Source organism: Variovorax sp. 05T418 (assembly GCF_056396385.1).
Map to the genome: position 1 here is coordinate 220,768 of NZ_JBFTLJ010000008.1, position 54,510 is coordinate 275,277.

Here is a 54,510-nt window from a genome sequence, read left to right on the forward strand (position 1 = left end):
GCGCGCCTTGCACTCGGCAATCGCGCGCTGCGTGGCCTCGGGCACTTCGTAGCGCTCGGCATGCATCGTGTGCTCTGCAATGTTCTCGGTCTTGACCGGCTGGAAGGTGCCGGCGCCCACGTGCAGCGTGACGCTGGCGCGCTGCACGCCGCGCGTTTCGAGCTCGGCCAGCAGCGCTTCGTCGAAATGCAGCGCGGCCGTCGGCGCGGCCACGGCGCCGGGCACGCGCGCGAACACGGTCTGGTAGCGGCGCTCGTCGTCGGCCGAATCGCTGTGCGTGATGTAGGGCGGCAGCGGCACATGCCCGCAGCGGGCCATCAACGCGTAGGGGTCTTCGCCGGCGTCGCTCTCGAGGCCGAAGCGGAACAGCGCGCCGTCTTCCTCGGGCCAGCGGCCCCGCAGCGTGGCGCGAAAGCCGCCGACCATCTGCAGCGTGGTGCCCACCGGCGGCTTCTTGCTGACCTTCATGTGCGCCACGACCTCGTGGCCCTGCAGCACGCGCTCGACCAGCAGTTCGAGCTTGCCGCCGGTCGGCTTCTCGCCGAACAGGCGCGCCTTGACCACGCGCGTGTCGTTGAAGACCAGCAGGTCGCCCGCGCGCAGCAGCGAGGGCAGGCTCTTGAAGATGCGGTCGGCCGGGGTGCTGCCGGTGCCGTCGAGCAAACGGGAGGCGGTGCGTTCGGAGGCCGGGTGTTGTGCCACCAGCTCGGGCGGCAAGTCGAAATCGAAATCGGAAAGCGTGAAGGCGCGCATGGTGCTTGAGGGCCGGACGGGCCCGTGCCAAGGAGGCGTGGAAGATGGGAGCAAGACGTGGCCGGAGCCGGGCAGAATTGTCCCATGCCCGCTTCCGCGAAGTCCGTGCCGCCCGAAAAGACCACAAGCCCGCCCGCCGCCGCCCCGGCCGCGCCCGGGGCCGGGCTGAGTGCCGTGCAGCGCGCGCTGCGCAAGCTCGGCCTGGTGCGCGACATCGACTTCGCGCTCTACCTGCCGATGCGCTACGAGGACGAGACGCGCATCGTGCGCCTGGCCGACACGCGCGACGGCGACATGGCGCAGGTCGAGGGCGTGGTGACCGAATGCGAGGTAGTGTTCCGCCCGCGCCGGCAGCTGATTGCGACCATCGACGACGGCAGCGACACCTGCCAGCTGCGCTTCTTCAATTTCTACCCCTCGCAGCAGAAGCAGCTGGCCGTCGGCGCGCGCGTGCGCGTGCGGGGCGAGATGCGCGGCGGCTTCGTCGGGCGGCAGATGATGCATCCCACCGTCAAGGCGGCCGGCACGGCATTGCCGCAGGCACTGACGCCGGTCTACTCGACCATTGCCGGGCTGCCGCAGCCGGTGCTCCGGCGCGAGGTGCGCTCGGGCCTGGCGCGCGCGGTGCTCGACGAGACGATTCCCGTGCAGATCGGATGGCGCGGCGCCTGGGACCTGCGCAGTTCTCTGACCTTCCTGCACTACCCGACACCCGACGTGGCCATGGCCACGCTCGAAGACCACAGCCATCCGGCATGGCAGCGCATCAAGGCGGAAGAGCTGCTCGCGCAGCAGCTCTCGCAATTGCAGGCGCGGCTGGAGCGCGCGGCGCAGCGGGCGCCGATGCTGCCTTCCTCGGCCGAGCCGCAGGCAAGCTCGCTGCATGCGCAACTGCTCGCGGTGCTGCCCTTCGGCCTGACCGGCGCGCAGCAGCGCGTGGGCGAGGAAATCACGCGCGACCTCGGCCGCGAGATCCCGATGCACCGGCTGCTGCAGGGTGACGTGGGCTCGGGCAAGACCGTGGTGGCGGCGCTCGCGGCGGCGCGCTGCATCGATGCGGGCTTCCAGTGCGCGCTGATGGCGCCGACCGAGATCCTCGCGGCCCAGCACTTCGGCAAGCTGGTCGGCTGGCTCGATCCGCTCTTGGCCGAGCGCGGCCTGCGCGTGGCCTGGCTCACCGGCAGCCAGAAGAAGAAGGAGCGCGACGCAATGTCGGCCGCGGTCGAGAGCGGCGAGGCGGCGCTGGTCATCGGCACCCATGCCGTCATTTCGGAGAAGGTGCGCTTCAAGAACCTCGCATTGGCGATCATCGACGAGCAGCACCGCTTCGGCGTGGTGCAGCGGCTCGCGCTGCGCGGCAAGGCCGCGGGCCACCTCGAGCCGCACCTGCTGATGATGAGCGCCACCCCGATCCCGCGCACGCTGGCGATGAGCTACTACGCCGACCTGGACGTTTCCACGCTCGACGAGCTGCCGCCGGGCCGCACGCCCATCGTCACCAAGCTGGTGGCCGACCACCGGCGCGAGGAGGTGATCGACCGCATCCAGGCGCAGATCGCGCAGGGCCGGCAGGTCTACTGGGTCTGCCCGCTGATCGAGGAGAGCGAAGCGGTCGACCTGCGCAACGCCACCGAGACGCGCGACGAGCTCGCCGATGCGCTCGGCGCGGCCGTCAACGTCGGGCTGCTGCATTCGCGCATGCCCACGGCCGAGAAACAGGCGGTGATGGCCGCCTTCACGGCCAACGAGATCCAGGTGCTGGTGAGCACCACGGTGATCGAGGTGGGCGTGGACGTGCCGAACGCCTCGCTGATGGTGATAGAGCATGCCGAGCGCTTCGGGCTCTCGCAGCTGCACCAGCTGCGCGGCCGCGTGGGCCGCGGCGCCGCGGCCTCGGCCTGCGTGCTGCTCTACGCGCCGGGCGACAGCGGCCGTGTCGGCGAAGCGGCCCGCGCCCGGCTCAAGGCCATGGCCGAAACCAGCGATGGTTTCGAGATCGCGCGGCGCGACCTCGAGATCCGCGGCCCCGGCGAATTCCTGGGAGCGCGCCAGTCGGGCGCACCGCTGCTGCGCTTTGCCGACCTCAGCACCGACACGATGCTGCTCGACTGGGCGCGCGAACTCGCGCCGCTGATGCTCGACAAGCACCCCGAGCTGGCCCAGCGCCACATCGACCGCTGGCTCGGCACCAAGGCCGAGTACCTGAAGGCCTGAAGGCGCTCGCTCAGGCGGCGGGGCGGCGCGTGAAGGCCAGCAGCAGCCCGAAGCCGACCATCATGCTGCCGCTCACCTTGTTGAACCAGCGCATCGCGCGGCTGCCGTTGGCGAGCCGGCGCATGCGGGCGCCGAGCATCGCGTAGAGCGCGATCGCAACCACTTCGAGCAGCAGGAAGGTGGTGCCCAGCAGCAGGTAGCTGGTGGCATAGGCCCCCGGGCACCACGAACTGCGGAAAGAAGGCCGTGAACACCAGGATCGCCTTGGGATTGCCCGCTGCCACGGTGAACTCCTGGCGCACCAGCGCGCGCATCGAGGGCGGCGCGGCCGCGTCCGCTGCCTGCGCCTCGGCCGCCGGCGCCGGGGCGCGCAGCAGGCGGACGCCGATCCACACAAGGTAGGCGGCGCCGATGTACTTGATGACGTCGAAGGCCAGCTCCGACGCGACCAGCACCGCGCCCATGCCCAGGCCCGCGATGGCGATCATGATGGCGAAGGCCGCGAGGCGCCCGCCGGCCGCGATGACCGCCGGCGAGACGCCGTGGCGCGCGCCGTTGGTGACCGACAGCAGGTTGTTGGGGCCGAAAGCCATGTTGATGGCGAAGCAGGCCGGCAGGAACAGCAGATAGGTGGACAAGGTCATGGCTGCACCGGTGTCGATGGGGCCACCATTATCCGCAGGCCGACCCCAGAGAACGCTCGGTCACGGACGCTTGCGCATAATTGAAGCAAGCTATGACTCTCACCGAACTCAAATACATCGTCGCAGTGGCCCGCGAACGGCACTTCGGCAAGGCGGCCGAGGCCTGCTACGTCTCCCAACCGACGCTCTCGGTGGCCATCAAGAAGCTCGAGGACGAACTCGAGGTCAAGCTCTTCGAGCGCAGTGCCGGCGAAGTCACCGTCACGCCGCTCGGCGAGCAGATCGTGCAGCAGGCGCAGAGCGTGCTCGACCAGGCCGCCAGCATCAAGGAAATCGCCAAGCGCGGGAAAGACCCGCTGGCCGGCCCGCTGAACCTCGGCGTGATCTACACCATCGGCCCTTACCTGCTACCCGACCTGGTGCGGCAGGTGATCGCGCGCACGCCGCAGATGCCATTGGTGCTGCAGGAGAACTTCACTGCCAAGCTGCTCGAGATGCTGCGTGCCGGCGAGATCGACTGCGCGATCATGGCCGAGCCCTTTCCCGACACCGGCCTGGCCATGGCGCCGCTGTACGACGAGCCCTTCATGGCGGCGCTGCCCACGAAGCACAAGTTCGCCGACCGCGAATCGGTCACTTCGGAAGAGCTGCAGAACGAGACCATGCTGCTGCTGGGTACCGGCCACTGCTTTCGCGACCACGTGCTCGAGGTCTGCCCCGAGTTCGCGCGCTTCTCGAGCAACGCCGAGGGCATCCGCAAGAGCTTCGAGGGCTCGTCGCTCGAGACCATCAAGCACATGGTGGCATCGGGCATGGGCGTGACGCTGGTGCCGCGCCTGTCGGTGCCGGCCGAAGCGCTCAAGCCCAAGGTCAAGGGACGCAAGGAGCCCGAGCAGATGGTGCGCTACCTGCCGGTGCGCGACGCGCAGGACCGCGATCCGCCGACGCGGCGCGTGGTGCTGGCCTGGCGCCGCACCTTCACGCGCTACGAGGCAATCGCGGCCTTGCGCAACGCGATCTATGCCTGCGAGCTGCCGGGCGTCAAGCGGCTGTCGTAGAGGCAAAGACGAGAATTTGGCCTACGCGGCCGCCGTTCGAATTCGTTGATCGCCGGGATAGAGTGGCGCTGTTGCGAAGCCGCGGGTCGGCTTTCAGAATAACGGCGTGTTCCGCAAAACCTGAAGAAAGAATTTCCAGCCATGGCCAAAGCATCGAAGAAAGCATCGTCGTCCGGCAAGGTGCCCAAGAAGGGCGGCACTGTGGTGGCGCAGGAATCGGGCAGCCGCAATGCGCCCCTCATCAACATCGGCATCGAGCGCCAGGACCGCGCCGCGATTGCCGAGGGCCTGAGCCGCGTGCTGGCCGACACCTACACGCTCTACCTCACGACCCACAACTTCCACTGGAACGTGACGGGGCCGCACTTCAACTCGCTGCATGCGATGTTCATGGGCCAGTACACAGAGCTCTGGGGCGCCACCGACATCATTGCCGAGCGCATCCGCGCGCTGGGCCACTACGCACCGGGCTCCTACGCCGAGTTCAGCAAGATCGCCACCGTGCCCGACGTGCCGCAGACCCCGCCCAAGGCGATGGAGATGGTGCGCATCCTGGTCAAGGGCCACGAAACCGTGTCGCGCATCGCACGCGAATTCATCCCCGTGGCCGAGGAAGCCGGCGACGACCCGACGGCCGACATGCTGACAGCGCGCTGCACCGTGCACGACCAGACCGCCTGGATGCTGCGTTCGCTGCTCGAGGACTGACCCTCCGAGCCCGCGAACCCAGGAGCGGCACAATGGCCGCTCTTTTTTTGCCTGCCGCATGCTTGCCCGCCGTTTTGCGCTCTATCTCGACCTGATCCGCTGGAACCGCCCCGCCGGCTGGCTGCTGCTGCTGTGGCCCACGCTGGGCGCGCTCTGGTTCGCGGCCGAAGGCTGGCCGGGCTGGCACCTGCTGGCCGTGTTCGTGCTGGGCACCATCCTGATGCGCAGCGCGGGCTGCTGCGTCAACGACGTGGCCGACCGCGACTTCGACCGCCACGTGAAGCGGACCGCCCAGCGGCCGGTGACCAGCGGCGCGGTCTCGGTCAGGGAGGCGCTGGTGTTGGGTGCGGTGCTGGCGCTCGTGGCCTTCGGGCTGGTGCTCACGACCAACCGGCTCACCATCCTGTGGTCGTTCGCGGCGCTGGCCATCACCTTGGCCTATCCCTTCGCCAAGCGCTTCGTGTCGGTCCCGCAGGCGGTGCTCGGCATTGCCTTCAGCTTCGGCATCCCGATGGCTTTTGCGGCGGTGCAAGCCAGCGTGCCCGTGTTCGCCGCCTGGCTGCTGGCCGGCAACCTGTTCTGGGTGCTGGCCTACGACACCGAATACGCGATGGTCGACCGCGACGACGACCTCAAGATCGGCATGAAGACCTCGGCCATCACCTTCGGCCGCTTCGACGTGGCGGCGGTGATGCTGAGCTACGCGGTCTTCCTTGCGGTGTGGGCCTGGGCCGGCGCGAGCCGGTCGCTGGGGGCCCCGTTCTTCGTGGGGATCGCCGTGGCCGCGGGACAGGCCGCCTGGCACTGGCGGCTGATCCGCGAGCGCACGCGCGACGGCTGCTTCAAGGCCTTCCGGCTGAACCACTGGCTCGGCTTCACCGTGTTTGCCGGCATCGCGGCCGGCTACGCCCTTCGCTAGCTAGAAAGACAGGACGCACATGCTCGATCGCCTGACGCAGAAGATCGGCCAGGAAGGCCTGTCCGGATGGCACCTCATCACGCAGGAGATGGTCGACCGGTACGCGGCGCTCTCGGGCGACGGCGAGGGCGAGTGGATCCATCTCGATCCGGAGCGCGCCGCCCGCGAGGCGAACTACGGCGGAACGATCGTGCCGGGCTTCTTCCAGGTGTCGCACCTGATCCGGCTGACCGGCGAGGCCATGCGGACGCTGCTGCCCTTCGATGCGAATCACGCGCTGAACTATGGATTCGACCGCTTGCGCTTCGTCAGGCCGATGCCGGTCGGCGCGCGCTTCCGGGCGCGTGTGCGCATTCTCGAGGCGACGCCCAAGCCCGGAGAGAGCTTCCTGCTGAAGGAGGCGGTGCTGCTCGAGCTCGAGGACGGCACCGTCACGCTGGCGGCCGAGTGGCTGGTCTTCCTCGGGCCGCGCGCATTGGCGGCCTGACGAGGCTCAGGCGCGGCCGAATTCCTCGCCCAGCTCGGCGGCGCGCTTCTGCGCCGCACGGATGGCGGCCTTGAACTTCGCCTTGACGTCGGCGCCCTCGAGCGCGCTGATTGCCGCGTGGGTGGTGCCGCCCTTGGAGGTCACGCGTTCGCGCAGCACCGACGGCGGCTCGGTGGCGCTGTGCGCAAGCGCCGAAGCGCCAGTGAAGGTGCCGATGGCCAGCCGCTGGGCCTGCTCGAGCGGCAGGCCCATCTCGACGCCGGCTTCAGTCATGGCCTCGATGAAATAGAACACATAGGCCGGGCCGGAGCCGGACATGGCCGTCACCGCGTCGAGCGCGGCTTCGTCGTCGACCCACAGCAGCTCGCCGGTCGGCGCCAGCAGCTGCCCGACCAGCGCGCGGTCGGCAGCGTCCACCGCGGCCCGCGCAAAGAGGCCGGTCATGCCCTGGCCCACCAGCGCCGGTGTGTTGGGCATGGCGCGCACCACGCGCTCGCTGCCGAGCCAGCGCGCAATGCTGCCCGACGGAATGCCGGCCGCCACGCTCAGGTGCAGTGCGTTGGCCGCGAATGCGCGCACCGGGACGGCCGCGTCCGCAAAAGTCTGCGGCTTGACCGCCCACACCACCACCGAGCAGCGCGAAAGGGCGTCGCCGGCCTCGGCGTGAGCGGCAATGCCGAAGGATTGCGCGAGCTTGGTGCGGGCCTCCTCGAAGGGCTCGACCACCTCGAAGCTGCCGGCGGGCGTACCCTGCTTGATGAGGCCGCCGATGATGGCGCTGGCCATGTTGCCGCCGCCGATGAAGGCGATCGGAGGCAGCGGCGGCGGTGCGGTGCGGGGCAGGAAGGTGACGGCGATGGTCATGGTCGGTCGGTGTATTCGAATGCCGCGAACTGGGTTGTCTGCAGCGGGTTGAAATTGTCGTCGCTCACGACCACCAGCATGCACTTGCCGTCCGGCAGCGGCGGTCCCCAGCACATGCCCTCGGTGTTGTCGAGGCGCGAAAGGCCGAGCCAGGCGAAGTCGGCGACCAGGGTTTTCGGCGCGGCGCGGTGGTTGTCCGCGGCGAGCGCGTCGATGGCCAGCACGTCGGTGGCGTTGCGGGTATCGATTTCGTACAGGCGCAGCGAGTTTCCGGCGCCGGTGGCATAGGCGCGTTCCAGCACCAGCATGCGGTCGGCGTCGAGCATCAGGATCTCGCTGACGCCGTTGTCTGCATGGCTGCCAGGAATGAGCGGCCGCAGCGGGATCGCATCGGGCACATAGGCGATCTGGCGCGTGGCCTGGCCGGTCTCCAGGTCGATCCGGGTCAGCCGGCAGGGACCGCCCGGCACCCGCGTGGTGGGAACCGGGCCGTCCTGGATCAGCGCGTTTTCCATGCCAAGCCAGGCGTGGCGGCCGTCGGGCGCCAGCGCCAGGCCCTCGAGGCCCAGGTTGTCGCGCGGGCCGCGGCGCCGGGCCGGATCGGGGTTGAACATGGCCGGCAGCGCGAACTCGCGCAGCAGGCGGCCGTCGCGCGCCGACTCGTACAAGGCCGGGCCGAATCCCCGGCCCACATCGCCTTCGCTCGTCCAGAGCAGGGTTCCGGCGCCTGGGCGCAGGCGCAGCGATTCGGGGTCCGGAACCGGGGTGCCGGGCTCGGCGCGGCGCCGCGCAGGCCAGGGACCGCCGCCCGGGCGTTGCAGCTGCACGACACCTTTCGGTTCGGGTGGCAGCGCCCAGGGAGGCGCCCATTGCGCCACATAGAAACGCGCAGGATCGAGGTCTGACCGATCGTCGCTGAGCAGCAGGTACTCACTTCTTTCTGCGTCGTAGTCGATGCCCGAGAGGCCGCCGGCGGTCGTGCCCTGTATATTCAGCCGGTGCGGCCAGTGCGCCTCGGCAAGGCGGCGCAGCCGCTGTGGCCCCGCCGGCGGAATGGCCGCCAGACTGCGGCAGCCAGCCAATCCCAGCCCTGCGAGCCCCGCCGCCATGGCGCCCGCGCCCGCCAGCAGCCGGCGGCGCATGGGCGATACGGGGCCTGGATCGAAGGTGCGCACGCCGCCGAGTCTAGTTCCAGTTCGATTCGATCTCAGAAGGCAGTTGACATGCCTTGGCCTGCGTGCAACAATCGCAGGCTTCGCTTCAAAAGGCGAAGCTTTCAGCCCAAAGCGGAAGTGCCTCGAGTGGTTCGAGGTGCGGACGACGGGCCCAAGACTGACCGCAGCGTTTCCCTCCCGGAGGCGCATCGGTACAAGTTGGGAACTACTAGCAATGATCCAAACTGAATCCCGGCTCGAAGTGGCCGACAACACAGGCGCGAAGTCCGTCCTGTGTATCAAGGTGCTCGGTGGCTCCAAGCGGCGTTATGCCAGCGTGGGCGACGTCATCAAGGTGAGCATCAAGGAAGCCGCTCCGCGTGGTCGCGTCAAAAAGGGCGAGATCTACAGCGCAGTGGTGGTCCGCACCGCCAAGGGCATCCGTCGCGCCGACGGTTCGCTCGTCAAATTCGATGGCAACGCAGCCGTGTTGCTCAACGCCAAGCTGGAGCCGATCGGCACCCGCATCTTCGGACCGGTGACGCGCGAGCTGCGCACCGAAAAGTTCATGAAGATCGTGTCGCTGGCCCCCGAAGTTCTCTAAGGACAACAACGCCATGAACAAGATTCGCAAAGGCGACCAGGTCATCGTGTTGGCCGGGCGCGACAAAGGCAAGCGCGGCACCGTCTCGCTGCGCAAGGATGATTCGCACCTCGTCGTCGAGGGCGTGAACATCGTCAAGAAGCACGCCAAGCCGAACCCTCTCAAGGGTACGACCGGCGGCATCGTCGAGAAGACCATGCCCATCCACCAATCCAACGTGGCGATCTTCAATGCCGCGACCGGCAAGGCCGATCGCGTGGGCATCAAGATCACCCAGGGTGCTGACGGCAAGCGCGTGGCTGTTCGCGTCTTCAAGTCCAGCGGCGACGAAATCAAGTTCGCCTAAGAGGTACTCACATGGCACGTCTCCAACAACACTATCGCGAAAAGATCGCGAAAGACCTGACGGAAAAGTTCGGCTACAAGTCGCCGATGCAGGTCCCCCGCCTCACCAAGATCACGCTCAACATGGGCGTGGGTGAAGCTGTCGCCGACAAGAAGGTCCTGGACAACGCAGTTGCCGACCTGACCAAGATCGCCGGCCAGAAGCCCGTGGTCACCAAGTCGAAGAAGGCCATCGCCGGTTTCAAGATCCGCGAAAACCAGCCGATCGGCTGCATGGTCACGCTGCGTGGCGTGCAGATGTATGAGTTCCTGGACCGTTTCGTGACCATCGCGCTGCCGCGTGTTCGCGACTTCCGCGGCATTTCCGGCCGTGCGTTCGACGGCCGTGGCAACTACAACATCGGCGTCAAGGAACAGATCATTTTCCCCGAGATCGAATACGACAAGGTCGATGCCCTGCGCGGTCTCAACATCAGCATCACGACGACGGCCAAGACCGACGAAGAAGCCAAGGCGCTTCTCGCTGGTTTCCGTTTCCCGTTCAAGAACTGAGGCGCACCGTGGCTAAACAATCCCTGATCCAACGCGAACTCAAGCGCGACAAGCTGGTCGCCAAGTACGCTGCGAAGCACGCGGAACTGAAGGCAATCTCCAACGACCTGAAGAAGAGCGACGAAGAGCGCGCTGCTGCCCGCCTGGGCCTGCAGAAGCTTCCGCGCAACGCGAACCCCACGCGCCAGCGCAACCGTTGCGAAATCACCGGTCGCCCCCGTGGCACCTTCCGTCAATTCGGTCTGGCCCGCGCCAAGATCCGCGAACTGGCCTTCAATGGCGACATCCCCGGTGTCACCAAGGCCAGCTGGTAAGCCAGGCAGGAGCAAACAACATGAGCATGAGTGATCCCATTGCCGACCTGCTGACGCGTATCCGTAACGCGCAGATGGTGGCGAAGCCCACTGTGTCGGTCCCGTCTTCCAAGGTGAAGATCGCGATCTCGCAGGTCCTGAAGGACGAAGGCTATATCGACGGTTTCCAGGTCAAGACCGAAGACGGCAAGACCGAACTCGTCATTACCCTGAAGTACTACGCTGGCCGTCCGGTCATCGAGCGCATCGAGCGCGTGAGCCGTCCCGGCCTGCGCGTCTACAAGGCCAGCGCTTCCATTCCGCAAGTCCAGAACGGCCTGGGCGTCGCGATCGTCACGACCCCCAAGGGCGTGATGACCGACCGCAAGGCGCGCGCTACCGGTGTCGGTGGCGAAGTGCTGTGCTACGTCGCCTAACCGAGACATCGAGGAGTAACTGAAATGTCCCGAGTAGGAAAAATGCCGATCACCATCCCCGCAGGCGTGGATGTGTCGATCAAGGAAGACCAGATCAGCGTCAAGGGCACGGGCGGCACGCTCAACCTTGCACGCAACCCCCTGGTCAAGGTCGTCAGCAACGACGGCAAGCTGAATTTCGAGCCCGCCAACGATTCGCGTGAAGCGAACGCGATGAGCGGCACGATCCGCCAGCTGGTGAACAACATGGTGGTTGGCGTGACCAAGGGCTTCGAGAAGAAGCTCAACCTGGTCGGCGTCGGCTACAAGGCTGCAGCGTCCAACAACAAGTTGAACCTGCAAGTCGGCTATTCGCACCCGGTCAACATCGACATGCCGCAAGGCATCACGGTGGCCACTGCAACGCCGACCGAAATCGTGATCAAGGGTGCTGACCGTCAGCGCGTTGGTCAAATCGCCGCTGAGATCCGCGCTGTTCGTCCGCCTGAGCCCTACAAGGGCAAGGGCATCCGTTATTCGGACGAGAAGATCGTGATCAAAGAGACCAAGAAGAAGTAAGGGGCAGCAAAATGATGTTGACCAAAAAAGCACAGCGTCTTCGCCGCTCGCGCCAGACCCGCATCCGCATCGCGACGCAGGGCGTGGCCCGTCTGACGGTGAACCGCACCAACCTGCACATCTATGCCACCGTCATCTCCGACGACGGCACCAAGGTGATCGCCACCGCATCGACGGCCGAAGCCGAAGTGCGCGCTGCACTCGGCGGTTCGGGCAAGGGCGGCAATGCCGCCGCTGCAACGGCCATCGGCAAGCGCATCGCTGAAAAGGCGAAGGCTGCCGGCGTCGAGAAGGTCGCCTTCGACCGCGCTGGTTTCGCGTACCACGGCCGCGTCAAGGCGCTGGCCGACGCTGCCCGCGAAGCCGGCCTGCAGTTCTAAACGGACACGAGATTCAAAATGGCAAAGATTCAAGCAAGAACGCAGAACGAAGGCCCTGAAGACGGTTTGCGCGAGAAGATGATCGCGATCAACCGCGTCACCAAGGTGGTGAAGGGTGGTCGTATCCTCGGTTTCGCAGCACTCACCGTCGTGGGCGACGGCGACGGCCGCGTCGGCATGGGCAAGGGCAAGTCCAAGGAAGTGCCTGCTGCCGTGCAGAAGGCGATGGAAGAAGCCCGTCGCAACCTGGCCAAGATCTCGATCAAGAACGGCACGCTGCATCACCGCGTGACGGGCCATTGGGGCGCTGCCTCGGTGGTCATGATCCCGGCCCCGAAGGGTACCGGCATCATCGCCGGCGGCCCGATGCGCGCCGTGTTCGAAGTCATGGGCATCACCGACATCGTGGCCAAGAGCCATGGTTCGTCGAACCCCTACAACATGGTTCGCGCCACGCTCGACGGGTTGAAGAACTCGACGACCGCGTCCGAAGTGGCTGCCAAGCGCGGCCTGACCGTCGAAGAAATCTTCGCCTGAGCGCAAGCTCTCGCAAGGCTGAAGGAAGCATTCAAATGACGACGCAACAACAAACCCTCAAGGTGCAATTGGTCAAGAGCCCGATTGGCACCAAGGAATCGCATCGCGCGACCGTGCGTGGCCTCGGCCTGCGCAAGCTCAACAGCGTGAGCGAGCTGCAGGACACCCCGGCGGTGCGCGGCATGATCAACAAGATCAGTTATCTGGTCAAAGTTCTGTAAGAGAGACTGATATGGAACTCAATGGCATCAAGCCGGCAGCTGGCGCCAAGCACGCCAAGCGCCGCGTCGGCCGCGGTATCGGCTCCGGTATCGGCAAGACCGCAGGCCGCGGTCACAAGGGTCAGAAGTCGCGCGCAGGCGGCTTCCACAAGGTCGGCTTCGAAGGCGGTCAAATGCCGCTGCAGCGCCGCCTGCCCAAGCGCGGCTTCAAGTCGCACCTGCTGAAGTTCAACGCCGAAGTCACGCTGACTGCCCTCGAGCAGCTCGGCCTGGCCGAAGTGGACATCCTGGCGCTCAAGCAAGCCGGCCTCGTGGGCCAGCTCGCCAAGGTCGTCAAGATCGTCAAGACCGGTGAACTCACCAAGGCCGTCAAGCTGACGGGCGTGGGTGCAACCGCTGGTGCCAAGGCTGCGATCGAAGCAGCCGGCGGCAGCGTCGCCTGATCACACTGGACTGAAAGAAGTTCTTCGTGGCAACTAACGCGGCAACGATCGCAAAGACAGGCAAGTTCGGCGACCTGCGTCGCCGGCTCGTCTTCTTGCTGCTCGCGCTCGTGGTCTATCGGATCGGCGCGCACATTCCTGTGCCGGGCATCAACCCGGATCAGCTGGCGGCGTTGTTCCAGGGCCAGCAGGGCGGCATCCTGAGCCTGTTCAACATGTTCTCGGGCGGGGCGCTGTCGCGCTTCACCGTGTTCGCGTTGGGGATCATGCCGTACATCTCGGCGTCGATCATCATGCAGCTGATGACCTACGTGCTTCCGACCTTCGAGCAATTGAAGAAGGAAGGCGAGGCCGGCCGCCGCAAGATCACGCAGTACACGCGCTATGGCGCGCTCGGCCTGGCCCTGTTCCAGTCGTTCAGCATTGCAGTGGCGCTCGAGTCTTCGGCCGGCCTGGTCATCTCGCCCGGTTTCGGCTTCCGCCTGACCGCCATGGTGAGCCTCACGGCAGGTTCGATGTTCCTGATGTGGCTCGGCGAGCAGATCACCGAACGGGGCCTGGGCAACGGCATCTCGATCCTGATCTTTGCAGGTATCGCGGCCGGTCTGCCCAATGCCATCGGCGGCCTCGCTTCGCTGGTGACCACCGGTGCGATGAACCCGATCATTGCGCTCTTCATCATCGCGATCGTGGTGCTGGTCACCTACTTCGTGGTGTTCGTCGAACGCGGCCAGCGCAAGATCCTCGTGAACTATGCGCGGCGCCAGGTCGGCAACAAGGTCTATGGCGGCCAGTCGTCGCACCTGCCCTTGAAGCTGAACATGGCCGGCGTGATTCCGCCGATCTTCGCCTCCTCGATCATCCTGCTGCCCGCAACGGTGGTCGGCTGGTTCAGCACCGGCGAAGGTGGTTTCGGCTGGATCAAGGACGTGGCCGGCGCACTGCGTCCGGGCGAGCCGATCTACGTGCTGCTGTACGCTGCCGCGATCGTTTTCTTCTGCTTCTTCTACACGGCACTCGTGTTCAACAGCAAGGAAACGGCCGACAACCTGAAGAAGAGCGGTGCATTCATTCCGGGCATCCGTCCGGGTGACCAGACCGCTCGCTATATCGACAAGATTCTGGTTCGCCTGACGTTGGCTGGCGCGGTGTACATCACCTTCGTCTGCCTGCTGCCCGAGTTCCTGATCCTGAAGTACAACGTCCCGTTCTACTTCGGTGGTACCTCCCTGCTGATCATCGTGGTCGTCACGATGGACTTCATGGCCCAGGTGCAAAACTACATGATGTCCCAGCAGTACGAATCGCTGCTGAAGAAGGCCAACTTCAAGACATCGTAGGGCTGTGAGTTTCAGTATTGAGAATTTGGGTGTGGGCGGTGTACCGCCACGTTAAACAGTTTTAGGAGAATGAAATGAGAGTTTCGGCTTCGGTCAAAACCATCTGCCGTAATTGCAAGGTCATCCGCCGTAAAGGTGTGGTGCGTGTGATTTGCACCGACCCGCGCCACAAGCAGCGCCAGGGTTGATTGAAGAGTATTAGAGGACGCACATGGCACGTATTGCTGGCATCAACATTCCGCCGCACAAGCACGCTGAAATCGGCCTGACCGCCATCTTCGGCATCGGTCGCACCCGCGCCCGTCAGATCTGCGAAGCGAGCGGCATCGAATATTCGAAGAAGATCAAGGACCTGACTGACGCCGATCTCGAAAAGATCCGCGACCAGATCGCCTTGTTCACCATCGAAGGCGATCTGCGTCGCGAGACGACGATGAACATCAAGCGTTTGATGGACATCGGCTGCTATCGCGGCTTCCGTCACCGTCGCGGCCTGCCGATGCGCGGCCAGCGCACGCGCACCAATGCCCGCACCCGCAAGGGTCCGCGCAAGGCAGCGCAGTCCCTGAAGAAATAAGGATAGACCAGCATGGCTAAAGCACCTGCAAACAACGCCGCACAGCGCGTTCGCAAGAAGGTTCGCAAGAACGTTGCGGACGGCATCGCCCACGTGCATGCCTCGTTCAACAACACCATCATCACGATCACCGATCGCCAGGGCAACGCCCTGTCGTGGGCTTCGTCGGGTGGCCAGGGCTTCAAGGGCTCGCGCAAGTCGACCCCGTTCGCTGCGCAGGTGGCTTCCGAAGTGGCCGGCCGTGCTGCTGTCGAACAAGGCATCAAGAACCTCGACGTCGAGATCAAGGGCCCCGGCCCCGGTCGCGAATCGTCGGTGCGCGCACTGGCTGCGCTCGGCATCCGGATCAATTCCATTGCCGACGTGACGCCCGTTCCGCACAACGGCTGCCGTCCCCAGAAGCGTCGCCGCATCTGATCGTCAGTCCGCAAGGCGCAGCCGGCTTTTGAGCGGCTGCGCATTTGTTTTTTTACTAAGCCCACCGCCATCCGCGTCTTCGCCGATGGCTCCCGCAGGCAACTGCGGCAGATGACACAAAGGAAAAATCGTGGCACGCTACCTCGGCCCCAAGGCCAAACTCTCCCGCCGTGAAGGCACCGACCTGTTCCTCAAGAGCGCCCGCCGCTCCATCCAGGACAAGGCCAAGTTCGATTCCAAGCCCGGCCAGCATGGCCGCACTTCGGGTCAGCGTACCTCCGACTACGGCCTGCAGCTGCGCGAAAAGCAGAAGGTCAAGCGCATGTACGGCGTGCTCGAGAAGCAGTTCCGCCGCTACTTCGAAGAAGCCGACCGCCGCCGTGGCAACACCGGCGCCAACCTGCTGTTCATCCTCGAATCGCGCCTGGACAACGTCGTCTACCGCATGGGCTTCGGCTCGACGCGCGCCGAAGCGCGCCAGCTCGTGTCGCACAAGGCGATCACGGTGAATGGCCAGTCGGTCAACATCCCGTCGTACCTGGTGAAGACCGGCGACGTGATCGCCGTTCGCGACAAGTCGAAGAAGCAGACCCGCATTGCCGAAGCGCTCCAGCTCGCCCAGCAGGTCGGTATCCCGGCCTGGGTCGAAGTGAACGCCGACAAGGCCGAAGGTACCTTCAAGAAGGTGCCCGATCGCGACGAATTCGCAGCCGACATCAACGAATCGCTGATCGTCGAACTGTACTCGCGCTAAGCGGGCGACAACGGGCCGCGCTTTGCGGTCCGCTTTTGATTTTTTTGTTCCCATCGGGAGGCACTCCCGACGGGTGCTTCACCAGCCTTACCGGTGTAACGAGCCGGGGGTATTGAGAGGAAGTCTGCATGCAAACCACCCTGCTGAAACCCAAGACCATCCAGGTCGAGCAACTTGCCGCCAACAAGGCCAAGGTCACGCTCGAGCCTTTCGAGCGCGGCTACGGCCACACGCTCGGCAACGCGCTGCGCCGCGTCCTGCTGTCGTCGATGGTCGGTTATTCGGCCACTGAAGTCACGATCGCCGGCGTGCTGCACGAGTACTCGTCGATCGACGGCGTGCAGGAAGATGTCGTCAACATCCTGCTGAATCTCAAGGGCGTGGTGTTCAAGCTCCACAACCGCGACGAAGTCACGCTGAGCCTGCGCAAGGACGGCGAAGGCCCGGTGCTGGCGTCGGACATCCAGACCCCGCACGACGTCGAGATCATCAACCCCGACCACGTGATCGCGCACCTGTCGCAAGGCGGCAAGCTCGATATGCAGATCAAGGTCGAAAAGGGCCGCGGCTACGTGCCCGGCACGATGCGCCGCTATGCCGACGAGCCGACCAAGTCGATCGGCCGCATCGTCCTGGACGCCTCGTTCTCGCCCGTCAAGCGCGTGAGCTACACGGTCGAAAGCGCCCGTGTCGAACAGCGCACCGACCTGGACAAGCTGCTGGTCGAGATCGAAACCAACGGTGCGATCACCGCCGAAGACGCCGTGCGCGCCTCGGCTAAAATCCTGGTTGAACAGCTGGCCGTGTTCGCGCAGCTCGAGGGCGGCGAACTGGCTGCATTCGATGCGCCGGCACCGCGCAGCGCACAGCAATTCGATCCGATCCTGCTGCGCCCTGTCGACGAGCTCGAGCTCACCGTGCGTTCGGCCAACTGCCTGAAGGCCGAAAACATCTACTACATCGGCGACCTGATCCAGCGCACCGAGAACGAGCTGCTCAAGACCCCGAACCTGGGTCGCAAGTCGCTCAACGAAATCAAGGAAGTGCTTGCCTCGCGCGGCCTGACCTTGGGTATGAAGCTTGAAAGCTGGCCGCCGGCCGGCCTCGACAAGCGTTGATTTTTGAAAATTGAGCCCATGAGGGCTCGTGCCCGGGCAGTACCTGATACGGCTGCCTGTTTAATAAAGTAAAGGAAAGCACCATGCGTCACGGACACGGACTCCGCAAACTCAACCGCACCAGCTCGCACCGCCTTGCGATGCTGCAGAACATGATGAATTCGCTCATCGAGCACGAAGTCATCAAGACCACGGTCCCCAAGGCCAAGGAACTGCGCCGCGTCATCGAACCGATGATCACGCTCGCCAAGAAGCCCACGGTTGCCAACAAGCGCCTGGCCTTCGACCGCCTGCGCGACCGCGACAGCGTCGTCAAGCTCTTCGGCGAACTCGGCCCGCGCTTCGCAGCGCGTCCGGGCGGCTACACCCGCATCCTGAAGATGGGTTTCCGCGTTGGCGACAATGCACCCATGGCTCTGGTCGAACTGGTCGACCGTCCTGAAATTAAAGAAGAAGCCGCCGAGCAAGGCGCTGCTGAATAAGGTATAATTCCATCTTGCCGCGCGATGGAGCAGCCTGGTAGCTCGTTGGGCTCATAACCCAAAGGTCGCAAGTTCAAATCTTGCTCGCGCAACCAATTTAAAAGGCCCTTTGAATTTCAAAGGGCCTTTTTCTTTGGCCCGCCGATCTTCAGGTCGGCAGATCCATGCACCCATGCCATGAAAAATGCCCTCGCGAAGAGGGCATTCCTGTTTGCGCCGCACGGGGCGGCTTCCCGCAGGTGTTCCGTCAGTCTGGAATGACCGCCGTGACCTCGATCTCGACCTTGGCGCGGTGCTCGACCAGCGCCGCCACCTGCACGCAGGTCATGGCCGGGAAATTGCGCCCCATCGCGTCGCGATACACCGGGCCGAGTTCGCCGAGGCGGCGGCTGTATTCGTCGCGGTCGGTCACGTACCAGGTCATGCGCACCATGTGCTCGGGGCCGGCGCCGGCTTCGCGCAGCACCTCGGCGATGTTGCGCAGCGCCAGGCCGCATTGCTCGATGAAGTCGTCCGACTCGAACTGCTGCTGCGCATTCCAGCCGATCTGGCCGCCGACGAACACCATGGTGCCGCGTGCGGCCACGCCATTCGCATAGCCCTTGGGGGGCAACCAGCCCGGGGGCTGCAAGAGTTTGTTCATCATGATGGGGTGGTCTCGTTGAGTTGTCTCAGTTTGAATCGCTGGAGCTTGCCGGTCTCGGTGCGCGGCAGCACCGGCACGAACTCGATCTCCCGCGGGTATTTGAAGGGCGCGATGGTGGCCTTCACATGGTCCTGCAGCGCCTTGACGAGCGCGGCGTCGCCTTCGTGGCCGGGCTTGAGCACGCAGAAGGCCTTCACGATCATGCCGCGGTCGGCGTCGGGCTTGCCGATCACGCCGCACTCGGCCACGGCCGGGTGCTTGAGCAGCGCATCCTCGACCTCGGGCCCGCCGACGTTGTAGCCGGCCGTGATGATCATGTCGTCGGCGCGCGCCTGGTAGAAGAAGTAGCCGTCGTCGTCCTGCACGAACGAATCGCCGGGGTAGTTCCAGCCGTTCTTCACGTAGTCGGCCTGGCGCGGGTCGTCCAGGTAGCGGCAGCCCACGGGCCCCTGCAGCGCCAGCTTGCCGACCGTGCCGCGCGGCACTTCGTTGCCCTGGTCGTCCACCACCTTGGCGGTGAAGCCGGGCACCACCTTGCCGACCGCGCCGCGGCGCACCTGGTCGCCCGCGGCCGAGATGTAGATGTGGAACACCTCGGTGCCGCCGATGCCGTCGAGCATCTCGATGCCGGTGGCTTCCTTCCACAGCTGGCGCGTGGCGTCGGGCAGCGCCTCGCCCGCGCTCACGCAGATGCGCAGGCTCGGCGCGCCGTGCTGCCGCACGAAGGGCGCCATCTGGCGATAGAAGGTGGGGGCCGTGTAGCAGATGGTCGCGCCAACCTCGTTGATGAGCTTCACTAAACCTTCGGGCGTGAAGGGCGCATCGGCAAAGTACACCGAGGCGCCGGCCCACATCGGGAACACCAGCAGGCCGCCGAGCCCGAAGGTGAAGGCCAGCGGCGGCGAGCCGATCACGATGTCGTCGCTGCGCGCCCGCAGCACGTGGCGCGGCCAGGTTTGGCACATCGCGAGCACGTCGCGGTGCGTGGTGACCGGCGCCTTGGGCTTGCCCGTGGTGCCGGAGGTGAACGCGAGCAGGGCGATGTCGTCCGACGCCGTGGGGCAGGCGGTGAACACGCCGCTCTTGCCGGCCGCGCGTGCCGACAGCGAATCGGGCGCATCGGGTTTGTTGAACGCGATCACCGATGCGAGCACAGGATGCTCCCGCTGCGCCAGCACGAGCTCGTCGAGCAGGCGCCCGTCGCACAGCGCCGCCACGGGGCGCGCCTTCTCGATGATCTCGCCCAGTTCCTTGGCGCGCAGCAGCGGCATGGTGGCCACCGCGATCAGGCCGGCCTTGACCACCGCGAGCCACGACAGCGCCATGGCCACCGAGTTGCCGCCGCGCAGCAGCACGCGGTTGCCGGGCACGAGGCCGAGGTCTTCGACCAGCACCTGCGCGATGCGGTTGACCTCGACGGCGGCCTGCGAATAGGTCAGCGTGCCGGCGGGCGAACGCAGCATCGGCTTGTCGCCGAAGCCCTTGGCGGGCGCCTTGTCCAGGAGCTCCTCGACCAGATTCAGCTGATCGGGCAGCTGCAGTTCCGGAAGGTCGTAGCGGAAGACCGGCAGCTGCTCGGCGGGCGGCAGGCGGTCGTGAACGAAGCGGTCGACTTGGGCTGACACGATGTTTATCCCCGCAAAACGGATTTGCCGATGATCAGTTGCTGAACCTCCGTCGCGCCTTCGTAGATGCGCAGCGAGCGGATGTCGCGGTAGAGGCTTTCAATCTTCGTGCCAACCTTCACGCCAAGGCCGCCGTGCATCTGCAGCGCCATGTCGATCACGCGGCTCGCGTTCTCGGTGGCGCACATCTTGGCCATGGCCGCGGCGGCCGACACGTCGCCCACCGCGGGAGCGCCGCGCTGTTCGGCGTCGTCGCGCATCCATGCGGCGCGGTAGGTGAGCAATGCGGCGCTGTCGATCAGCGCGGCCATCTCGCCGAGCTTGGCCTGCGTGAGCTGGAAATCGGCGAGCGTCTGGCCGAACATGCGCCGGCCCTTTGCATGCGCGACGGCTTCGGCGAGCGCGCGGCGTCCCATGCCCAATGCCGCCGCTGCAACGGAGGCACGGAAGATGTCGAGCGTGCGCATCGCGAGCTTGAAACCACCGTTGAGTTCGCCGAGCTGCGCCGCGCGCGGCACGATGCAGTCCTGGAAGCGCAGCGTGGCGAGCGGGTGCGGCGCCATCACGTCGATGTGCCCGGAGGTGTCGAGGCCGGCGGCGGTTGCGTCGACGATGAACGCCGTGATGCCGCGCGTGCCGCCCGCGGGATCGGTCTTGGCGAACAGGCAGTAGAAGTCGGCGATGCCGCCATTGCTGATCCAGGTCTTCTCGCCGTTGAGGCGCCAGCCGTCGGGCGTGGCTTCGGCGCGCATGGCCATGGCCGCCACGTCGGAGCCCGCATCGGGTTCGCTCAGAGCAAAGGCCGCGATCTTCTCGCCCTTGCCCACAGCTGTGAGGTAGTGCGACTGCTGCTCGGGCGTGCCCGCGAGCGTGATCGCGCCGCTGCCCAGCCCCTGCATCGCAAACGCGAAGTCCGCCAGCGGCGAGTGGTAGCCGAGCGTCTCGCGCAGCAGCACGAGCGCGCGTGAGTCGAGGCGCTCCAGCGCGCCGCCTGCGCTGCCGGGCACGGCATAGCGCAGCCAGCCGCCGTCGCCGAGGCGGCGCACCCATTCGCGGCAGGCCGCGCGGTCGTCGCGCTCGTCGACTTCCTGCGCGGCGCACCAGGGCAGCAGCTCGCTTGCGAGCGCGCGATGCGCGTCATCGAAGAACGGCAGCGCGAGGTGCGTTGTCGAGGGCGGTGCGGGGATCTTGGCCATCATGACTTCAGTCTCCGCCGAACACGGGCTTGCGCTTGGCTGCAAACGCTTCGTAGGCGCGCTTGAAATCCTCGGTCTGCATGCAGATGGCCTGTGCCTGTGCCTCGGCCTCGATGGCCTGGTCGATGGTCATCGACCATTCCTGCGAGAGCATGGTCTTGGTCATGCCGTGCGCGAAGCTCGGGCCTTCGGCCAGTTCGCGCGCTACCTTGGTGGCCGCTTCGAGCAGTGCATCGCTTTCGTGCAGCGCATTGAAGAAGCCCCAGGCCTGGCCTTCCTGTGCCGTCATCGCGCGGCCGGTGAAGAGCAGTTCCGAGGCGCGGCCCTGGCCGATCACGCGCGGCAGCAAGGCGCAGGCACCCATGTCGGCGCCGGCAAGCCCGACGCGCGTGAACAGGAAGGCGGTGCGCGTGGCGGGCGAGCCGTAGCGCAGGTCGCAGGCCAGCGCGATCATCGCGCCGGCACCGGCGCACACGCCGTCGATCGCGCCGACGATCGGCTGCGGGCAATGGCGGATGGCCTTGACCAGGTCGCCGGTCATGCGTGTGAACTCGAGCAGCTCGGGCATGCGCATGCCGGTGAGCGGGCCGATGATCTCGTGCACGTCGCCGCCCGAGCAGAAGTTGCCGCCGGCGCCGGTGACCACGATGGCCTTCACGTCGGTTGCATAGGTCAAGGCGCGAAACAGGTCGCGCAGCTCGGCGTACGAATCGAAGGTCAGCGGGTTCTTGCGCTCGGGGCGGTTCAGCGTGATGGTGCCGACGCCCGCTTCGTAGTGCCATGCGAAGTGCTTCGCCGCGTAAGGCGCCTTGGCCTCGAATTGCGCGTGCATGGGATTGCCCGCGCCGATGTAGTGCTTCATTCGGCCTCCGCCATCTGGCTGTGTGAGTGTTGCTTGACCTTGCCGAGCAGCTTGTGCAGCTGCGCGATCTCCTTGGCGCTGAGCGCCGCGAAGGCATCGACGATCCAGTCTTCGTGCTGCTGCGCCATCTCGTTGAAGAGCTTGCGGCCGCGCGCCGTGAGCCGCACGCGCCAGGCGCGGCGGTCGCCCTCGACGTTGATGCGCTCGACCAGCCCTTCGGTCACGAGCTGGTCGGTGATGCCGGTGACGTTGCCGCCCGTCACCATCATGCGGCGCGACAGCTCGTTCATCTTCAGGCCGTCGGGCGAGCGCTCGAGCTGCGACATCAGGTCGAAGCGCGGCAGCGTGGTGGCGAACTGCGAGCGCAGTTCGTTGCGCACCTGCTTCTCGATCAGCTGGGTGCAGGTGAGCAGCCGCAGCCAGAGGCGCAGGGCCTCGGGGTGCTCGCTGTGGGCGCGTGCTTCGAGGTCCATGTCAGTGCGTCTCCTCGTTGTTGGAGGCAGCCAATGCGGCGTTCGCAGCGGCAGCGATCTGCTGCTGCTTGGCGATCTCGCGGTACATCTGGTCGCGCCCGCTCAGGTACTGCTTCGGCCAGTCGACGTCGCGGCTTTGCAGCTTGGCGGCCTCGTGCAGGGTCCACGCGGGATCGGCAAGGTGCGGGCGGGCGATGGCGCAGAGGTCGGCGCGGCCGGCCGCGATGATGCTGTTGGCCTGGTCGGCGTCGGTGATGGCGCCGACCGCAATGGTCGAGATGCCGACCTCGTTGCGGATGCGGTCCGAGAACGGCGTCTGGTACATGCGGCCGTACACCGGCTTGGCGGTGCGCGTGGTCTGGCCGGAGGACACGTCGATGAAATCGGCGCCGGCCTCCTTGAAGAGGCGCGCCACCACCACCGCATCGGCATCGGTGTTGCCGCCGGGGGCCCAATCGTGCGCCGAGATGCGCACGCTCATCGGCTTGTCTTGCGGCCAGGCGGCGCGCATCGCGCGGAACACCTCGAGCGGATAGCGGCAGCGCGCTTCGATGCCGCCGCCGTACTCGTCGGTGCGCAGGTTGGTGAGCGGGCTGATGAAGGCCGACAGCAGGTAGCCGTGCGCGCAGTGCAGCTCGAGCCAGTCGAAGCCGCATTCGGCGGCGCGGCGCGTGGTCGCCACGAACTGGTCGCGCATGGCGTCCATCTGCTCGCGCGTCATCGCGGCCGGCAGCTGGTTCTGTTCGCCGTAGGCCACCGCGCTGGCGGCCAGCAGCGGCCAGTTGCCGCTTTCGAGCGGCTCGTCGGTGCCTTCCCAGCCCACGCGGGTCGAGCCCTTCGGGCCGCTGTGGCCGAGCTGCATGGCGATCTTGGCGCTCGACTGCGTGTGCACGAAGTCGACGATGCGCTTGAACGCGGCCTGCTGCGCGTCGTTGTACAGGCCCGTGCAGCCGGGGGTGATGCGGCCTTCGGGCGTCGGGCTCGTCATCTCGACGAACACCATGGCGGCGCCGCCGAGCGCGCGGGCGCCCAGGTGCACCAGCAAAAAGTCCTGCGGCACGCCGTCGACCGCGCTGTAGGTGGCCATCGGCGACACCAGGATGCGGTTCTTGAGCGTGAGGCCGCGCACCTGCAGCGGCATCAGCATGGGCGCAACGGGCTTGCCGCCGGCGAGCCACTGCTCGTAGCCGCCGAGCCATTGCGTGTCGCGCACGCGCAGGTTCTCGTGGCTGATGCGCTGGGAGCGCGTGAGCAGCGAGTAGGCGAACTGCTCGATCTGCATGCCGGTGTAGCGCGGTACGTTCTCGAACCATTCGGTGGAGTTGCGCGCGGCGTTCTGGATCTTGAGCACCTCGACGCTGCGGCGCGCCTCGTAGCCCTCGAGCACGTGGTCGACGGTGCCGCCTTGCGCGAATTCGTTGGCCAGGTCGATCGCATCTTCCAGCGCGAGCTTGGTGCCCGAGCCGATCGAGAAGTGCGCCGTGTGCGCCGCGTCGCCCATCAGCACCACGGGCACCGAGCGGCCTTCGACGTCGATGCGGTGGGTCCAGCGCTCGCACACCACGCGCGGAAAGCGGATCCAGTTGGCCGAGCCGCGCAGGTGCGTGGCATTGCTGATGAGCGAATGGCCGCCCAGGTACTTGGCGAACAGCTTCTCGCAGAAGGCGATGGCCTCGGGCTGCTCCATCTGGTCGAGGCCGTGGGCTTTCCACACGGCCTCGGGCGTCTCGACGATGAAGGTCGAGGTCTTGTCGTCGAACTGGTAGGCATGGGCCTGGAACCAGCCGTGCTCGGTCTGTTCGAAGGCGAAGGTGAAGGCGTCGAAGGTCTGGTGCGTGCCCAGCCACACGAAGCGGCAGTTGCGCAGGTCGATGTCGGGCTTGAAAACGTCGGCATAGCGCTGGCGGATGCGGCTGTTCAGGCCGTCGCTCGCAATCACCAGGTCGGCGTTGTACTGGGCGGCGATCGCCTGGTCGTCGGTGGCGTCGGTCTCGAAGACCAGCTTCACGCCGAGCGCGAGGCAGCGCTCCTGCAGGATGTTCAGGAGGCGCTTGCGGCCGATGCCGCAGAAGCCATGGCCGCCCGAGCGCACCTGCCGGCCCTTGAAGAACACCTGGATGTCGTCCCAGTGGTGGAACTCGCTGCCGATCAGCGCCGCGGTCTCGGCGTCGGCCGCGCGCAGGTTGGCGAGCGTCTGGTCGCTGAGCACCACGCCCCAGCCGAAGGTGTCGAAGGGGCGGTTGCGCTCCACCACGGTGATCTCGAGCGCGGGGTTGCGCGCCTTCATCAGCAGCGCGAAGTACAGGCCCGCGGGGCCGCCGCCGATGCACAGGATGCGTTGAAGGTCCATGGCGGGTGCGGCAGGGGAGCCGGTGGTTAGGCTGTTCATGGTTGAATAGTTTAAGCATAAACAATCTGGTGTCAACGGGGCCATCCCCAGCGGGGTACCCGGGGCGCGGCGGGTGTCATGCAAAAAATCGAAAAAATCAATACCATCACCTCACCATGCAAAGCTTGATACCCAAGATCGAGTCGCAGCTTGCGTCGCTGCCCGTGCCCATCGCGCTGGAACTGCCTGATGGCCGAAGAGTTGCCAAGCCGGGGTCGCGTGTCACCCTGGCGTTCAGCGAGTGGTCGGCGCTGGCCAAGCTGGCGGCGCACCAGGTGGGGGCCATCGGCGAGGCCTACGTCGAAGGCCGGGTGCAGATCGAAGGCGCGATGCGCGACCTGATCGACGCCACGGTCGGCATGCTGCCGGGCAACCCCGCGGAGACCAACACCACCTGGTGGACCCGCCTGATGCGGCTGGCCAAGTCCCACAGCTCGCATTCGCTGCACAAGGATGCCGAGCAGATCCAGTTCCACTACGACGTTTCCGACGACTTCTACGCGCTGTGGCTCGATCCGCGCCGGGTGTATTCGTGCGCGTACTTTCGCACCCCGGGGCTGACGCTCGCGCAGGCCCAGGAGGCCAAGCTGGACCACATCTGCCGCAAGCTCATGCTGCAGCCCGGCGAGCGTTTTCTCGACATCGGCTCCGGCTGGGGCGGGCTGCTGCTGTGGGCGGCGGAGCACTACGGCGTCGACGCCACCGGCATCACGCTGTCGAAGAACCAGCATGCGCACGTGCAGCGCCTGATCCAGGAAAAGGGACTGCAGGGCCGCGTGCGGGTGGAGCTGCGCGACTACCGCGAACTTTCCGCTGACGCGCCCTTCGACAAGATCGCATCGGTGGGCATGTTCGAGCATGTGGGCGCGGCCAACATGCCCACCTATTTCCGCAAGATCCATTCGCTGCTCAAGCCCGGCGGGCTGGTGCTGAACCACGGCATCACCTCGGGCCAGCTCGACTACCGCCAGCTGGGCGCGGGCATGGGCGACTTCATCGAGAAGTACATCTTTCCGGGCGGCGAGCTGCTGCACGTGACGCATGTGCTGCGCGAGACGGCGGCCGCGGGCCTGGAGATGGTCGATACCGAAAGCCTGCGCCCGCACTATGCGCGCACGCTGTGGGCCTGGTCGGACGCGCTGGAGTCGCAGCTGGACACGGCGCGCGAGGTGCTCGCGCGCGCGGGCGGGCGGCAGGGCGAGAATGCCGAGCGCATCCTGCGCGCCTACCGCCTCTACCTGGCGGGCTCGGCCATGAGCTTCGAGCAGGGCTGGATCTCACTGCACCAGATGCTTTCGACCAAGCCCGACGGCCGGGTCGAGCATGGTGTTTTGCGCGGTTCGCAATCGGTGTACCCTTTTGCCCGTGACTACATCTACAAGTGAGTGAGAACAACCATGCTGTACCGATTCCAGTCCCGGGCCTCCCCTGACTTCGTGATGCTGGAGGTGCATGCCCGCCAGCTGTTCGACATCATCGGCAAGGCACCCGCGCCGCAAGGCATCGTCACGGTCGAGCAGATCCCGGGCGCCATTGCGGCGCTCGAGTCCGCGCTGGCGCGCGAGGCCAGCAACCCGCACAACCACGACGACTACGCCGTCGAAGGCCACGCCAGCGAGGCCGAGAAGCAGCACGTGGGCCTGCACCAGCGCGCAGCCCCGCTGCTCCACATGCTCAGGGACTCCCTGGCCGAGAAAAAAGACGTGACCTGGAAGACCTGAGCGCCTGTCTTTTTGTTTCGAGGAGCGCCGCGGAACCGGCTTCGCCGGGCCGCAGGCGCTGCCCCCTGCAAGGGGGAGGGAGAAGCGACACGAAGTGCGCGAAGCCTGGGGGTTAGTCCACTTTCGCGCCGGAGTCCTTCACCACCTTCGCCCACTTCACGTGCTCGCTGGCAATCAGCTTGGCGAAGTCGGCTGGCGAATTGCCGCTCGGGATGGCGCCCTGGGCGAGCATCTTTTCCTTGATGGCGGGGGTGCCGAGCGACTTGGCCACTTCCTGCTGGATCCGGTTCACGATCTCGGGCGAGGTGCCGGCCGGCGCCAGCAGGCCGAACCACGAGCTCGCCTCGAAGCCCTTGAGCGACGGACCGCCCGCTTCCTCGACCGTCGGAATGTCGGGCAGCGCCGGCGAACGCTTGGCGCTGGTCACGGCCAGGGCCGTGAGCTTGCCGCCCTTGATCTGCGCCATCGACGAGGGCAGGTTGTCGAACATCACGTCGGCATTGCCGCCCACCATGTCCAGCAGCGCCGGGCCCGAGCCCTTGTACGGGATGTGGGCCATGAAGGTGCCGGTCATGCTCTTGAAAAGCTCGCCCGCCAGGTGGATCGAGGTGCCGCTGCCGCTCGAGGCCATGTTGAGCTTGCCGGGGTTGGCCTTGGCGTACTTGATGAAGTCCTGCACGTTGTGGATGTTCAGCGCCTTGGCCTTGTCGGCGTTCATTTCCATCACGTTCGGCACGGCCGCCACCAGCGTGATCGGCACGAAATCCTTGATCGGGTCGAACGGCAGCTTGGGATAGAGCGCGCGGTTGATGCCGTGCGTGCCGACCGTGCCCATCAGCAGCGTATAGCCGTCGTTCGGCGCGCGCGCCACGATCTCGGCGCCCACGTTGCCGCCCGCGCCCGCGCGGTTGTCGACGATGAACTGCTGGCCGAAGGCCTTCGACAGTTCGGGCGCAACGGCGCGCGCCAGGATGTCGGTGGTGCCGCCGGCCGCAAAGGGCACGACGATGCGCACCGGCTTGGTCGGCCAGGTGCTCTGGGCCCAGGAAGGAGTGGCCGCGAGGGCGATGGCGGCGGCGGAAGCGGCCAGTGCGGCGCGGCGGTTCGTCTTGAAATTTGAAGAAGAGGTCATGCGGGCGTTTGTACAGGGGAACCGCCGCGCGCATGGCGGGTAAAAACCCCGTGCGGCGCCGGTCTATGCCACCTGCATGCGCTCGGCGAAACGCTCGCTGCGAAAGCGCTCGAGCACGAAGTCGATGAACACGCGGGTCTTCGCGGGCAGCAGCTTCTTGCTCGGGTAGTAGAGCCAGACCGCGCCCGCATCGAAGTGCCACTCGGGCAGCAGGCGCACCAGCTCGCCACTGCGCAGGCCGCGTTCGACGAAGGGCATCGGTAGCATGGCGACGCCCAGGCCCATCAGCGCGGCATGCGCAATGGCTTCGGGGTCGTTGAAGATCGCGCGCGGCCGCGGCAGTTCCACCGTGGCCTGGTCGCCGCCCGCGTGCTGCAGCGTCCAGCTGCGAAGCCGGCCGGTGGGCGAGGAGCGCCGCAGCAGGGCGTCCAGCTGCGCCAGTTCCGCGGGCTGCGCCGGCAGCGCGCGGCCTGCCAGGTAGGCCGGGGCGGCCACCGCCACCACGTGGATGCGCGCCAGTTCGCGCGCCACCACGCCGGGCGAGAGCTCGATGCCGCCGCCGATCGCCGCGTCGAAGCCTTCGCCCACGAGGTCCACCTGCTGGTTGTCGAAGTGCCAGTCGGGCAGGATGGACGGATAGCGGGCCAGAAAGTCGCCCATCATCGGCAGCACATGCTCGCGGCCGAAGGCCTGGCCCATGCTCACCTTGAGCGTGCCGGCGGGCTGGCCGTCGTCCTTCGAGAGGCCGGCCACCGCGTCCTGCAGCGTGGCGAGCGCCCCGCCGATCTGGCCCAGGAAACGCTCGCCGCCCTCCGTCAGCGTGAGGCGGCGGGTGCTGCGCTGGAACAGCCGCACGCCCAGCCGGGCTTCGAGCCGCGCCACGTTCTTGCTGACCGCGGCCGGCGTGAGCCCGAGCCGGCGGGCGGCGGCCGAGAAGCTGCCGCTTTCGGCGCTCTGCACGAAGGACTGGAGGTGATTGAGCGGTTCCATGGGCCTATTTTCAATCAATAGTTGAATCTGATTGGACCGATTGATGGCTACCGCAACGGTAATGGAATCCCGACACTGAAGGTCTTCCACCTCACAACACACAGGAAACCATCACCATGGCTCTCAGCAAATCCACTTCCCCCGTGCTCGCGGGCAAGGTCGCTTTCGTTACCGGCGGTTCGCGCGGCATCGGTGCCGCCATCGTGCGGCGCCTCGCCGAGGACGGCGCCGCCGTTGCCTTCAGCTATGCCAGCTCGAGCGCGCCGGCCGACGAGCTCGTGCGCAGCCTCGAGGCCGAAGGCGGCCGCGCGCTGGCGCTGAAGATCGACAGCGCCGACGCTGCCGCGCTCACCGCCGGCATCGACGAGGCCGCGCGCAAGCTCGGCCGCATCGATGTGCTGGTCAACAACGCCGGCGTCTTCCTGCCCGGCACCATCGACGATTTCTCGCTCGAGGATTTCGACCGCACGCTGGACATCAACGTGCGCGCCGTGTTCGTGGCGGCCAAGGCGGCCGTGCGCCACATGGGCGAAGGCGGCCGCATCATCAACATCGGCAGCACCAACGCCGAGCGCATGCCCTGGCCCGGCGGCAGCGCCTATGCGATGAGCAAGTCGGCGCTCAAGGGCCTGGTGCAGGGCCTGTCGCGCGACCTCGGCCCGCGCGGCATCACGGTCAACAACGTGCAGCCCGGCCCGGTCAACACCGACATGAACCCGGTCGACGGCCCCAACGCCGCCGCGATGCACGGCCTGATGGCGCTGGCCCGCCACGCGCGCCCCGAGGAAATCGCCGGCATGGTGGCGTACCTCGCGAGCCCCGAAGCCGCCTTCGTGACGGGCGCCAGCCTCAACATCGACGGCGGCTTTGCAGCCTGACGGCTACCCGGCGCGCTGGACGGCGGCAATGAGCTTGTCCAGCGTGGCATCGAGGCGGGCGAGCTCGTCGGCCCCGATGCCCTCGAACAGCGCGGCCTCGCGCTGGCGGCCCAGCATGCCGACGGTTTCGTGCAGCGCCTTGCCCGCCGCCGTGAGGTAAAGCCGGCTGCGGCGCCGGTCGGTGGGGTCGCCCAGGAGCTGCACGCGCTTGTGGCGCTTCAGGCCGGCCAGGGCGCGGCTCACCGCCATCTTGTCGAGCCCGGTGAGGTCCGCGATCTGCGTGGCGTTGAGCCCCGGCTGCGCGCCGAGCACCGCCATGGCGCGCCATTCATTGAGCGTGAGGTGGTGCTCGCGGCCCACCTTCTCGTGAAAGGGCCGCGCCGTGAGGTTGACCACCCGCACCAGCTTGAAGAACAGCGGGTCCATGGCGCGGCGCGGTTCAGCCCAGCAGTTTTCTCGCGGCGGCCGCGATGGCTTCGGCGCCGACGCGCGATTGCGCCTCCAGCACCGGCGCATAGCCGACCGGAATGCGCGGCGCGCCGAGCCGCGCCACGCGGCAGCCCGTGGCCTCCGCGGCGCTGGCGGCAATCTCGGCACCGAAGCCGGCCACCTGCACCGCCTCGTGCACCACCAGCAGTCGCTGGGTGCGCGCGCACGACGCGAGCACCGTTTCGCGGTCCCAGGGCCAGAGCGTGCGCAGGTCGATCAGGTCGACCGCGATGCCTTCGGCCGCCAGCGCATCGCAGGCCGCGGCGCAGGCCTGCATCTGCCGGCTCCAGCTCACGAGCGTGAGCGCATTGCCTTCGCGCACGCGCCGCGCCTTGCCGAGCGGCACGGCGATGTCTTCGTCGACCTCGCCGCGCAGGCCCCAGAGCGTCTTGTGCTCGATGTAGACCACCGGGTCGCCGCACGCGAGCGCGGCGCGCAGGAGGCCGTAGTTGTCCTGCGGCGTCGACGGGCTCACCACCACCAGGCCCGGCAGGTGCGCGAACCAGGCCTCGAGCGACTGCGAATGCTGCGCGGCCGAGGCGTCCCAGATCCCGCCCGGCATGCGCGCCACCAGCGGCACGCGGCCCTGGCCGCCGAACATGAAGCGGTTCTTGGCGGCCTGGTTCACCAGCTCGTCCATGCCGCAGAGCGCGAAGTCGACCACGCGCATCTCGACCACGGGCCGCAGGCCCGCGAGCGCCATGCCCACGCCGGCGCCCATGATCGCGGCCTCGCTGATCGGCGTGTCGATCACGCGCTCGTCGCCGAAGGCCTGCTGCAGGCCCTTGTACTGGCCGAAGATGCCGCCGCGGCCCACGTCCTCGCCGAGCACCACCACGCGCGGGTCGGCTTCCATTTCGCGCTGGATTGCGAGCACGGCGGCCTCGGAGTAACTCAAATCCTTCAATACCATTGGCCTGCTCCCGTGGTCTGCACATCGGTGAACGCGGCACTCGGCTCGGGCCAGGGCGCCGCGTCGGCGATGGCGAGCGCGGTATCGACCTCGTCGCGCGCGGCATTCTCGATGGCATCCAGCGCCGCGGCGGCCACGCCCATGTCCAGCAGCTGCCCGCGCGCCCGTGCGATCGGATCGGTTTCGAGCGCGGCCGCCAGTTCGGCCGGATCGCGGTAGGCCGCGAGGTCGACCGACACATGCCCCTTCACGCGGTAGGTCAGCGCATGCAGCAGCCGCGGTCCGCCGCCGCCGCGCACTTCGGCGACCAGCCGCGCGGCGGTTTCGTGCACCGCGAACACGTCGTTGCCATCGACCTGCGTGGCCGCGATGTCCATCGACGCGGCGCGTGCCGAGGCGCCGTCGCCCGCCGTCATCGGGCCGCTCGCGGTGGTGGCGCTCCAGCGGTTGTCCTCGCAGACGAAGAGCACCGGCAGGCCGTACACGCGCGCCCAGTTCAGTGCTTCGAGGAAAGGGCCGCGGTTGATCGCGCCGTCGCCGAAGAAGCAGACCGTGATGTCATTGTTCTTTCGGAGCAGCTTCTGCGCATGCGCCGCGCCCACCGCAATCGGCAGCCCCGCCGCCACCACGCCGTTCGCGCCCAGCATGCCGACCGAGAAGTCCGCGATGTGCATCGAGCCGCCCTTGCCGCCGTTGAAGCCGCTGGCCTTGCCGAACAGCTCGCACATCATGCGGGCGAGGTCGGCGCCCTTGGCCAGCGTGTGGCCGTGGCCGCGGTGGGTGGAGGTGAGGTAGTCGCTCGTACGCAGATGCGCGCAGACGCCCGCGGGCACCGCCTCCTGGCCGGTCGAAAGATGCAGCGGCCCGCGCACCTTGGCGGCACCGGCGGCCTGCTGGCCATAGGCGCTCACGCCGCCCTGGCTCGCGGCTTCGGCGGCGTTCTCGAAGGCGCGGATGCGCACCATGGCGCGGTACAGCGCCGTGCCTGAATTGCTCGGGTCCATCTTGTCTCCAGCGCCCTTGACGAGGGCGTTCCGGCAAAAATCGTATCAAGCGTGACGATATCGCCTCACAGGGCTTACCCCTCTCATGCGCCAGCAGCGGAAGTCTGAGAATGATTCTCAAATGCATCGGTAGAATGGCGCCCCCGTCCGCACGATTCCTTTGCGGCTGCTGCCCCTGTCGATCGAAGCAGCGCCGGCCCCTAGCCTTTCCCATGCACAAGTTCTTTCTGGCAACGCCTCTCGCGCTCGCGGGGGCCTTTTCCCATGCCCAAACCACCGAGCCCGCCGCCGATCCCGCCGCCGAGGCGCGCGGGCAGCTCGGCACCGTCACGGTGGAATCCAGCGCGACCACCGGCTTCGTCGCCAACACCGTGGAGGCCGGCACCTTCCGCGGCGCCGGCATCATGGACGTGCCCGCCACGGTCAACACCGTCACGCGCGAGGTGCTGGAGCTGCAGGGCGCGGCCAGCATCTACGAGGCGCTGCGCAACACGGCCGGCGTGACGCGCCAGCAGAACGGCGGCGACACCTTCGACCAGCTCGTGATCCGCGGCATCGCGGTGGAGAACCGCACGAACTACCGGCTCAACGGCTCGCTCGCAATTCCCAACATCTCCGAGATTCCCATGGAGAACAAGGAGCGCGTCGAGGTGCTGAAGGGCGCATCGGCGCTCTACTACGGCTTCACCACGCCGGCGGGCATCGTCAACCTCGTGACCAAGCGCGCCGGCAGCACGCCCGTGAGCACCGTCGGCCTCACGCTCGACGACCGCGGCTCGGCGCAGGCGCTGGTCGACCTCGGGCGACAGTTCGGCGACCAGCAGCAGTACGGGCTGCGCATCAACGCGGCCGGCGGGCGCATCGGTTCCAACATCGACGACGTGGACGGCCACCGCCGGTTCGTGTCGGCCGCGTTCGACTGGCGCGTCAACAGCCGGCTCACGCTGAAGGCCGACGTCGAGAACTACCGCAAGCGCATCACCGAGCAGGCCGGCATCACCCGGCTCGCGGCCGTCAACGGCGTGATCGCGCTGCCCGCCCTGCCCAACCCCGACAAGCTGCTCGGGCCGCCGTGGGCCGTGTTCGACGCCGAGGTCACCAACACGCAACTGCGCGCCGACTATTCGCTCGGAGGCAACTGGGCATTGACCGTGGAAGCCGGCCACTCCGAAGCCGAGCGCGACCGCCGGCTGGCAAGCTTCAGCAACTACAACGTGCTGACCGGCGCCGGCCGCATCACCGGCAACGACCAGAGCCTGAAGCAGAGCTCGGACCTGCTGCGCACCGAGCTGTTCGGCACCTTCTCGACCGGCAGCGTGCAGCACGAGCTCACGCTCGGCGCCGCGCGCAGCAGGAAGACGCAGGACCCGATCTTCCAGCGCAACTACGGCGGCGCCGGCACCGTGCAGAACCTGTACAACCCGGTGCCCATCGGCTATTTGCCGCTGACGGCGCGGCCGGCCCGGCCCACCACCGGCGCCCAGGAGAGCGAGGAGCTCGGCCTCTATGCGCTCGACCGCATCACCTTCTCGCCGCAATGGCAGCTGGTGGCGGGCCTGCGCCGCACGCACTACGAGAGCACGCAGGGCGCGGGCGCCACGATCCCGTCGCTTGCCTACGACGTGCGCAAGACCACGCCGCTCGCGGCGCTGAGCTACAGGTTCACGCCCGCGCTGGTGGGCTACCTCTCCTATGCGGAGGGCGTGGAGGAAGGCGAGATCGCACCGGCCGGCACCGCCAACCAGAACGCCCACATGCCGCCCGGCGTGAGCAAGCAGAAGGAAATCGGCCTGCGCTGGCTCACCGACGGCGGCATGCTGCTGTCGGGCGCGCTGTTCGACATCGAACGCCCCGGCGCCTACACCAACAGCGCCAACACCTTCGTGGCCGACGGGCGCCAGCGCTACCGCGGACTTGAAATTTCGGCGCAGGGCCGCCTGACGCGCGCGCTCGCCTGGCAGCTGTCGGCCCAGTCGCTCGATGCCGAGTTCCGCGGCATCAACGCGCAATACAACGGCAAGATGCCCGAGAACACCGCCAGGCAGACGGCCAGTGCCTTCCTCTCGTACGACATTGCCGCGGTGCCGGGCCTCTCGGTCAACGCGGGCGCCTACTACACGGGGCGCCGGCCGGTGGACGACCTGAACCAGGCCTTCATCGGCGGCAACACCCTCTTCGGCCTGGGCGCGCGCTACGTGACGCAGCTGTTCGGCAAGCGCACGCTGTGGCAGGTCAACATCGACAACGTGGCCGACAAGCGCTACTGGGCGGCGGCCGGCACGCGGCTGGCCGTGGGCGCGCCGCGCAGCATCAAGGCGACGCTCAAGGTCGACCTTTGAACGCATCCGCAACAAGCAGCGCGGCCCTCCACATCCTTCGGCGTTTTTCCACCATGGCTCTCCTGAGACGGATCTGGTTCCAGATCCACTGGTTCATCGGCATCACGGCCGGAAGCGTGCTCGTCGTGATCGGGCTGAGCGGCGCGGTGCTCTCCTTTCGCGCGGAGATCGTCGACGCGCTCAATCCCACGCTGCGCCACATTCCCAACCCCGCCGGTGCACCGGCGCTGCGGCCCGCGGCGCTCGCGGCGCAGGTGCGGGCGGCCGAGCCGGCACTGCGCATCGCCGCTCTCACGGTGTTTGCCGAAGCCGGGCGGCCGGCGCGCGTCAACTTCGCGCCGCCCGAAGGCCAGCGCCAGGGCGAGGTCCGGCTGATCGATCCCTGGACCGGTGCGCTGCTGCCCGTGCCCACGGGCGAGGTCTTCTTCGAGTTCGCCGAGCACCTGCATCGCTGGCTGCTGCTGCCGCGCGATGCGGGCAAGCCCGTCACCGGCACGCTGGCCGCGGGGCTGCTGGTGCTTGCGCTGTCGGGCCTCTACCTGCGCTGGCCGCGCCGGCCGCTCGCGTGGCGGGCCTGGCTGAAGCTGGACTTCGCGCTGACCGGCCGCGCCTTTCTCTGGAACCTGCATGCGGTGGCCGGCACCCTTGCGCTGCTGGTGTACCTGGTCTCGAGCCTCACGGGCATCTACTGGGGCTTCGACGCCGTGCGCGCGATGGTCGACAACGCCGCCGGCGAAGGGCGCGTGGTCCGTGCGCAGGGCATGCAGGCCGGCAGCGCGCCCGCCAAGGCGCAGGCGGCGCCCGACCTGCAGCGCGTGTGGCAGTCCTTCCTCGACGAAACCGGCGGCGACTGGAGCCTGGCCACGCTGCGCCCGCCGGCGCGCAATGCGTCGCAGGTGGAAGTGACCTACCTGCGTGCCCACCCCGAGCACGAACGCGCACGCAACCGCCTCCACCTTGACGCCGCCACCGGCGAGCCCTCCCGGCACCAGCGCTACGCCGACAAGCCGCTGGCCGGCCGCCTGGTCAACAGCATCTATCCGATGCACATGGGCACCTACTGGGGATTGCCGGGCCGCATCGTGATGCTGCTCGGCAGCCTGGGCCTGGCGCTGTTCGCGGTCACGGGGTGGATGCTCTACCTCGGACGCCGGCGCACGAAGCGGGCCGTGCGCGAAGAGCGCACGCGGCTCGGTCCTGCGCTGCGGCCGGACGGGCCCGGCGCCGAGCCCGTGCTGCTCGCCTTCGCAAGCCAGACCGGCCAGGCGGAGCGCATCGCGCTGCAGACGGCCGCGGTGCTGCAATCGGCCGGCGTCGCGGTGGTGCTGCAGCCGCTGGTGCGCCTGAGCGTGGAGGCGCTGCGGCGCTACCGCAAGGTGCTGCTGGTGGCCAGCACCTTCGGCGACGGCGATCCGCCGGACAGCCTGCGCGCCTTTGCGCGCCAGTTCGCGCTGCAGACCGGTTCCGGCCTGCAGCATGTGCACTACGGCCTGCTCGCGCTGGGGGACCGGCACTACGCCAACTTCTGCGGCTTCGGCCGGTCGCTCGACCGCGACCTGCGCGGCCATGGCGCAGAGGCGCTGTTCCCGATGATCGAAGTGCACAACGGCGATGCCGGTGCGCTGGCGCGCTGGCAGCACGCGCTGGCCGAAGCCTTCGGCGTGCTGCAGCCCGGCGCATGGAAGGCGCACGAACCGGAGGCGGCGCCCTTCGAGCCCTGGCGCCTCGTGCGGCGCACCCTGCTCAATGCCGGCAGCCAGGGCGATCCGCTCTTCGAGATCGAGCTCGCGCATGCGGGCGCGGCCGCCTGGGCGCCGGGAGCGCTCGTCGAACTGCTGCCGCGCCAGTCCGGCCACGCGGTCGAGCAATTCCTGCGCCGCGCCGGCCTCGACGGGCGAACGCGCGTGCGCTGCGATGGCCGCGCGTGCACGCTCGAAGACGCGCTGTCCCGCAGCATGCTTCCGGCCGCACCGGCGGCCAGCGCGCAGGCACTGGCCGACATGCTGGTGCCGCTCGCGCCGCGGCGCTATTCGGTGGCCTCGACCGCGGCCGATGGCTGCGTGCAGCTGCTGGTGCGCCAGGCGCGCCACGCGGACGGCATGGGCGTGGCCTCGGGCTGGCTGACCGACGGGGCGCCGCTGGATGCGCAGGTCGAGCTGCGCCTGCTGCCCAATCCCGCGTTCGCGCTCGTCGACGACGAGGCACCCTGCGTCTTCATCGGCAACGGCTCCGGCTTTGCCGGCCTGCGCGCGCATCTTCGCGAGCGCGTGCGCCGAGGCCACGGGCGCAACTGGCTGGTGTTCGGCGAGCGTCAGGCCGCGCACGACGCCTTCTGCGCCGAGGAGATCGCACAGTGGCAGGCGGCCGCGGCGCTCGAGCGCGTCGACCTGGTGTTCTCGCGCGACCAGGCCGAGCGCCTGTATGTGCAGCACCGGCTGCGCGAGGCGGCCGGCCTGCTGCGCCAATGGGTGGCCGAGGGGGCGGTGGTCTACGTCTGCGGCAGCCTCGAGGGCATGGCGCCGGGCGTCGACCTGGCCTTGCGCGAGGTGCTGGGACCATCGGCCTGCGACACGCTGGTGGCAGCGGGCCGCTACCGGCGCGACGTCTATTGAGCAGCTTCCCGCAGGCACTGCGCAAACTGCGCGGCGGCAGGCGGGCTGGCGCGTGGCTTGCGCAGCAGCAGGCCCACCTCGCGGTGGAACGTGAGCTCGCCGAGCGAGAGCATGCGAACACCCGCGGGCAGCGGAAGGTGCGCCTCGACCAGCGGAACGAGCGCAACGCCCAGCCCCTTGGACGTCATGTGGATGAGCCCGGCGATCTCGTCGAGTTCGATCGAATCGTTGACCGCGATGCCTTCGCGCCGGAGGAATCTTTCCACCATGCGGCCGCCGAACGATGCGCGGTCATAGCGCAGGAAGGGCTGTTCCTGGAGCAGCGCGCGCCAGTCCTTGCCCGGCAGTTTCCTGGGCGCGATGAGCACGTACGGCTCCTGCACCAGCGGCTGCCACGCCAGCTCCGGAAGAATGCCGAACGGCGGCCGGATGATCACCGCGGCATCGATCGTGCCTGCATCGAGCTCGTCCATCAGCCGCATCGACACGCCGGGCGACACATGCACGCGCAGCAGCGGCTGCTGCTTGCGCAGCCTTGCAAGCGCCCGTGCGACCAGCGTCGACTGCGCCGAGGCAATCGCGCCGATGCGCAGCAGCCCGCCGCTCGCGGCGTCGTCGGGAAGCTCGCCGAGCTTGGCGTAGAGCGCGCAGATCTGCTCCGCGCGCGCCAGCGTCGTCTGGCCGGCCGCATTCAAGGTGGCGGAGCGCCCGGTGCGCTCGAACAGCTCGAACCCCAGGGCTTCCTCGAGCCGCTTGACCTGGCTGCTGACCGCCGACTGCGTCAGGCCGATCCGCTCTCCCGCGGCGGCAAAGGTGCCGTGGCGGCAGACGGCGATGAAGGTTCTGAGTTCGTTGATCATGAACCGAGCATCTCAAGAATCGATGCAAGGTTCAATGATTCATCGCGCTTCGTATGCCTCCATCGGCTTGTCGCTGGGACTGGCCCAGGCGGCCTTCGTCAAGGCGCTGGCCGGCAGCCCGACCTTCGAGTTGTGCGGAGGAATGGGCTGCATGAACCACTTGTCGTAGAGCCGCGCGGCTTCTCCGCTCCTGGCCAGCGACACCACGCTCTGGTCGACGAGCTTCTTGAACGCGGGGTCGCCCTTCGCAAGCATGACGGCGATCGGCTCGACGCTGAGAACCTGGTCGAGCAGCTTGTACTGCGCCGGCTCCCTGCTCTTGGAGATCAGCGTGGCAAGGATCTGGCCGTCGGCCGCAAAGCCATCCACCCGGCCCGATTCGAGCAGCAGGAAGCCTTCGCTGTTGTCCTTGGCGAGCACTTCCGCGATCTCGCCCGCACCCTCGCGCTTGAGCTTCCTGAGGAGCTGGACGGAGGTGGCGCCGGTTGTCGCGGCCACCGCCTTGCCCGAGAGCTGCGCGGGCGACACGATGCCGGAGGCCGCCTTCACGGCAATGCGAACCCCTTCAACGTAGAGCGTGGGCGCGAACGCCACGTCTTTCTGGCGCGCCGTGTTGTTGGTCGTGGTGCCGCACTCGATGTCGACGGTGCCGTTCTGCACCAGGGCAATGCGATTCTGCGGCGTGACCAGCTGGTACTTCACGTGGATCTTCTCGATCTGCAACGCCCGGCCGATGTCAGCGACGACACGCTCGCAGACTTCGACGTGAAAGCCCGTGTAGCTCCCCGGCCCGAGCGTGAAGGACATGGCGCCCGAGGCGTCGCGCACGCCCATGGTGATGGCGCCGGACTCCCTGATCTTCTTCAAGGTGTCGGTTTGCGCACTGGCGCTTGCGGCGGACAGCAGCAGTGCTGCGGCAGCCGCGGCTGCAAGAAAGCGTCGTGTCTTCACGCGGCGCCTTCAGACGGCGAACAGCGAATCGAGATTCGCGAAGGACTTCATCTCGATGGCATTGCCCGACGGATCGAGGAAGAACATCGTCGCCTGTTCGCCCGGCTCGCCCTTGAAGCGGATGTAGGGCTCGATCACGAAGCGGGTCTGGCGCGCGACCAGCTTGTCGGCCAGCGCCTGCCATTGGTCCATCGGGAGGATGGCGCCGAAGTGGCGCACCGGCACGTCGTGCCCGTCGACCGCGCTGCTGGCCTTGTGGCCGCATTCATCGGGGGCGAGGTGCGCCACGATCTGGTGGCCGTGGAAGTCGAAGTCGACCCATTCGGGCGCGCTGCGGCCCTCGGGGCATCCGAGCAGCTCGCCGTAGAAGGCGCGGGCTTCGGCAATGTCGCGGACGGGGAAAGCCAGGTGGAACGGAATTCTCGTGGGGGATGCATTCATGGCGGCCATCGGTCTGTGAGTTCAGGATGGCCGGACTTTAAGCAGCGCGCCTCATAACCGAAAACGATATATTTTCTTGCTGAGCATCGATTTTTTCGATGCTCGACGCGCCCGGGGGCCAAGCGCATTCCCCCCGGGAATTCCCGGGTGCCCAGCGCGCGGCCACGATGGGATAGTTAGTTCGCCCTTCAAACTAACTAATTTCTTACACGGCGTTCTTCGCCGGGCACACCCTTCCAAGGAGAGACATCCATGCAACTCAAGCACACCCTGGCCGCCATGGCCTTCGGCCTTTCTGCCGTGGGCGCAGTGGCCCAGACCGTGGTCGGCGTGAGCTGGTCCAACTTCCAGGAAGAGCGCTGGAAGACCGACGAGGCCGCGATCAAGGCGCAGCTCGAGAAGCTCGGCGCCAAGTACATCAGCGCGGACGCGGGCGGCTCGCCCGAGAAGCAGCTGGGCGACATCGAGGGCCTGATGTCGAAGGGCGCCAAGGCGCTCATCGTGCTGGCCATGGACAAGGACGCGATCCTTCCGGCCGTCACCAAGGCCACGCGCCAGAAGGTGCCCGTGGTGGCCTACGACCGGCTGATCGAGGCGCCCGGCGTCTTCTACATCACCTTCGACAACGTCGAGGTCGGCCGCATGGAGGCGCGCGAGGTCTTCAAGGTCAAGCCCAAGGGCAACTACGTGATCATCAAGGGCTCGCCGAGCGACCCGAACGCCGACTTCCTGCGCGCGGGCCAGCAGGAGGTGCTGGACGCCGCCATCAAGAAGGGCGACATCAAGATCGTCGGCGACGAATACACCGAAGGCTGGAAGCCCGAGGTGGCGCAGAAGAACATGGAGCAGATCCTCACCAAGGCCGGCAACAAGGTCGACGCGGTGGTGGCGGCCAACGACGGCACGGCCGGCGGCGCGGTGGCTGCGCTCACGGCCAAGGGCCTGCGCGGCATTCCGGTGTCGGGGCAGGACGCCGACTTCGCGGCGCTCAACCGCATTGCGCTGGGCACGCAGACCGCGACCATCTTCAAGGACTCGCGCGAACTCGGCCGCGAGGCCGCCAGCGCCGCCATCGCGCTGTCGCAGGGCAAGCCGGTCGAGAAGGCCGCGCCCTGGAATTCCGGGCCGAAGAAGATCTCGCTGTCCTCGCGCCTGCTCACGCCGGTGCCGATCACGCGCGACAACCTCGACGTGGTCGTGAAGGCCGGCTGGATCAAGAAGGACGAGCTCTGCAAGGGCGTCCCGGCCGCCAGCGCACCCGCGGCCTGCAAGTAGCAGCAAGAAGAAGCGCCGCCGATCCGCGCCGCACTGCCGCGTCCGGCGAGCCCACGGGCCTGTCCGGACCGCCGCCGCGCACCTGTTGTTCCTTCGAGAGGACCTGAAAAATGAGCAATCCAACGCCAGGCTGGTGGCGGCGCACGGGCGTCGACCTGCGGCTCCTGCTGATGAGCGTGCTGCTGATCGCCATGGGGGTGGTCTTCAACGTGATGTCGGGCGGCGTGTTCCTGTCGCCCGAGAACCTCTACAACGTGGCGCAGCAGACGGCGGTGGTGGGCATCGTGTCGACGGTGATGGTGCTGGTGATCGTGGCGCGCCACATCGACCTGTCGGTGGGCTCGGTCATGGGCTTCGTGGGCGTGCTGATCGCCTACCTGCAATACACCTCGGGCTGGTCGTGGCCCGCGGCCTGCCTCGCAGGGCTCGCGGTGGCGCTGCTGGTGTCGATCTACCAGGGCTGGCTCACGGCGATGCTGGGCGTGCCCTCGTTCGTGGTCACGCTCGGCGGGCTGATGTCGTTCCGCGGCGCGGCCTTCCTGGTGGCCGACGGCAAGACGCAGCCCGTGAACGACGAATTCTTCCAGCGCCTGGGCGGCGGCTACGACGGCGGCATCGGCACCACCATGACCTGGGTGCTCGCGGCTTTCGTGGCGCTGGTGCTGTTCGCGCGCATGCTGCAGAAGCGCCGCGCACGCGCGCACCACGAAATGCCCAACGAGCCGCTGTGGCTGGAGCTGCTTCTCACGGCGGTGCCGGCGGCCGTGGTGTTCGTCTTCGCGGCGGTCATGAACAACTACCAGATCGCCTCGAAGGACGCGCCGCAGGGCCTGCCGATCCCGGTGCTGATCTGGGCCGTGGTGGCGATCGTGCTGTCGTTCATCGTGCACCGCACGCGCTTCGGCCGCTATGTGTTCGCGATGGGCGGCAACCCCGATGCGGCGGCGCTGGTGGGCATTCCGGTCAAGCGCGTCACGCTGATGCTGTTCGCGCTGCTCGCGGTGCTGGTGACGGTGGCGGCCATCGTGTCGATCGCGCGGCTCAATGCGGGCACCAATTCGCTCGGTACGGGCATGGAGCTGTACGTGATCGCGGCGGCCGTGATCGGCGGCACGGCGCTCGCGGGCGGCACCGGCTCGATCTTCGGCTCGGTGCTGGGCGCGCTCATCATGCAGTCGCTCGACAGCGGCATGCTGCTGCTCGACGTGCCGATCGGCAAGCGCATGGTGATCATCGGGCAGGTGCTGATCGTGGCGGTGGTGTTCGATGTTCTCTATCGCAAGCGCTTTGGAGAGAACTGAGATGAGCAATATCGACACATCCAAGACCCTCGTCGAATTGCGCGACATCCGCAAGGCCTTCGGCGGCGTGAAGGCCGTGGACGGCGTGAGCATCAACCTGCATCCCGGCGAAGTGGTGGCGGTGCTCGGCCACAACGGCGCAGGCAAGTCCACGCTCATGAAGATGCTCGCGGGCGCGTATCCGGTGGATTCGGGCGACACGCTGATCGCGGGCGAGAAGGTCCACATCCGCACGCCCGCCGAGGCGCAGGCGCTCGGCATCGAGACCATCTACCAGACGCTCGCGCTGGCCGACAACCTCGACTCCGTATCGAACCTCTTTCTCGGCCGCGAGAAGATGACCCGCTGGAACACGCTCGACGATCATTTCATGGAGGTGCAGGCGCGCAAGGTGTTCCAGCGCCTGAACAAGAACTTCACCAACATCCGCATTCCGGTGCGCCGCCTCTCGGGCGGGCAGCGGCAGGTGGTGGCGATCTCGCGCGCGTTGTACTTCAATGCGCGCATCCTGATCATGGACGAGCCCTGCGCCGCGCTCGGCCCCGAGGAAACCGCGATGGTCGGCGGGCTCGTGAAGCAGCTCAAGGCCGACGGCGTCGGCATCTTCCTGATCACGCACGACATGCCCGACGTGTTCTCGCTGAGCGACCGCGTCGCGGTCATGAAGAACGGCAGGCTCGTGGGCACCTACCGCACCGCGGACGTCACCGAAGACGAAGTGCTCGGCATGATCATCGCCGGCAAGCGCCCCGAAGGAAAAGAGCAGGCCCACAGGTGAACGAAGGCAGGGTGGCCCCGTGACCATCGGCGACCAGCAGCTGCTCAAGCGCATGAACCGCAGCGTGCTGCTGCGGCTCCTGCGCGCCCGCCCGGGCCTGTCGCGCGCACGGCTCGCGAGCGAGAGCGGCCTCACCAAGTCGACCGTGAGCCTGCTGGTGCGCGAACTGCTCGACGAGGGCTGGCTCAGCGAAGCGGGCACCACCGTTGCCGATGGGCTGGGACGGCCGTCCACGCCGCTGCGGATCAACGTCGGCGTGCGCGCGCTGATGGGTGTCGAGATCGCGGTCGAGACGGTGCGCCTGGTGTGCGTCTCGCTGCAGGGCGAGGTGCTGCATGCCGACACGCAGGCGCTGGCCGACAGCGCACCGGCCGGCGCCTGCGCGCAGGTCGCGCGCATGGCCGCGGCGGCGCACGGGCAGCTCAACGCACTGGGGCTGCGGCTGTCGAGCATCGGCGTCTGCGTGCCCGGCGCGGTGGACGACTGCACCGGCGTGGTCCGCTTTGCGCCCAACCTCGGCTGGCGCAACGTGAGCCTGCTGCCCGCGCTGGAAGAAGCCTTTGCCGCGGCCGGGCTGCCGGGTGTCACGGTGCAGCTGCAGAACGACGCCGATGCCGCCGCGCTCGGCGAGTACGAGTTCTCCGGCGGCGAAAGCGCGGACCCGCTGATCTTCGTGAGCTGCGACGTGGGCGTGGGCGCCGGCGTGGTGCTGAACGACCGCCTCTTCACGGGCGCGCAAGGCATGGCGGGCGAGATCGGCCACACCATCCTGCAGCTCGATGGGCCGCTGTGCTCGTGCGGGCGCCGCGGCTGCGCCGAGGCCTTCTTCGGCTCGCGCGCGCTCGAGCGCGAAGCGCCCGGCATGGCGCACGCGGCAGCCTTCTTCGGCGTGCTGCTGCAGAACCTGTGGGTGACCTTCGATCCGCGCGCCATCGTGCTCGGCGGCAAGTCCTGCACCGGCCATCTCGGGCTGGCGCAGGCGGCCTTCGAGTGGGTCGGGCGCCATGCCGATGCGGCCGGCATGCCCGCACCCGATCTGCGCATTGCGCGCTACCTTGCACTGGCACCCGCCGTGGGTGCCGCGGCGCTGGCGCTGCACGAATACCTCAGGCCGCTGCAGCCCGATGCGCGCACGCGCCGGGCCCGCGCCGCGCGCAGCGACGAATACCGAATACCTTCTGTTTAAAAAGATCGGCGGCAGGCGGCCGCGATTGCGGTGATGCACGGCGACATGCGCAAACCGCCTACGCGCATTGCCGCGGCCTTGGCCTAGGTTCGAGAAAAAACCTGGAGCCCACGCCATGCCCGATGCCGCCGCGCGCGTTCGTGCGCCTTCTTCCGCGCTGCTCAACATCACCGCCGTCGTCATCGGCCTAGCAGGCCTGGGGCTGGGGGCGGCAGGCGCATGGCTCGTGGTGCTCGGCGGCTCGTGGTACTACCTGGTGGCGGGGCTCGGGCTCATCGCCTGCGCGGTGCTGCTGCCGCGCGGCAGCGGCGCGGGCCTCTGGGCCTATGCGGCCGTGGTGGCGTTCACGCTGGTGTGGGCCCTGTGGGAAGTGGGCTTCGACTGGTGGCCGCTGGCAGCGCGCGGCGACGTGTTCTTCGTGCTCGGCCTGTTCCTGCTCACGCCCTGGGTGGCGCGTGCGCTCGGGCGCCGCAGCACCGCGGGCGTGGCGCCCGCGCGCGGCTTCCTCGGCGTGGTGCTGCTGGCCTTCCTGGCCGCCGCGGTGTTCTCGTGGACGCGCGATGCAACGCGCATCGAAGGCGCCATGCCGGCGGCCGCGGCACCCGCCGCGGCATCGGGCAATGCCGCACCGGCCCCGCCGAAGGACGACTGGACGGCCTATGGCGGCAACGGCATGGGCCAGCGCTATTCGGCGCTCGACCAGATCACGCCGGCCAATGTGGGCGAGCTGCAGGAGGCATGGCACTTCCGCACCGGCGACGTGCGCGGCCAGAGCGGCGACCCCGAGGAGACGACCTTCGAGGTCACGCCGCTGAAGATCGGCGAGCGGCTTTTTCTTTGCACGCCGCACCAGTCGGTGGTGGCGCTGAACGCGACCACCGGCCAGCAGCTCTGGCGCTACACGCCAGAGATCCGGCGCCCGCTGGCCTTGCAGCACCTGACCTGCCGCGGCCTGTCCTACGACCCGGGCAGCGCGGTGCGGCCCGCGCCCGCCGCGGCGGCTGCTTCATCGCCACCCGCCGCCGGCGGCGACTGCGACGCCAAGCTCTTCATGCCCACGGCCGACGGCCGCGTCATCGCGCTCGACCCCGGGAGCGGCAAGCCCTGCATGCGTTTCGGCGGCGGCACGGGCCAGATCGACCTCTGGAAGAACATGCCCAACGTGAAGCCCGGCTCGTATTACTCGACCTCCCCCGTGGTGGTGACGCGCTCCCTCGTCATCGTGGGCGGCACGGTGCTGGACAACGTCTCGACCAAGGAGACCTCGGGCGTGATCCGGGCCTTCGACATCGACACCGGCGCGCTGGTGTGGAACTGGGACTCGGGCAACCCGGACGACACCGCACCCATTGCGGCCGACCACAGCTACACGGCCAACTCGCCCAACAGCTGGTCGATCTCCAGCGTGGACGAGGCGCTCGGGCTGGTCTACGTGCCCACCGGCAACCAGCCGCCCGACCAGTGGGGCGGCAAGCGCACCGAAGGGGCCGAGCGCTATTCGTCCTCGGTGGTGGCGCTGGACCTGGCCACTGGCCGCGTGCGCTGGAGCTTCCAGACCGTGCACCACGACCTCTGGGACTACGACGTACCCTCGCAGCCCAGCCTCGTCGACCTGCGCATCGGCAGCGAGACGGTGCCCGCGCTCGTGCAGCCGACCAAGCAGGGCGAGCTGTTCGTGCTCGACCGGCGTGACGGCAAGCCCCTGACCAAGGTGCATGAACGGCCCGCGCCGCAGGGGCCGGCCGCGGGCGACCACACCTCGCTCACGCAGCCGGTGTCGGAGCTGTCCTTCGATCCGCCCGCGCTCACGCCGGCGGACATGTGGGGCGGCACCGTGTTCGACCAGCTGGCCTGCCGCATCGCCTTTCACCGGCTGCGCTACGAAGGCCGCTACACGCCGCCGTCGACCGAGGGCTCGCTGATCTACCCCGGCAACTTCGGCGTCTTCAACTGGGGCGGCGTGGCGGTCGACCCGGTGCGGCAGATGGCGTTCACCACGCCGGCCTCGCTGGCCTTCGTGTCCAGGCTCATTCCGCGCGCCGACGACACCTCGCTCTACGTGCAGGGCAAGGACCGGCCCAACGACAGCCTGCCCGCGCTCAACGAGAACTTCGGCGCGCCGTTCGCGGTGCAGCTGAGCGCCTTCACCTCGGTGTTCGGCCTGCCGTGCCAGGCGCCGCCCTGGGGCCATGTGGCGGGGGCCGACCTGCGCACCGGCCGCGTGGTGTGGAAGCACAAGAACGGCACCGTGCGCGACAGCTCGCCGCTGCCGCTGCCCTTTGCGATGGGCGTGCCCAGCCTCGGCGGGCCGATGATGACGGCCGGCGGCGTGGCCTTTCTCTCGGGCACGCTCGACTACTACCTGCGCGCCTACGACGTGGCCAGCGGCAAGGAGCTCTGGCGCAGCCGCCTGCCCGCGGGCGGACAGGCCACGCCGATGAGCTACCGCGGCAGCGACGGGCGCCAGTACGTGGTGGTGGCCGCGGGCGGCCACGGCTCGCTGGGCACGCGCACCGGCGACCACGTGATCGCCTACGCGCTGCCCAGGCGCTGAGCCTCTAGTCCGGCGCGCGCGGCGCGACCTTGTCCTCTTCGCGCCAGCCGCGCAGCCGCCGGTACAGCGTGCCGCGCGACACGCCCAGCTGCCGCGCCGCCTGCGAGACGTTGCCGCCCTGCGCCGCCAGCGTGTCCTCGATCAGCTTGCGGCTGTGCTCGCGCAGGGTTTCGCCCTGCAGCGCTTCCACCGGCACGTGGTGGGAGGCGATGGCTGGCGTGTGCTCGTGCGCCGCCAACGGCTGGGCCGCCGCCGCGGGCTCGGCGGACAACACCGCGCCGGCGTCGCCGGGCATCGCCACCGCATGCCTGAAGTCCACGCCATCCGCAGCCTTCAGGCGCGCCTGCACCCACACGCCCAGGCCGCTCGCCAGGCGCAGCGGCTGCGCGGCTTCGCGCCTTTCGAGCCGCAGCAGGCTCGCAAGGTCGTGGCCCAGCATCGATTCGACATCCCGCTCGCAGGCCTCTTCGGGCAGGCGGCCGATCAGCCGCGCGCCGGCACCGTTGAGCCAGGCGATGGTGCCGTCGGGCGCCACGCCGGCCAGCGCTTCCATCGGCGTGCCCAGCAGGGTGGGGCTGGCCTGGAAGCGCAGGATCAGGTGGTCGCGCGACTGCGCCTGCAGCAGGCGGTTCTCGATGGTCGTGGCGTAGAGCCCCACCATCGAGGCTGCATCGAAGCCGAAGCGCCGCGCCTCCATCGTGATGTCGAGCACGCCCGCGAGCCGGCCCGCCACGTCGCGGATCGGCGCCGCGGCGCACTGCATCTGCGACAGCACGTCGAAGTAGTGCTCCGCGCCGTCGACCGTGCAGGCCAGCCCGGTGGTCGCCACGATGCCCGGCGCGGTGGTGCCGACGATGCGCTCGGAAATGTTCACGCCCACGCGCGCGGTCTTGCGCAGCACCGGCTGGTGCGCGGCGGCCGGCTGGTGCGTGACGTGCACCACCACGCCTTCGCCGTCGGTCAGGATCACGCGGCAGTCGGTGCCCGCGAGCGCGCTTTCCATGCTCGCGAGTTCCTGCCGCGCCACCTCGAGCAGCTCGCGGTTGCGCGCCAGCGTGGCGTGCAGGCGGCTCGGCGTGACCGCATCGAAAGGCACGATGCGCTGCCGGTCGCTGTGGTTGCGGGTGCAGCGCAGCCACGACTGGATCACCGCCTCGCCGACCAGGCCCGAAGGCCGCACGCCTTCCTCGAAGAACTGCTGCCGCGCGAGCGCCACGCGCTGCGCGGGCGTGCTGGAAAAAAGTTGGCGCGGCGCGGTTGCCGTGCCCAGCCGTTCGAAAGCCATGCTGTTCGCCGCTCCTCGAAATGGGGGGATCAGGAAGGAAGGGGAGATCGCTGCCCCTGTCGAATGTGTTCCGCAATGGAACAGCGCCGGCCTGGGGAAATCCCGAAGGTGAACGCGAGCGCGGCACAACCGATCCTTGCGGCACAAAGGAGACCCACGATGAAAAAGATCCACTCCGGTTGGCTTGCGCTCGCCGGTGCATTGCTGTGCCTGGGCAGCTCGCCCGCCGCGGCCCAGGCCTCGGCCGCCAAGCAGGTGAACGGCGACTTCGTTCGCGCCAATGCGGCCCAGAAGAAGACGCCCGACTGGCCGAGCTACGGCCTGGACTACGCCGAGTCGCGCTTCAGCAAGCTCGACCAGGTGAACGCCGGCAACGTGAAGCAGCTGGGGCTGGCCTGGTCCTACAACCTCGAGTCCACGCGCGGCGTCGAGGCCACGCCGCTGGTGGTGGACGGCGTCATGTACGTCACCGCGTCGTGGAGCGTGGTGCATGCCATCGACACGCGCACCGGGCAGAAGCTCTGGAGCTTCGATCCGCAGGTCGACAAGTCCAAGGGCTTCAGGGGCTGCTGCGACGTGGTGAACCGCGGCGTCGCGCTGCACGAGGGCAAGGTCTACGTCGGCGCCTTCGACGGCCGCCTGATCGCGCTCGACGCGGCCACCGGGCAGAAGGTCTGGGAGAAGAACACCATCGAGGGGCAGAAGGGCAGCTACACCATCACCGGCGCGCCGCGCGTCTTCAAGGGCAAGGTCATCATCGGCAACGGCGGCGCCGAGTACGGCGTGCGCGGCTACGTCACGGCCTACGACGCGAAGACCGGCGCGCAGAAGTGGCGCTGGTTCGTGGTGCCGGGCGACCCGGCCAAGCCCTTCGAGGACGAATCGATGGCGCGCGCCGCCAAGACCTGGGACCCTTCGGGCAAGTACTGGGAGGCCGGCGGCGGCGGCACCGCATGGGACAGCTTCGCCTTCGACCCCGAGCTCAACCTGATGTACGTGGGCACCGGCAACGGCTCGCCCTGGGCGCACAAGAAGCGCAGCCCGAAGGGCGGCGACAACCTCTACCTGGGCTCGGTGGTGGCCCTGAACCCCGACACCGGCAAGTACGTGTGGCACTACCAGGAGACGCCGGGCGACAACTGGGACTACACCTCCACCCAGTCGATGATCCTGGCCAAGGTCACGCTCGGCGGCAAGGCGCGCAAGGTGCTGCTGCATGCGCCGAAGAACGGCTTCTTCTTTGTCATCGACCGCACCAGCGGCAAGTTCATCTCGGCGAAGAATTTCGTCGACGTGAACTGGGCCACGGGCTACGACAAGAACGGCCGCCCCATCGAGATCGCGGCCGCGCGCCAGAACGACAAGCCCGGCGACAGCATTCCCGGCCCCTTCGGTGCGCACAACTGGCACCCGATGTCGTTCAACCCGCAGACCGGCCTGGCCTACCTGCCGGCGCAGAACATCCCGATCAACCTGATGGACGACAAGGACTGGAAGTTCGACCAGAACGCACCGGGCCGGCCGCACGCCGCGCTCGGCTGGAACACCGCCATGTTCGCCAACGCCGAGCCGCCCAAGAGCAAGCCCTTCGGCCGCCTCGTCGCCTGGGACCCGGTGGCGCAGAAGGAAGCCTGGGGCGTGGACTACGTCTCGCCCTGGAACGGCGGCACGCTCACCACCGCCGGCAACCTGGTGTTCCAGGGCACGGCCGACGGCCGCCTGGTGGCCTACAACGCGAAGACCGGCGAGAAGCTCTGGGAAACGGCCACCGGCACCGGCGTGGTGGCCGCGCCCACCACCTACATGGTCGATGGCAAGCAGTACGTGTCGGTCGCGGTGGGCTGGGGCGGCGTGTACGGCCTCGCGCAGCGCGCCACCGAGCGGCAGGGCCCGGGCACGGTCTACACCTTTGCCGTGGGCGGCAGCGCGAAGATGCCCGAGTTCGTGCAGTACCGCATGGACAAGCTGGTGCAGGGCGTGAAGTACGACCCCGCCAAGGTCCAGGCCGGCACCATGCTCTATGTGAGCAACTGCGTGTTCTGCCACGGCGTGCCGGGAGTGGACCGCGGCGGCAACATCCCGAACCTCGGCTACATGGATGCGGCCTACATCGAGAACCTCGACAAGTTCATCCTCAAGGGCCCGGCCATGGCGCGCGGCATGCCCGACTTCACGGGCAAGCTCTCGGGCGACGACATCGAGAGCATCAAGGCCTTCATCCAGGGCACGGCCGACGCGATCCGGCCGAAGTGAGGCCGCGGGGCTGCAAGCGGCGCGGGCCGGTCAGCCCGCGAGCCGCAGCTCCTGGATCAGGCCCGCCACGTTGCCCACCTGCAGCTTGTCATAGATCGACTGGATGTGGTTGCGCACGGTGGCGGGCGAGCGGTTCAGCATGGCCGCAATGTCCTTGTGCGTGTCGCCGCGGGCCAGCAGCTCGGCAATGGTGTGTTCTCGCGGCGTCAGGCTGTCGGCCAGGCAGCGCATGCGGCTCTTGAGGAACAGCAGGCCCTGCTCCACGTGGTGCGTGACCACCACCGCCCGGCCGCTGTAGCGCGCATGGCGGCCGAGGAAGTGCGCGAGCAGCGCATCGGGCAGGGTCCGCCCGTGCCAGGACGGCCACTCGGCCTTCATCGTCGCCTCGAAGGGGCCGTCGGCGTGATAGAGCACGCCGCGCAGGTCGCCGATGGCGGAGCCGCCGGGCGCCTGGCCGCCGGCCTCGAGCCGGTCGAGATGCACGATGCGGTTGAGCGCCAGCGCCTGCATCACGTGCGGCGCCAGGCTCGCGAGCAGCTGCCGTTCGTCCTCGGTGCCGTGCGCATCGGGGTCCGAGCGGAACAGGCTGAGCCAGTGCACGAAATTCGTCTGCGGATGCACGTCCGAGCTGATGAAGAAGTTGGACTGCTCGAAGCGCTCGCCATATGCGCGCAGCTGCGCCTGGTCCTTGCGGTGGAACCAGGCATTGGCATTGAACGAGAGCGTCGACTTCGGCCGCTTGCCCACTTCCACAGCGGCGGTGTCGAGGTGCTTCACCTCTTCATAGGCCGCCAGCATTTCCGCCGGCTGGTTGTGCAGGTGGATGGTGTGGATGTCGATGCCGCTGTCGGTGCGGGTGGCGGTGCCCCACATCGACGAGTCGAAAGCCAGCACCGGCTTGATGAGATCGAGCGCGGCATCCTGGAAGGCATCGATCGGCAGCTCGTGCGAGAGCCGGTAGAGCCGCAGCAGCAGCTCGCTGAAGTCGTGCAGGGCGGCAGGCCGGGTCATCGCCGAAGTTTTCCATCGCGCCCGCGCAGCGCGCATCCCATGTTCAGGTGATTCCATCCTGCGGCCCGCCGGCGGATTTCAAGAATGATGCATTTGCATCATTTTTTTTGGAAAAGTGAAAGCTATTGTTTGCAGGCCTCGGATGGTCCGGGGCTTTCAAACCCCTTCGAAGAGCCCACCGATGCCCTCTCTCACCCGCAAGATTCCCCATGCGCTGTCCGTTGTCACCCTGGCGCTGCTCGGCGCGTGCGGCGGAGGAGGTGGAGGTGGCGGCGGCGGCGGGTTCGGCTTCATCCCGCCGGCCTCGAATGGCGGCGACCCGCCCGCGGCGGCCGGCACCACCTTGAGCGGCACCGTCGCCACCGGCGCAGCCCTGGCCGGCGCGGTGCTCACGGTGTTCGACCAGACCGGCGCCAAGGTCTGCGAAGTGACCACCACGGCCGAAGGCAGCTACAGCTGCTCGCTGCCCGCCGGCACCAAGGCGCCGCTGGTGATCCAGGCCGTGCGCGACGACCTCACCCTCTACAGCACCACCGCCAGCACCGCCACCGGCACCGCCAACGTGACGCCGCTGACCACCATCGTGGTGGCGCAGCTCGCGCCCAACGGCGATCCGGCCAAGCTGGCCGCCGCGATCCAGGCCGACGCCGGCGCCGTCACGGCCGGATCGATCGGCGACCAGGTGTCCAAGCTCTTGGCTGCGCTGCAGCCGCTGCTGAGCGCACTCGACGCGAGCATCGACCCGATGAGCGGCGAGTTCCAGGCCAACGGCACCGGCCAGGACCGCGTGCTCGACGCGCTCAACGTGTCGGTGCGCCCCGACGGCACGGCATCCAACATCGAGATCACGGTGAAGGCGCTGCCCGCCGGCGACGACAGCCCGCCGGTGTCCATCGTCTTTCGCAGCGGCGACGCCACCATTGCGGCGCTGCCCGCCATCGATGCCGCAACGCTGGTGCAGCCGCCCACGCCGGCCATGGTGCAGGCGCTGCTCGATCGCATCAACGCCTGCTATGCGCTGCCGCTCGCACAGCGCGTCGACAGCCCCATCGAGGCCGACGGCAATGCCTACGGCAGCGCCGCCAACGTGGTGGCACCGGCCTGCCGCACGCTGTTCGTGAACGACGATCCGGCCAGCTTCGTGGCGGCCGGCGCGCCCATCGGCCGCGTGAGCAGCGGTGCGCGCCGCTCGTTCGAAAGCCTGTTCCGCTTCGGCCCCACCAACCTGAAGCACGACCGCGGCAACTTCGAATACTTCCACAAGAACGGCGACATCGCTCTCACCTACCGCTGGACCGACGTCCTGGGCAACACCGACAACGACGTCTTCAACGCGAAGATCGTGGACGGTGCGCTGAAGCTCACCGGCAACGGCAACACCTACCGCGCCTTCGTGCGTCCCCAGCTCGACAAGAAGGACTACCTGAAGCACCAGAACCTGGTGTTCCATTCGGTCGGCTACGCGGTTTCGGTCGACAACGTGCGCGACGGCAATGGCAACCCGGTGCTGTCGAAGGTGGTGGCAACCACCGCATCGCTGCCCGGCAAGGAACTGGTGCTGGTGCCCAAGGCCGGCCTCAACTCGCTGGTGCTCACGCCGGACGGCACGGCCGGTTCGGCCCTGAATTCGGGGGTGTGGCGCATGTCCGCACGCTACCTGGACCCGGCCCAGCCCGGCAGCCCGAGCGATTTCGACAACGCCAACCTCTTTGCCACGCCGGCGTACACCGACGAGGAGCTTGGCAAGATCGCCGACCAGTCGGTGTGGAAGCTCGAGTTCTTCCACGCCGACGGCGCGACGCCGAACGTGGTGCAGTACGTGCGCACCTTCTCCCGCGTGCCCACCATCGCGGAAGCCGTGCAGACGCCCATGGTGGAACTCACGCCCGCGCTGCGTGCGGAAGTGCTCGCGGAAAGCCTGGGCAGCCCGCGCGGCATCGTCTTTGCGGCACCCACGCCTTCGGAGCCCAACAACGTCGACTTCAGCGCCGACGGCGGCCTCGACGGCTGGACGGTTCCGGCCGGTGCGCTCGCGCCCACCTCGTTCAGCGTCTTCGGCCGGGCGCCGGGCGCTGGCGGCGCGCGCTTCAGCGAAACCGTCACCGTGCGCAGCACCGCGCGCAAGGCCATGGTCTATTGCCAGCCGGTGGGCGCGAGCGACACGCACTGCGTGCCGGCGGGCAACAGCAGCTGGCAGTACGCCCAGGGTTCCTCGATCAGCACCTTCGGCTTCACGGCCCGCACGGCGCGCCAGGTCGACGTGCGCAAGAACTTCGAGGTGTGGACGGTCACGCTGCCCTGATTTTTTCCGCTGTCACGCCATGAAAAAAGCCGCCGGTCCCGAGGGCCGGCGGCTCTTTTTTTGAGCGCGGGGGAAATCAGTCGGCGTACACGCCGGCGGCCTTGATGATCGGGCCCCACTTGGCAATTTCCGCCGAGACGAACTTCTTGTGCTCGGCCGGCTCGGTGCGCTTGTCGGTGGTGATCACGGCGCCCAGCGCTTCCTCGCGCTTGATGAAGCCCGGGTCCTTCATGGCGGCCTTGATGGCTTCGTTGAGCTTCTTCAGCACCGGTGCCGGCGTGCCCTTGGGCGCGTACACGCCGTGCCAGATCGAGACCTCGAAGTCCTTCAGGCCCGATTCGGCGAGCGTCGGCAGGTCTTTCAGGGCCGGCGTGGTCAGGCGCTTGCTGGTGGTCACGGCGTAGGCCTTGACCTTCTTGGCCTCGATCTGCGAGGTGGTGTTGGTGGTCTGGTCGCACAGGAGGTCGATCTGGCCGCCCAGCAGGTCGGCGATGGCCGGTGCGGTGCCCTTGTAGGGAACCGGCGTCATCTCGACCTTGAGCGCGCTCTGGAACAAGAGGCCGCACAGGTGCGAGGCGGCGCCCAGGCCGGCATTGCCGAGGTTGATCTTGCCCTTGTTGGCCGCGATCCAGGCCGTCAGCTCCTTGTAGTTGTTGGCCGGCAGCGTCGGCTTGCCGATGAGCGTCATCGGCACTTCATTGACCATGCCCAGGTATTCGAAGTCGTTCTCCACGTTGAACGGCAGCTTGCGGTAGAGCGCAGGCATCGTCGACATGCCGATGTGGTTGAGCAGCAGCGTGTAGCCGTCCGGTGCCGCGCGGGCCACCTTGGCGGTACCGATGGAGCTGCCGGCGCCCGCGGTGTTGTCCACCACGATCGTCGTGCCCAGGGTCTTTTGCAGGGCTTCGGCCAGGTCGCGGGCCACGCGGTCGGTCGGGCCGCCGGCGGAGAAAGGCACCACCAGCGTGACGGTCTTGCCTGCGGGGAAATCCTGGGCATGGGCGCCGGCGGCAGCAGCGGCGAATGCCGTGAGTGCAAGCAGTTTCTTCATGAGTGTCTCTCGGTTGGTGAAATTCAAAAATGGCCGCGATCATAAAGGCTGACCATGACCTGACGAATAGCGAATAGCCCTTAGGGGTGGGCCGAGATGCGCCCCTTCCTGGGGCATGATGCGGCTCGCAAGCC

At 67.8% G+C, this 54,510-nt stretch carries 54 protein-coding genes, 1 tRNA gene and 1 pseudogene (1 of these 56 only partly in view); 35 read left to right on the forward strand and 21 right to left on the reverse strand.

What is annotated here, in order from left to right; translation table 11 throughout:
• Positions 1-753: the 5' portion of a tRNA preQ1(34) S-adenosylmethionine ribosyltransferase-isomerase QueA gene (gene queA, locus AC1DMS_RS18165; RefSeq protein ID WP_478181568.1), read on the reverse strand. 294 nt of this gene lie to the left of the window's left edge; 753 of the gene's 1,047 nt are visible here — the first part of the coding sequence; it begins with the start codon at positions 751-753; its stop codon lies beyond the left edge, outside the window.
• An 84-nt stretch (positions 754-837) separates the two neighbouring features.
• On the opposite strand from queA, the gene recG reads away from it, so the two are divergent.
• On the forward strand, positions 838-2,967 hold the full coding sequence (gene recG / locus AC1DMS_RS18170; protein WP_478181569.1) for an ATP-dependent DNA helicase RecG: 2,130 nt from the start codon (positions 838-840) through the stop codon (positions 2,965-2,967).
• A 10-nt stretch (positions 2,968-2,977) separates the two neighbouring features.
• On the opposite strand, the pseudogene AC1DMS_RS18175 reads toward recG, so the two are convergent.
• Positions 2,978-3,611, reverse strand: a pseudogene (locus AC1DMS_RS18175) (LysE family translocator).
• Positions 3,612-3,703: 92 nt separating this feature from the next.
• On the opposite strand from AC1DMS_RS18175, the gene AC1DMS_RS18180 reads away from it, so the two are divergent.
• The 4 genes from AC1DMS_RS18180 (at position 3,704) to AC1DMS_RS18195 (ending at position 6,783) form a co-directional block, all read left to right on the forward strand.
• A complete protein-coding gene (locus tag AC1DMS_RS18180) occupies positions 3,704-4,669 on the forward strand; it encodes a LysR substrate-binding domain-containing protein (protein ID WP_015867805.1) in 966 nt (321 codons plus the stop codon).
• A 141-nt stretch (positions 4,670-4,810) separates the two neighbouring features.
• Entirely contained in the window at positions 4,811-5,377 is a 567-nt protein-coding gene (locus tag AC1DMS_RS18185; protein WP_062364108.1) for a Dps family protein, read from the forward strand.
• Positions 5,378-5,435: 58 nt separating this feature from the next.
• The gene (gene ubiA / locus AC1DMS_RS18190; RefSeq protein ID WP_278877092.1) at positions 5,436-6,296 is read left to right on the forward strand and encodes a 4-hydroxybenzoate octaprenyltransferase; all 861 of its coding nucleotides are present in this window, start codon (positions 5,436-5,438) and stop codon (positions 6,294-6,296) included.
• 19 nt (positions 6,297-6,315) lie between these two features.
• Positions 6,316-6,783 carry a MaoC/PaaZ C-terminal domain-containing protein gene (locus AC1DMS_RS18195; protein WP_478181570.1) on the forward strand — a complete coding sequence of 156 codons (468 nt, stop codon included), beginning with the start codon at positions 6,316-6,318 and terminating at the stop codon, positions 6,781-6,783.
• 6 nt (positions 6,784-6,789) lie between these two features.
• On the opposite strand, the gene proC is transcribed toward AC1DMS_RS18195, so the two are convergent.
• A complete protein-coding gene (gene proC, locus AC1DMS_RS18200) occupies positions 6,790-7,647 on the reverse strand; it encodes a pyrroline-5-carboxylate reductase (protein ID WP_478181571.1) in 858 nt (285 codons plus the stop codon).
• A complete protein-coding gene (locus AC1DMS_RS18205) occupies positions 7,644-8,789 on the reverse strand; it encodes an esterase-like activity of phytase family protein (protein WP_478181597.1) in 1,146 nt (381 codons plus the stop codon). The genes proC and AC1DMS_RS18205 overlap by 4 nt, the downstream gene beginning before the upstream one ends.
• Before the next feature lie 247 nt (positions 8,790-9,036).
• Here AC1DMS_RS18205 and rplN point away from each other — a divergent pair, with 247 nt between their 5' ends.
• The 18 genes from rplN (at position 9,037) to AC1DMS_RS18295 (ending at position 17,954) form a co-directional block, all read left to right on the forward strand.
• On the forward strand, positions 9,037-9,405 hold the full coding sequence (gene rplN, locus AC1DMS_RS18210; RefSeq protein WP_009124801.1) for a 50S ribosomal protein L14: 369 nt from the start codon (positions 9,037-9,039) through the stop codon (positions 9,403-9,405).
• Between the two features lie 13 nt (positions 9,406-9,418).
• Complete coding sequence (gene rplX, locus AC1DMS_RS18215) at positions 9,419-9,751, forward strand: 50S ribosomal protein L24 (protein ID WP_015867799.1); 333 nt, start codon at positions 9,419-9,421, stop codon at positions 9,749-9,751.
• A gap of 11 nt (positions 9,752-9,762) precedes the next feature.
• On the forward strand, positions 9,763-10,302 hold the full coding sequence (gene rplE / locus AC1DMS_RS18220; protein WP_013544114.1) for a 50S ribosomal protein L5: 540 nt from the start codon (positions 9,763-9,765) through the stop codon (positions 10,300-10,302).
• A gap of 8 nt (positions 10,303-10,310) precedes the next feature.
• A complete protein-coding gene (rpsN, locus tag AC1DMS_RS18225; protein WP_015867798.1) occupies positions 10,311-10,616 on the forward strand; it encodes a 30S ribosomal protein S14 in 306 nt (101 codons plus the stop codon).
• A 20-nt stretch (positions 10,617-10,636) separates the two neighbouring features.
• Positions 10,637-11,032 carry a 30S ribosomal protein S8 gene (gene rpsH / locus AC1DMS_RS18230; RefSeq protein WP_015867797.1) on the forward strand — a complete coding sequence of 132 codons (396 nt, stop codon included), beginning with the start codon at positions 10,637-10,639 and terminating at the stop codon, positions 11,030-11,032.
• Between the two features lie 24 nt (positions 11,033-11,056).
• A complete protein-coding gene (gene rplF / locus AC1DMS_RS18235; RefSeq protein ID WP_278877078.1) occupies positions 11,057-11,590 on the forward strand; it encodes a 50S ribosomal protein L6 in 534 nt (177 codons plus the stop codon).
• Between the two features lie 14 nt (positions 11,591-11,604).
• Entirely contained in the window at positions 11,605-11,970 is a 366-nt protein-coding gene (rplR, locus tag AC1DMS_RS18240; protein ID WP_021012927.1) for a 50S ribosomal protein L18, read from the forward strand.
• An 18-nt stretch (positions 11,971-11,988) separates the two neighbouring features.
• Entirely contained in the window at positions 11,989-12,507 is a 519-nt protein-coding gene (gene rpsE / locus AC1DMS_RS18245; protein WP_015867795.1) for a 30S ribosomal protein S5, read from the forward strand.
• 35 nt (positions 12,508-12,542) lie between these two features.
• Positions 12,543-12,728 carry a 50S ribosomal protein L30 gene (rpmD, locus tag AC1DMS_RS18250; RefSeq protein ID WP_009124818.1) on the forward strand — a complete coding sequence of 62 codons (186 nt, stop codon included), beginning with the start codon at positions 12,543-12,545 and terminating at the stop codon, positions 12,726-12,728.
• A gap of 11 nt (positions 12,729-12,739) precedes the next feature.
• Entirely contained in the window at positions 12,740-13,171 is a 432-nt protein-coding gene (gene rplO / locus AC1DMS_RS18255; protein WP_015867794.1) for a 50S ribosomal protein L15, read from the forward strand.
• Between the two features lie 26 nt (positions 13,172-13,197).
• Positions 13,198-14,511 carry a preprotein translocase subunit SecY gene (gene secY / locus AC1DMS_RS18260; protein WP_015867793.1) on the forward strand — a complete coding sequence of 438 codons (1,314 nt, stop codon included), beginning with the start codon at positions 13,198-13,200 and terminating at the stop codon, positions 14,509-14,511.
• A gap of 74 nt (positions 14,512-14,585) precedes the next feature.
• Positions 14,586-14,699, forward strand: a complete 114-nt coding sequence (gene rpmJ, locus AC1DMS_RS18265) for a 50S ribosomal protein L36 (RefSeq protein WP_013544106.1) — start codon at positions 14,586-14,588, stop codon at positions 14,697-14,699.
• Between the two features lie 23 nt (positions 14,700-14,722).
• On the forward strand, positions 14,723-15,088 hold the full coding sequence (gene rpsM, locus AC1DMS_RS18270; RefSeq protein ID WP_013544105.1) for a 30S ribosomal protein S13: 366 nt from the start codon (positions 14,723-14,725) through the stop codon (positions 15,086-15,088).
• 12 nt (positions 15,089-15,100) lie between these two features.
• Positions 15,101-15,505: a 30S ribosomal protein S11 gene (rpsK, locus tag AC1DMS_RS18275; RefSeq protein WP_009124825.1), complete on the forward strand. Its 405-nt coding sequence runs from the start codon at positions 15,101-15,103 to the stop codon at positions 15,503-15,505.
• A 130-nt stretch (positions 15,506-15,635) separates the two neighbouring features.
• Complete coding sequence (gene rpsD, locus AC1DMS_RS18280; protein ID WP_013544104.1) at positions 15,636-16,259, forward strand: 30S ribosomal protein S4; 624 nt, start codon at positions 15,636-15,638, stop codon at positions 16,257-16,259.
• Positions 16,260-16,387: 128 nt separating this feature from the next.
• Positions 16,388-17,377, forward strand: coding sequence for a DNA-directed RNA polymerase subunit alpha (locus AC1DMS_RS18285; RefSeq protein ID WP_009124827.1), 990 nt, complete (start codon positions 16,388-16,390; stop codon positions 17,375-17,377).
• An 83-nt stretch (positions 17,378-17,460) separates the two neighbouring features.
• Entirely contained in the window at positions 17,461-17,859 is a 399-nt protein-coding gene (rplQ, locus tag AC1DMS_RS18290) for a 50S ribosomal protein L17 (protein WP_015867792.1), read from the forward strand.
• Between the two features lie 18 nt (positions 17,860-17,877).
• Positions 17,878-17,954 (forward strand) — tRNA-Met (locus AC1DMS_RS18295).
• Between the two features lie 152 nt (positions 17,955-18,106).
• On the opposite strand, the gene AC1DMS_RS18300 is transcribed toward AC1DMS_RS18295, so the two are convergent.
• The 6 genes from AC1DMS_RS18300 to AC1DMS_RS18325 are packed head-to-tail and all read right to left on the reverse strand — an operon-like array spanning position 18,107 to position 25,011.
• Positions 18,107-18,505, reverse strand: coding sequence for a RidA family protein (locus AC1DMS_RS18300; RefSeq protein ID WP_015867791.1), 399 nt, complete (start codon positions 18,503-18,505; stop codon positions 18,107-18,109).
• Positions 18,502-20,130 carry an AMP-binding protein gene (locus AC1DMS_RS18305; protein WP_412512021.1) on the reverse strand — a complete coding sequence of 543 codons (1,629 nt, stop codon included), beginning with the start codon at positions 20,128-20,130 and terminating at the stop codon, positions 18,502-18,504. Before AC1DMS_RS18305 ends, AC1DMS_RS18300 begins: the two co-directional genes overlap by 4 nt.
• Positions 20,131-20,135: 5 nt before the next feature.
• On the reverse strand, positions 20,136-21,329 hold the full coding sequence (locus tag AC1DMS_RS18310) for an acyl-CoA dehydrogenase family protein (protein WP_018905175.1): 1,194 nt from the start codon (positions 21,327-21,329) through the stop codon (positions 20,136-20,138).
• Positions 21,330-21,333: 4 nt separating this feature from the next.
• Complete coding sequence (locus AC1DMS_RS18315; protein ID WP_018905174.1) at positions 21,334-22,188, reverse strand: enoyl-CoA hydratase family protein; 855 nt, start codon at positions 22,186-22,188, stop codon at positions 21,334-21,336.
• Positions 22,185-22,661: a MarR family winged helix-turn-helix transcriptional regulator gene (locus AC1DMS_RS18320; RefSeq protein ID WP_015867787.1), complete on the reverse strand. Its 477-nt coding sequence runs from the start codon at positions 22,659-22,661 to the stop codon at positions 22,185-22,187. Before AC1DMS_RS18320 ends, AC1DMS_RS18315 begins: the two co-directional genes overlap by 4 nt.
• A gap of 1 nt (position 22,662) precedes the next feature.
• The gene (locus AC1DMS_RS18325; protein WP_478181572.1) at positions 22,663-25,011 is read right to left on the reverse strand and encodes a bifunctional salicylyl-CoA 5-hydroxylase/oxidoreductase; all 2,349 of its coding nucleotides are present in this window, start codon (positions 25,009-25,011) and stop codon (positions 22,663-22,665) included.
• A 155-nt stretch (positions 25,012-25,166) separates the two neighbouring features.
• Here AC1DMS_RS18325 and AC1DMS_RS18330 point away from each other — a divergent pair, with 155 nt between their 5' ends.
• Both AC1DMS_RS18330 and AC1DMS_RS18335 read left to right on the forward strand, forming a co-directional pair.
• Positions 25,167-26,435 (forward strand): SAM-dependent methyltransferase, encoded by a 1,269-nt coding sequence (locus AC1DMS_RS18330; protein WP_015867785.1) that lies wholly within the window; start codon positions 25,167-25,169, stop codon positions 26,433-26,435.
• Positions 26,436-26,447: 12 nt separating this feature from the next.
• The gene (locus AC1DMS_RS18335; protein WP_478181573.1) at positions 26,448-26,771 is read left to right on the forward strand and encodes a DUF1840 domain-containing protein; all 324 of its coding nucleotides are present in this window, start codon (positions 26,448-26,450) and stop codon (positions 26,769-26,771) included.
• A gap of 112 nt (positions 26,772-26,883) precedes the next feature.
• Here the strand turns inward: AC1DMS_RS18335 and AC1DMS_RS18340 are convergent, their stop codons facing one another.
• Both AC1DMS_RS18340 and AC1DMS_RS18345 read right to left on the reverse strand, forming a co-directional pair.
• Positions 26,884-27,903: a Bug family tripartite tricarboxylate transporter substrate binding protein gene (locus AC1DMS_RS18340; protein ID WP_018905171.1), complete on the reverse strand. Its 1,020-nt coding sequence runs from the start codon at positions 27,901-27,903 to the stop codon at positions 26,884-26,886.
• A 63-nt stretch (positions 27,904-27,966) separates the two neighbouring features.
• Positions 27,967-28,893 carry a LysR family transcriptional regulator gene (locus AC1DMS_RS18345; protein WP_062364132.1) on the reverse strand — a complete coding sequence of 309 codons (927 nt, stop codon included), beginning with the start codon at positions 28,891-28,893 and terminating at the stop codon, positions 27,967-27,969.
• Between the two features lie 116 nt (positions 28,894-29,009).
• Here AC1DMS_RS18345 and AC1DMS_RS18350 point away from each other — a divergent pair, with 116 nt between their 5' ends.
• Complete coding sequence (locus AC1DMS_RS18350) at positions 29,010-29,771, forward strand: SDR family oxidoreductase (protein ID WP_015867781.1); 762 nt, start codon at positions 29,010-29,012, stop codon at positions 29,769-29,771.
• A gap of 3 nt (positions 29,772-29,774) precedes the next feature.
• Here the strand turns inward: AC1DMS_RS18350 and AC1DMS_RS18355 are convergent, their stop codons facing one another.
• Genes AC1DMS_RS18355 through AC1DMS_RS18365 form a run of 3 tightly spaced genes read right to left on the reverse strand, consistent with a single transcriptional unit; the run spans position 29,775 to position 32,177 of the window.
• On the reverse strand, positions 29,775-30,197 hold the full coding sequence (locus AC1DMS_RS18355; protein WP_478181574.1) for a MarR family winged helix-turn-helix transcriptional regulator: 423 nt from the start codon (positions 30,195-30,197) through the stop codon (positions 29,775-29,777).
• Positions 30,198-30,210: 13 nt separating this feature from the next.
• Positions 30,211-31,173 (reverse strand): alpha-ketoacid dehydrogenase subunit beta, encoded by a 963-nt coding sequence (locus tag AC1DMS_RS18360; protein ID WP_436037383.1) that lies wholly within the window; start codon positions 31,171-31,173, stop codon positions 30,211-30,213.
• A complete protein-coding gene (locus tag AC1DMS_RS18365) occupies positions 31,164-32,177 on the reverse strand; it encodes a thiamine pyrophosphate-dependent dehydrogenase E1 component subunit alpha (protein ID WP_478181575.1) in 1,014 nt (337 codons plus the stop codon). The genes AC1DMS_RS18360 and AC1DMS_RS18365 overlap by 10 nt, the downstream gene beginning before the upstream one ends.
• A gap of 212 nt (positions 32,178-32,389) precedes the next feature.
• On the opposite strand from AC1DMS_RS18365, the gene AC1DMS_RS18370 reads away from it, so the two are divergent.
• Positions 32,390-34,516, forward strand: a complete 2,127-nt coding sequence (locus AC1DMS_RS18370; RefSeq protein WP_478181576.1) for a TonB-dependent siderophore receptor — start codon at positions 32,390-32,392, stop codon at positions 34,514-34,516.
• A 53-nt stretch (positions 34,517-34,569) separates the two neighbouring features.
• Positions 34,570-37,128, forward strand: a complete 2,559-nt coding sequence (locus AC1DMS_RS18375; protein ID WP_478181577.1) for a PepSY domain-containing protein — start codon at positions 34,570-34,572, stop codon at positions 37,126-37,128.
• On the opposite strand, the gene AC1DMS_RS18380 is transcribed toward AC1DMS_RS18375, so the two are convergent.
• From AC1DMS_RS18380 to AC1DMS_RS18390, 3 genes are read right to left on the reverse strand one after another with little or no spacing between them, the layout of a single operon-like run.
• A complete protein-coding gene (locus AC1DMS_RS18380) occupies positions 37,122-37,988 on the reverse strand; it encodes a LysR family transcriptional regulator (RefSeq protein ID WP_478181578.1) in 867 nt (288 codons plus the stop codon). The two genes, AC1DMS_RS18375 and AC1DMS_RS18380, sit on opposite strands and share 7 nt — an antisense overlap.
• Before the next feature lie 39 nt (positions 37,989-38,027).
• Entirely contained in the window at positions 38,028-38,939 is a 912-nt protein-coding gene (locus AC1DMS_RS18385) for an amino acid ABC transporter substrate-binding protein (RefSeq protein WP_478181579.1), read from the reverse strand.
• Between the two features lie 9 nt (positions 38,940-38,948).
• Positions 38,949-39,380: a VOC family protein gene (locus AC1DMS_RS18390; RefSeq protein WP_278879865.1), complete on the reverse strand. Its 432-nt coding sequence runs from the start codon at positions 39,378-39,380 to the stop codon at positions 38,949-38,951.
• Positions 39,381-39,632: 252 nt separating this feature from the next.
• Here AC1DMS_RS18390 and xylF point away from each other — a divergent pair, with 252 nt between their 5' ends.
• From xylF to AC1DMS_RS18415, 5 genes are all read left to right on the forward strand, one after another.
• The gene (gene xylF, locus AC1DMS_RS18395) at positions 39,633-40,655 is read left to right on the forward strand and encodes a D-xylose ABC transporter substrate-binding protein (protein WP_478181580.1); all 1,023 of its coding nucleotides are present in this window, start codon (positions 39,633-39,635) and stop codon (positions 40,653-40,655) included.
• A 110-nt stretch (positions 40,656-40,765) separates the two neighbouring features.
• The gene (locus AC1DMS_RS18400) at positions 40,766-41,956 is read left to right on the forward strand and encodes a sugar ABC transporter permease (protein WP_436037373.1); all 1,191 of its coding nucleotides are present in this window, start codon (positions 40,766-40,768) and stop codon (positions 41,954-41,956) included.
• Position 41,957: 1 nt separating this feature from the next.
• Positions 41,958-42,734 carry an ATP-binding cassette domain-containing protein gene (locus AC1DMS_RS18405; RefSeq protein ID WP_478181581.1) on the forward strand — a complete coding sequence of 259 codons (777 nt, stop codon included), beginning with the start codon at positions 41,958-41,960 and terminating at the stop codon, positions 42,732-42,734.
• A gap of 19 nt (positions 42,735-42,753) precedes the next feature.
• Positions 42,754-43,920, forward strand: a complete 1,167-nt coding sequence (locus AC1DMS_RS18410; protein WP_478181582.1) for an ROK family transcriptional regulator — start codon at positions 42,754-42,756, stop codon at positions 43,918-43,920.
• Positions 43,921-44,035: 115 nt separating this feature from the next.
• Positions 44,036-46,474, forward strand: coding sequence for a membrane-bound PQQ-dependent dehydrogenase, glucose/quinate/shikimate family (locus tag AC1DMS_RS18415; RefSeq protein WP_478181583.1), 2,439 nt, complete (start codon positions 44,036-44,038; stop codon positions 46,472-46,474).
• A 4-nt stretch (positions 46,475-46,478) separates the two neighbouring features.
• Here AC1DMS_RS18415 and AC1DMS_RS18420 read toward each other — a convergent pair whose 3' ends face one another.
• The gene (locus AC1DMS_RS18420) at positions 46,479-47,759 is read right to left on the reverse strand and encodes a helix-turn-helix domain-containing protein (RefSeq protein ID WP_478181584.1); all 1,281 of its coding nucleotides are present in this window, start codon (positions 47,757-47,759) and stop codon (positions 46,479-46,481) included.
• A 159-nt stretch (positions 47,760-47,918) separates the two neighbouring features.
• Between AC1DMS_RS18420 and AC1DMS_RS18425 the strand changes: the two genes are divergently transcribed.
• Positions 47,919-50,012, forward strand: a complete 2,094-nt coding sequence (locus AC1DMS_RS18425) for a PQQ-dependent dehydrogenase, methanol/ethanol family (RefSeq protein ID WP_478181585.1) — start codon at positions 47,919-47,921, stop codon at positions 50,010-50,012.
• Positions 50,013-50,042: 30 nt separating this feature from the next.
• On the opposite strand, the gene AC1DMS_RS18430 is transcribed toward AC1DMS_RS18425, so the two are convergent.
• Complete coding sequence (locus tag AC1DMS_RS18430; RefSeq protein ID WP_018905154.1) at positions 50,043-51,023, reverse strand: helix-turn-helix transcriptional regulator; 981 nt, start codon at positions 51,021-51,023, stop codon at positions 50,043-50,045.
• A 181-nt stretch (positions 51,024-51,204) separates the two neighbouring features.
• On the opposite strand from AC1DMS_RS18430, the gene AC1DMS_RS18435 reads away from it, so the two are divergent.
• Entirely contained in the window at positions 51,205-53,325 is a 2,121-nt protein-coding gene (locus AC1DMS_RS18435; protein WP_478181586.1) for a carboxypeptidase-like regulatory domain-containing protein, read from the forward strand.
• A gap of 76 nt (positions 53,326-53,401) precedes the next feature.
• Here AC1DMS_RS18435 and AC1DMS_RS18440 read toward each other — a convergent pair whose 3' ends face one another.
• The gene (locus AC1DMS_RS18440; protein WP_018905152.1) at positions 53,402-54,376 is read right to left on the reverse strand and encodes a tripartite tricarboxylate transporter substrate-binding protein; all 975 of its coding nucleotides are present in this window, start codon (positions 54,374-54,376) and stop codon (positions 53,402-53,404) included.
• Positions 54,377-54,510: the final 134 nt, after the last annotated feature.

What these genes read in the sequence shown, in the direction of transcription:
- recG (WP_478181569.1), top strand. Translation starts at nt 838, where the DNA reads ATGCCCGCTTCCGCGAAGTCCGTGCCGCCCGAAAAGACCACAAGCCCG.
- AC1DMS_RS18180 (WP_015867805.1), top strand. Translation starts at nt 3,704, where the DNA reads ATGACTCTCACCGAACTCAAATACATCGTCGCAGTGGCCCGCGAACGG.
- AC1DMS_RS18185 (WP_062364108.1), top strand. Translation starts at nt 4,811, where the DNA reads ATGGCCAAAGCATCGAAGAAAGCATCGTCGTCCGGCAAGGTGCCCAAG.
- ubiA (WP_278877092.1), top strand. Translation starts at nt 5,436, where the DNA reads ATGCTTGCCCGCCGTTTTGCGCTCTATCTCGACCTGATCCGCTGGAAC.
- AC1DMS_RS18195 (WP_478181570.1), top strand. Translation starts at nt 6,316, where the DNA reads ATGCTCGATCGCCTGACGCAGAAGATCGGCCAGGAAGGCCTGTCCGGA.
- proC (WP_478181571.1), bottom strand. Translation starts at nt 7,647, where the DNA reads ATGACCATCGCCGTCACCTTCCTGCCCCGCACCGCACCGCCGCCGCTG.
- AC1DMS_RS18205 (WP_478181597.1), bottom strand. Translation starts at nt 8,789, where the DNA reads ATGCGCCGCCGGCTGCTGGCGGGCGCGGGCGCCATGGCGGCGGGGCTC.
- rplN (WP_009124801.1), top strand. Translation starts at nt 9,037, where the DNA reads ATGATCCAAACTGAATCCCGGCTCGAAGTGGCCGACAACACAGGCGCG.
- rplX (WP_015867799.1), top strand. Translation starts at nt 9,419, where the DNA reads ATGAACAAGATTCGCAAAGGCGACCAGGTCATCGTGTTGGCCGGGCGC.
- rplE (WP_013544114.1), top strand. Translation starts at nt 9,763, where the DNA reads ATGGCACGTCTCCAACAACACTATCGCGAAAAGATCGCGAAAGACCTG.
- rpsH (WP_015867797.1), top strand. Translation starts at nt 10,637, where the DNA reads ATGAGCATGAGTGATCCCATTGCCGACCTGCTGACGCGTATCCGTAAC.
- rplF (WP_278877078.1), top strand. Translation starts at nt 11,057, where the DNA reads ATGTCCCGAGTAGGAAAAATGCCGATCACCATCCCCGCAGGCGTGGAT.
- rplR (WP_021012927.1), top strand. Translation starts at nt 11,605, where the DNA reads ATGTTGACCAAAAAAGCACAGCGTCTTCGCCGCTCGCGCCAGACCCGC.
- rpsE (WP_015867795.1), top strand. Translation starts at nt 11,989, where the DNA reads ATGGCAAAGATTCAAGCAAGAACGCAGAACGAAGGCCCTGAAGACGGT.
- rpmD (WP_009124818.1), top strand. Translation starts at nt 12,543, where the DNA reads ATGACGACGCAACAACAAACCCTCAAGGTGCAATTGGTCAAGAGCCCG.
- rplO (WP_015867794.1), top strand. Translation starts at nt 12,740, where the DNA reads ATGGAACTCAATGGCATCAAGCCGGCAGCTGGCGCCAAGCACGCCAAG.
- rpmJ (WP_013544106.1), top strand. Translation starts at nt 14,586, where the DNA reads ATGAGAGTTTCGGCTTCGGTCAAAACCATCTGCCGTAATTGCAAGGTC.
- rpsM (WP_013544105.1), top strand. Translation starts at nt 14,723, where the DNA reads ATGGCACGTATTGCTGGCATCAACATTCCGCCGCACAAGCACGCTGAA.
- rpsK (WP_009124825.1), top strand. Translation starts at nt 15,101, where the DNA reads ATGGCTAAAGCACCTGCAAACAACGCCGCACAGCGCGTTCGCAAGAAG.
- AC1DMS_RS18285 (WP_009124827.1), top strand. Translation starts at nt 16,388, where the DNA reads ATGCAAACCACCCTGCTGAAACCCAAGACCATCCAGGTCGAGCAACTT.
- rplQ (WP_015867792.1), top strand. Translation starts at nt 17,461, where the DNA reads ATGCGTCACGGACACGGACTCCGCAAACTCAACCGCACCAGCTCGCAC.
- AC1DMS_RS18300 (WP_015867791.1), bottom strand. Translation starts at nt 18,505, where the DNA reads ATGATGAACAAACTCTTGCAGCCCCCGGGCTGGTTGCCCCCCAAGGGC.
- AC1DMS_RS18310 (WP_018905175.1), bottom strand. Translation starts at nt 21,329, where the DNA reads ATGATGGCCAAGATCCCCGCACCGCCCTCGACAACGCACCTCGCGCTG.
- AC1DMS_RS18315 (WP_018905174.1), bottom strand. Translation starts at nt 22,188, where the DNA reads ATGAAGCACTACATCGGCGCGGGCAATCCCATGCACGCGCAATTCGAG.
- AC1DMS_RS18320 (WP_015867787.1), bottom strand. Translation starts at nt 22,661, where the DNA reads ATGGACCTCGAAGCACGCGCCCACAGCGAGCACCCCGAGGCCCTGCGC.
- AC1DMS_RS18325 (WP_478181572.1), bottom strand. Translation starts at nt 25,011, where the DNA reads ATGGACCTTCAACGCATCCTGTGCATCGGCGGCGGCCCCGCGGGCCTG.
- AC1DMS_RS18330 (WP_015867785.1), top strand. Translation starts at nt 25,167, where the DNA reads ATGCAAAGCTTGATACCCAAGATCGAGTCGCAGCTTGCGTCGCTGCCC.
- AC1DMS_RS18335 (WP_478181573.1), top strand. Translation starts at nt 26,448, where the DNA reads ATGCTGTACCGATTCCAGTCCCGGGCCTCCCCTGACTTCGTGATGCTG.
- AC1DMS_RS18340 (WP_018905171.1), bottom strand. Translation starts at nt 27,903, where the DNA reads ATGACCTCTTCTTCAAATTTCAAGACGAACCGCCGCGCCGCACTGGCC.
- AC1DMS_RS18345 (WP_062364132.1), bottom strand. Translation starts at nt 28,893, where the DNA reads ATGGAACCGCTCAATCACCTCCAGTCCTTCGTGCAGAGCGCCGAAAGC.
- AC1DMS_RS18350 (WP_015867781.1), top strand. Translation starts at nt 29,010, where the DNA reads ATGGCTCTCAGCAAATCCACTTCCCCCGTGCTCGCGGGCAAGGTCGCT.
- AC1DMS_RS18355 (WP_478181574.1), bottom strand. Translation starts at nt 30,197, where the DNA reads ATGGACCCGCTGTTCTTCAAGCTGGTGCGGGTGGTCAACCTCACGGCG.
- AC1DMS_RS18360 (WP_436037383.1), bottom strand. Translation starts at nt 31,173, where the DNA reads ATGGTATTGAAGGATTTGAGTTACTCCGAGGCCGCCGTGCTCGCAATC.
- AC1DMS_RS18365 (WP_478181575.1), bottom strand. Translation starts at nt 32,177, where the DNA reads ATGGACCCGAGCAATTCAGGCACGGCGCTGTACCGCGCCATGGTGCGC.
- AC1DMS_RS18370 (WP_478181576.1), top strand. Translation starts at nt 32,390, where the DNA reads ATGCACAAGTTCTTTCTGGCAACGCCTCTCGCGCTCGCGGGGGCCTTT.
- AC1DMS_RS18375 (WP_478181577.1), top strand. Translation starts at nt 34,570, where the DNA reads ATGGCTCTCCTGAGACGGATCTGGTTCCAGATCCACTGGTTCATCGGC.
- AC1DMS_RS18380 (WP_478181578.1), bottom strand. Translation starts at nt 37,988, where the DNA reads ATGATCAACGAACTCAGAACCTTCATCGCCGTCTGCCGCCACGGCACC.
- AC1DMS_RS18390 (WP_278879865.1), bottom strand. Translation starts at nt 39,380, where the DNA reads ATGAATGCATCCCCCACGAGAATTCCGTTCCACCTGGCTTTCCCCGTC.
- xylF (WP_478181580.1), top strand. Translation starts at nt 39,633, where the DNA reads ATGCAACTCAAGCACACCCTGGCCGCCATGGCCTTCGGCCTTTCTGCC.
- AC1DMS_RS18400 (WP_436037373.1), top strand. Translation starts at nt 40,766, where the DNA reads ATGAGCAATCCAACGCCAGGCTGGTGGCGGCGCACGGGCGTCGACCTG.
- AC1DMS_RS18405 (WP_478181581.1), top strand. Translation starts at nt 41,958, where the DNA reads ATGAGCAATATCGACACATCCAAGACCCTCGTCGAATTGCGCGACATC.
- AC1DMS_RS18415 (WP_478181583.1), top strand. Translation starts at nt 44,036, where the DNA reads ATGCCCGATGCCGCCGCGCGCGTTCGTGCGCCTTCTTCCGCGCTGCTC.
- AC1DMS_RS18420 (WP_478181584.1), bottom strand. Translation starts at nt 47,759, where the DNA reads ATGGCTTTCGAACGGCTGGGCACGGCAACCGCGCCGCGCCAACTTTTT.
- AC1DMS_RS18425 (WP_478181585.1), top strand. Translation starts at nt 47,919, where the DNA reads ATGAAAAAGATCCACTCCGGTTGGCTTGCGCTCGCCGGTGCATTGCTG.
- AC1DMS_RS18430 (WP_018905154.1), bottom strand. Translation starts at nt 51,023, where the DNA reads ATGACCCGGCCTGCCGCCCTGCACGACTTCAGCGAGCTGCTGCTGCGG.
- AC1DMS_RS18435 (WP_478181586.1), top strand. Translation starts at nt 51,205, where the DNA reads ATGCCCTCTCTCACCCGCAAGATTCCCCATGCGCTGTCCGTTGTCACC.
- AC1DMS_RS18440 (WP_018905152.1), bottom strand. Translation starts at nt 54,376, where the DNA reads ATGAAGAAACTGCTTGCACTCACGGCATTCGCCGCTGCTGCCGCCGGC.